This is a genomic window from Microcoleus sp. PH2017_08_TRC_O_A (genome assembly GCF_020738665.1).
In the GTDB taxonomy this organism is placed as follows: domain Bacteria; phylum Cyanobacteriota; class Cyanobacteriia; order Cyanobacteriales; family Microcoleaceae; genus Microcoleus.
In genome coordinates, this window is sequence record NZ_JAEQCE010000031.1 from 1 (window position 1) to 57,671 (window position 57,671).

Sequence of the window (57,671 nt, forward strand, 5' to 3'; positions counted from 1 at the left end):
TGTGGCTGAAGCCGCGCACTCGCTCCAAGGCGACTGAAGTCGCTAATCGGCTAGACCCCAGCCTTAAAAGGACGGGGCTTGCGCCTCGTTTTTCGGTCATTTTCAGTGTAACCTCCGACTCGGAAAAAAAGTCCGCCTTTTGACCCCCCGATCGCCTGGAGGATCAGATTAGGCTTTGAAGAACTGAGTTTGACGCCGTTCGATCGTCGGTTGTCAGTTGCAGTTTTTTTGCAGTTTTGGGCATTGAAACTGGTTTTTTAAATCTCCATATTTCCTTCAAACCGTTTGGGAGACTCGGAACGGTGAGTAAAAGAAGAGCAAGAAGACTTTCGTTATCTATCGCGATGAAGTCAGAAGACATACACAGCAAGCTCGATCGCGATTCATATTTTACGTCAAGTAAAGGTGGATTTACTGACAAGACTATTTTTGATTGGTGATTCGGGAGCAATGCTGCTACTTTGAGGGTTTGGCCGACTGACTTTGGCGCAATCCGGCGGCTTCGACGAGTAGTGATTCGGCAAAGGCGATCGCCTCATGGGCCGATCGACCGCTGGCGAGTTGGGCGAGCTCTTCCCGGCGCTGCTGGCTGTTGAGGACTGCAACTCTGACTACAGTTCGTTCGCCCGGTTCGGAGTTGGCTGCTTCGCCGATACTTGATTCTGCTGCGATCGTCTGTTTGTTGACGCGAAAATGACAATCAGCCATCGCGGCGATTAGCGGCTGGTGGGTGACGCACAAAACTTGGTGTTTGTCGGAGAGTTGATAGAGCTTTTTGGCGATCGCACCGGCGACTCTCCCGGAGACTCCGGCATCGATTTCGTCAAAAATTAGGGTTCCGGCGCTTTCAATTTGGGAAAAACAGGCTTTGATGGCGAGTAGAAAGCGGCTCATTTCTCCCCCGGAGGCGATCGCCCCTAAAGGTTGCAGCGGTTCCCCCGGGTTGGGGCTGAAACAAAAGGCAATTTGGTCAGCACCGGTGGCGGTTGGGCTACAGGGCGAGATCTCGACTTGAAATTGGACTTTTTCCATAGCTAAGGGCTTAAGTTCTCCCACGAGGTGGGTTTCGAGTTTCAGGGCTGCTTCGCGCCGCAGGATGGTGAGGTGGCTGCAAGCGTCTTTTAATTGCTCTAGAGCAGTCTGATATGCGAGTTCTAAGGCTTCCATTGACTCGCCTCCTTCTAAAAGTTCGTTTAGTTCGTTTTGGATGCTGTGGTAGTAGGCGATCGCTTCTGAGAGCTGCCCGTATTTGCGGCAAATTTGTTTGAGTTCGCGAATCCGATCTTCTACTTCTTCGAGTCTTTCGGGATCTGCTTCTAATTGTTCGCCGTAGCTGCTAATTTGGCTGCTGGCTTCTGTGGCTTGAGCTAGGGCGTCGCTGACCATTTCTAAAATTGGTTGCAACTGGACATCGTAGACTACCATGTCGTTTAAAATTTCCTCGGCTTTGCTCAACAAGTCGGCGGCTGAGGCGCTATCGCCGTCGTTTTGGTAAAGGGCCTGGTGAACTCGGTAACTCTGCTGCTGCAATTCGACGACGTGGCCGAGGCGGATTGATTCTTGTTCTAGCTGTTCGAGTTCCCCGCCGTCTTCGATGTGGGCTTCGCTAAGTTCTCGGACTTGGTATTCTAATAAATCCAGTCTTTGCAGCCGCTGTTGTTCCGACTGACGCCTGCGGTTGAGGGCTGTTTTGGCGCTGGCAGCCCCCAGCCACGCGGTGCTGGTTGTCGATCGCGCTTGAGTGAGTTTTTTACCACCGTACAAATCCAGCCATTCTCGCTGGAGAGTTTCTTGGCCGAGGTGGACGGTTTGGCCTTGGGCCGTAATTTCCACAAGCCGATCGCGCAGTTGCTCCATTAACTGGCGGTTGACGAGAATTCCGTTCAAACGCGATCGACTCCGCAAAGCACCGCTAGATACGTTAATTTCCCGGCTGCAAACGGCTAAATTGCCATCTATGGGTTCGATTTCTTGCTCGAAGAGCCACTTGGCGGCGGATGAGTCTAATTCAAAGGTAGCTTCCAATATTGCCCGCGTTGCTCCGGTGCGAATCGATCGGCGATCGACTTTCCCGCCCAAAACTACATCGATCGCATCTAAGATAATCGATTTTCCAGCCCCGGTTTCCCCTGTAAATACGTTCAAACTCGGGCCAAAGTCTAGATCCAGGCGGTCAATTAGGGCAAAGTTTTCTATTCTGAGGGATAGTAACATGGGGAATTGGGAATGGGGAATTGGGAATGGGGAATGGGGCATAGGGAATGGGGAATGGGGCATTGGGAATGGGGCCCGCGCAGGGCATTGACTCCTCCCCTATCGGGCGCGTCGAATTTCCCGAGTCTTCTTTTGATTTTCAACTACAATACTTGTAATTTTGCCATTATCGATCGAGTCTCAACATCAATGCAAAGTAAATTACTGCTGCCCGTTGCTCTCTTAAGCTTTGTCCTGATTGGAGCTTTTGGCTGGAAGCTTCACCAAGACAAGGAGCGAGTCTATCAATTAACACTGGCCACGGGAACAAAAACTGGGAATTATTACCCTTTCGGACAGGCACTTGCTGATGTCGTCGTGAAACACAATCCGCGCATCCGCATTCAAGTTATTGAAACTCAAGGTGCTGAGGAAAATATGCGGAAGCTTGAGTCGAATGAGGCTCAGTTAGCGATCGTACAAAACGATACGGCTGCGGTACCTTCTGCTCGGGTAATAGCTTCGTTGTTTAAGGAAGTTTTTCATTTAATTGTTTCCGAACAGTCGGGAATTAAAAGTATTTCGGATTTAAAAGGCAAACATATTGCACTGATGGCAAGAGGCAGTGGTTCTTACAGTTCTTTTTGGTTGATGAGCGAACATTATGGTTTAAAAGAAACCGATTTTATGTTTACTCCAAATTCTTGGACAGAGGCTAGTAAATTATTTAGTAATGGGGAGGTTGATGCTATTTTTAGGGTACTGCCTCCCGGCAGCGATCTGGTTAGAAACTTGCTGCAAAATACGCAGGGAAAGCTAGTACAGATCGACCAAGGATCTGCCATGAAAATAAAGTTGCCTTATTTGGAAGCCGATATGATTCCTAAGGGTACTTACAAAGCCGATCCGGCTGTTCCCGATGCAGATTTGGCGACCGTGGGAGTGCAGGCTACTCTGTTGGCCCGGAAGGATGTCGATCCGGAGATCGTGCGGGAAATTACGCGGATTGTGTTCGAGTACCGCCGCAATTTGGTAGCTGCTAATTCGCTGGCGGCAATGATTAGTCAGCCTGGAGCAAATGGGGGTTTGGCTTTGCCCCTACATGAGGGCGCTCAGGCTTATTACGATCGCGAAAAGCCGGATTTTTGGGCTGCTAATTCCGATCTTATGGCTTTATATTTATCTATCGGAACGCTTTTCGCCTCTTGGGTTTGGCAGTTGCGCTCGCGCTTTGTAGAAAAACAAAAAAATCAAGCCGATCAGTTTAATTTGGCGATTTTAAGTTTGATTCAAAAAATTCGTCAAGCGAAAACTTCGCATGAAATTCATTTCTTGCAAGAAGAGTTATTTGAGATTTTTAACCAGGTGATTGTAGATTTGGACGAAGATCGGATTGATTCTGATTCTTTTCAATCTTTTACTTTTACTTGGGAAACTGCTATAAGAATTGCGCGCGAGCGAGAAAAGATGTTGCGGGAGTTGCGTCTGGCTTCGGATAGTGTGTAATTGATTGTGATAGACATATAGCCTTTACCAAAAAGATGAGGTATGTTGTTGGGCTTAAGCCCCAAGAGCGCTAAAGCGCAACTACGTACCAAGAAAGGTATGTTGTTGGGCTTAAGCCCCAAGAGCGCTAAAGCGCAGAAAGGTATGTTGTTGGGCTTAAGCCCCAAGAGCGCTAAAGCGCAACTACGTACCAAGAAAGGTATGTTGTTGGGCTTAAGCCCTCTTAAAATTTGTTAGATAGCAAGTTATATCAATTTCGGTTGTACTGTCAGGTGATGTTGAATGTTAACTGTTGACTGCTAATTGTTTACGGTTTAAAGAATACCGATGCAACCGGAAACGATATAATGTATCAATCAACAACATGACGAGTTTCGTGCAGGGCTTTGTGATAGAATTTTCAGTGATGATTGAGAATTGCCTTTCCTGATGCACTGTAGCGCTGTTTGTCAGGTGCGTCGCTGTAAGATTATCGATATTTCTTTGGGAATTTTCGAGGGCGACGCACCCTACGACTGTTCCATCGCAATTATTTAAGCACGCTCCATCTAACGCACCCTACAATAATTTAGGTGAGACAAAACCTAGGTGTTTCCAAGCAGCGGCTGTGGCAATTCTACCCCGACTTGTTCGCTGCAAAAATCCGATTTGCATTAAATAAGGTTCGTACACATCCTCAATTGTTTGAGTGTCTTCTCCTGTAGAAGCTGCGAGGGTTTCTAAACCCACGGGGCCGCCGTTAAAGTTTTCGATCATTGCTGTCAAAAGAGACCGATCTGTCCAATCCAAACCTAGCGGATCGACGTTGAACAATTCGAGGGCGACGGAGGCAACTTCGGCATTGATTGGCTTTAAATTTTTGACTTCGCTGTAGTCTCTGACTCGGCGCAGCAAACGGTTGGCAATCCGGGGTGTTCCGCGAGCGCGGCGGGCAATTTCTTCGGCTCCTTCTGGGGTGATTTGAGTGTCAAGAACTTGGGCGGTTCTTTGGACAATTAGACTAAGTTCGTCTATTTCGTAATATCGCAGTCTTTGGATCAAGCCGAAGCGATCGCGCAATGGAGATGTCAGCGACCCAACTTTGGTGGTGGCGCCTACTAAGGTAAAGGGTTTCAGCGGAATGCTGCGGATTTTGGCGCTTTTTCCTTGACCGATCGTAATATCTAAGCGGCAGTCTTCCATCGCCGGATACAGGATTTCTTCTGTAACTTTCGATAATCGGTGAATTTCGTCGATAAACAGCACGTCGCCTGCTTTCAGGTTGATTAGCAATCCGACAATATCTCGCGGTTTTTCGAGGGCTGGGGCTGTGGTGATTTTGCATTCTACTTCCATTTCTGCGGCTAGAATTAGCGACATTGTGGTTTTGCCCAATCCCGGCGGGCCGTAGAGTAACAGGTGATCCATCGGTTCGCCGCGGGATTTGGCTGCTGCAATTGCGATCGCCAAAACTTCTCTCAAGTCTTTTTGCCCGATATATTCAGCTAACCGCTGGGGCCGGATTTTGTCTTCTTGTTTGCTGTTGATTTCGTCGGGTAGTTCTTGCGATTCTAGTAGCGATTCCGTCTCGGGTTTGGCGGCTTTTTTCCGGGGTGCCGGGGCTATGTCTTCGGGTAGATTTGGGTCGGGTGGTTGTTGTTTGGAGGAGATAATTGCCATAGTTATTTGCGATCGGGCAATGGGAATTGTTTACAATTGTGAGCGGAATCATTACCAGTATTGAGTTCGCTATGAGTATTCCATCTTCTTTATTAGCCTCGGAAAGCATAACTTTTGAGGGGGCGATCGAGCTGACTCAATCTTTACTAGCCCAAATTGAAGCCGATAGACTTTCAGAGGCCCAGATCGAGCAAGCAGTGGCCTCTCTGGTGAAAACTAAGAACGGTGCTCGGGGTTTTTTTGTTACTTATCTGACGGACGAGGGACAGGTGGCAGACAGGCCTTCACCCGGAGCGATCGAGGCGCTGCGATCGGCTCCTGAGATCGTAGCAGAACTGCTGGTGAAAAATTTAGCGATGTCGTCGGCGATGGTTGTCTATCATTCGCGCCATCAAAGCGAGGAAAGAGCCGCGGGTTCTGCTAGAGTGCAGGGGCGATCGCACAATTTGATTCAAATCCTGCAAATGCCCGCCTGTAAAGCTGTAGCGTCCGAAATGCTGGAAAGTTTGCAGAATGCTAGCGGCGAGTACGAGGAATTTTTTGAACGGTGGGGCTACGACGACGAGCAAAAACTGGCGATACGTTCAGCAGTGAGTCAGGCGATCGGCTAAAGTAGACCTCTAGCAAAAATAGCTAGGATGGGCTACAGTCCCGATCAAAAAATTGATTAAAAGGACTTTTGCAATTTTGTCTCTTATTTTCTTCAGTCTGCGGAGGCAGACTTCGTTTGTCTAGACGCGGTTTCAACCGCCGAGTCCGATCTTTGCCAGCAGATGCTTGATCAAAGCGGCGGGGCTGTGGAATAATTGCGGTTTAGCAAAAGCTGCACAATCGTAGCTGGAGTTGATTTAGGTGTGAAGGTTAGTGAACGAGGGCGAAAAAATTGCTGAGAACGGTGAAAGGAGTTGCCCAAAAAGCCCGATCGGCTCGCGGCAGGATGCCCGCAAGCAGCCAACGGTGGACGAAGCTGCATCTACTGACAACATTGGTGCGCCGGGACTTGGAAGCTCAATACAAAGGTTCGATTCTGGGCAATTTGTGGCCGCTGCTGAATCAGCTATCGCAATTGGTGATTTACACTTATGTATTCTCGATCGTCCTCAAGGTCAAGCTCCAACTTGCAGGGTTCCCCGAAAACAGTGACATTACCTTTGGAGTCTGGCTGTTTGCAGGTTTATTGCCTTGGAGTGCCTTCACCAGCGGTTTGATTAAATCGGGAGTATCCGTGGTTGGGCAGCCAAATTTAGTCAAAAAAGTGGTATTTCCCCTCGGTTTGCTGCCGCTAGTGCCGATTTTGACCGCTTTTATTGAAAGTTCTCTCGGTTTAGCAGCTTTGATTTTGATCGTAGCAGTGTCCACGCAAAAGCTCAACGCTACTTTATTCTTGCTACCACTGGTTTGGGCGCCTCAGTTGCTGCTAACAGCGGGCTTGGGATATTTGACAGCGGGCTTGACAGTGTTTTTGCGAGACATTCCTCAGACATTAGGTGTTATTCTAAATTTTTGGTTTTATTTGACGCCGATCGTCTATCCAGCATCAATCATCCCCGAAGAATGGCGAGCGTGGATATTTTGGCTCAATCCAATGGCCGCCATCTCCGAGATTTACCGAGATCTGATACTGCTTGGAGAAGTCAAGCATTGGGGTGAATGGGGTGTCGCCACCCTGATTTCTGCTGCTATATTTTGTGCAGGTTTTGCAGTTTACCGCCGTTTGCGCCCCGCTTTTGCTGACGTGCTTTGACAGTTGACAGTTGACAGTTGACAGTTGACAGTTGAGGGCGACCTCTACCTGGAAGTCCGAGGATTCGAGTAATGAATCGTCTTTTTTTGATTTCTCCCTACAAGGGTTCCGGCTTTAAACCAATTTCTCCTGGTAAACTTATTTGAGATCGCAAGTCAATCTAAAATCTAAAATTCCAATAAAGGTTTGTAGTGAGGACTCGCATTCCTCATAAAAATCTGAGGACTAAAGTCCTCACTACAAACCTATTTTTAGTGAGATCGGACATAATATCAATCTAAAATCTAAAATCTAAAATCTAAAATCGGATGACAGAAAATGTAATTTCACTAAAAAATGTTTCTAAATGCTTTAAGCGATACGATCGTCCAGGAGACCGCTTAAAAGAAATTATTTACCCCAGCAAAAAACTCGCTGACGAATTTTGGGCTCTCCACGACATCAATCTGGAAATTCCTCAAGGACAAACTCTAGGAATTGTCGGCCGCAACGGTTCGGGAAAAAGCACTCTTTTGCAAATAATTGTGGGGACGCTGACGCCCACCACCGGCAGCGTGGATGTGAAAGGACGAATTTCCGCTTTGTTGGAACTTGGAAGCGGATTTAACCCGGAATTTACCGGGCGGCAAAATGTATTCTTCAACGCTCAAATACTGGGATTCAGTCAAAAAGAAACTGAAGCAAAGTTTGACGAAATAGCTGCTTTTGCTGATATTGGAGATTTCATCGAACAGCCAGTCAAAACTTATTCCAGCGGTATGTTTGTCAGGCTGGCTTTTGCTGTTGCGACTAGCGTCGAACCGGATATTTTGGTGGTTGACGAAGCACTTTCGGTAGGCGACGAAGCTTTTCAGCGCAAGTGTTTTGCCCGCTTGCAAAGCATTCAAGAAGGTGGCGGCACGATTTTATTTGTCTCTCACGCTGCTACTTCGGTGGTGCAACTTTGTACGTCAGCAATTTTAATGGATAGCGGAGAATTGCTGCTCGCTCACACGCCGAAGGTGGTAATTTCTAAGTATCAAAAGTTGATCTATGCAGATCCAGATAAAGTATTGGGGCTGAAGTCAGATATTCGATCGCTAAATCAACTCACAAAGCAAGAAAGTGACAACAATCTTCAGGATGCTAATTTAGAAAGCACAAAGACGGAGGTGAAACCCGAGCAATATCACTCGAAATCCCAGGAACATTATGATGAATTTTACGATCCGGGGATGATACCGTCGAATACGGTGAGGTATCCGTCTCGCGGAGCGGAAATTATCAACCCCCACATCGAGACTCGGTCGGGAACTGTGGTAAATCACTTGATTGGTCGTCAAGATTATGTTTACACTTACTCTGTCACTTTCTCGCGGTCAACTTCCAAGGTGAGGTTTGGAATGTTGATTAAAACGATTAGCGGTTTTGAGTTAGCTGGTGCTTCTTTAAAGGCTTCCAGTCAGTCCGTTAGATATGTGGAAGCGGGAACGACAATTGTCGTGAAGTTTCAGTTTAAATGTTTGCTAAATCCTGGGGTTTATTTTTTGAATGCGGGGGTTGTGGGAACGGTAGATGAGGATTTAACTTATCTGGATCGCTGCGTTGATGTGGCGATGTTTAGAGTTCAGTCTTGTACTGAGTCCTGCGGTAACGGCATCGTTGACTTGCTGATCGAACCGTGTTTAACTGTTGTTAATTCTGATTCTCTGGTGAAAAAGGCGTCAACCGAAGTCATCTAAAATTCTGTGAAAACAATGAGCGAGAGCAATTTAGATTTAGTCCAAAATCCGGTAATCGAAGCATTTATTCGAGAGCAAACTAAGTTTCCCGAAGATTTTAAACTAAATATCTGCGAAAACGATGAAATGTATTTGTTTGCGTTGAGCAATGTCAAGGACGATCGCGATCGGGCTTTGGTGCGCTATTATTCGCTGGGGCGCCGCATCTTGGATACTGTTAAACAGGTTGTGGATTGGCATTTTGGCAGTTTTGAGAATGTACCGTCTTTTCTAGATTTTGCCTGCGGTTACGGTAGATTTACACGGTTTTTGATTCAGGAAATACCGCCGGAACAAGTTTGGGTTTCTGATATTTATGCTAATGCGGTTAAGTTTCAAACTGAATACTTCGGCGTTAGCGGTATTGTTTCGACTGGAAAACCAGAAAATTATTTAATCGATCGCAAATTTGACTGCATTCTGGCTAATTCTTTTTTCAGCCATATGCCGGAAAGAACTTTTACAAGTTGGTTGCAAAATTTGTACGATTTGTTGACTCCTAACGGTATTTTGATGTTCAGCGTTCACGATGAGTGTTTGCGAGCTCCTAATGTAGAAATGCCTGCTAATGGTATTCTGTTCAGCGCCCTCAGCGAAAGTCAGTCTTTAGATAAGGAGGAATACGGCACAACTTATGTAACTGAAAAGTTTGTCAGAGAAGTTGTCGATAAAGTTAGCGCAGGTAAGGCTTTTGTTCACCGCATCGAAAAAGGTATATGCAGGTTTCAGGATTTGTATGTTGTCACAAATCAACTATCTAGAGATTTTTCGGAGTTGAAATTCAATCAGCACCCGGAAGGATATGTTGATGTTGCTGCTTTTACAAATAAGGAGAATTTGTATCTGGAAGGATGGGCGGCAGATCTGAATGGCGGCGGTAAAATTGAGGATTTGCAAGTGCTGGTAAACGGTGAGTTTGTGCAGAGGTGCGAGCCTTTTTACGATCGCCCGGATGTGGCCGGACACTTTGAAACTGATGTGGCTTTGCAGTCGGGTTGGAACTGTTATTTACCGAAAAACTCTGTGGCGCCGCAGGATGTGTTAACCGTTAAAGCAATCAATAACTACGGTTTGACATGGATTTTGGAAACTTGCACTGTGCAATCGCTGGTAAGGCAAAAGCAATCGCGGTCTTTGTTGGGGTCTACTCAACTCAAACTTCAATTGGTTGAAACTCAGCTAGCTGGGGCTAAGATAGAATGGGAGCAAAGTCAAAGTAAGTTAATGATTACTGAAACTCAGTTAGAAGAATCTCATACTAAGTTGGAAGAAACTCAAAATCAATTAATTTCAGTTCACTCGCAGTTGGAACAAACTCAAAGTCAGTTAGTGTCTCTGCAAATGCAGTTGGAGAAGACTGAAAATCAGTTGATGAATGTCAAGCAAGAACTAGAGAAATCGCAATGTCGAGTTGTGGCGATGGAAAGTAGCAAGTTCTGGAAGCTGAGAAGCACGTGGTTTCAAGTCAGGCGAGCGCTCGGTTTAGCGGGAGAATAAGACAAGACCATTTTAGATTTTGGATTTTGGATTTTGGATTTTAGATTGTGGATTGGAGATTGGAGATTGGGAGAGATGAGGGACTAAGTGTTGGGATATTACCTATAAGTTGCATTTTGGGCTAAATCGTGTAGCGAGTAAAAATGGTGTGGGAATTAGGGCGAGGGAGAGAAATTGTGAATATGAATGACAGCAAACCGTCGGTTTTTATTGTTACTGGAATGCACCGTTCCGGTACATCTTTAACGGCTTCTTTGTTTCAGAAAGTCGGAGTTGATATTGGCAAACAGTTGGTGGGCCCGGCGGTGGGAAATGTGAAAGGTCATTTCGAGAATGTTGATTTTGTTGAGTTTCACAAGAGTGTTTTACGATCGCACGGCATAGATGAACTCGGCTGTACGTTTGAACAAACGATTTCGGTAGCAGCGTCAGATGTGGAAATTGCCAAACGGGCGATCGCGCAAAACCAACAAACTGACAACCATTGGGGCTGGAAAGACCCGCGAACCGCCCTGTTTTGGGATTTTTGGCTAAATTTGCTTCCCACAGCCAATTTCATCTGCGTTTATCGATCGCCCTGGGAAGTCGTCGATTCGCTGTACCGCCGGGGAACCGATGTCAGCTTGCTGCAAAACCCCGAAATGGCAGTAAAAATGTGGATTCACTACAACCAAAAAGTCTTAGAATTGTCCGAACGTTTTCCCGATCGCTGTCTGTTGGCCAACGTTTACCCGATCGGCAACACTCCGGAATTTTTTATCGATCGAGTCAACGACAAATTTAACGTTAACTTAGGTGCGATACCTGCCGACAATTTTGAAGAATCTTTATTAGTAAATGATATTGTCAAAAGTCATAGGCCGAGTTTAATAGAACAATATTTTCCCGAAGCCTTAGAACTATATCAAGTTTTGGAAACCCAAGCTGGCAATCTGGGCAGCGAATCGAATTCTGCCAGCGATAAAATTATTCATTTTCCAGCATCTTCTATCGGGCCTTTTGAAGATTGGCTAAAAATCCGCTTGCTGGAAAAACAGCAAAAAACCAGCAATTCCGAAATCAAACAGTGGCAAGAAGAATTTCACCAAGCCCAGGCGAAAGTGTTGGGATTGGAGGCAGAATTAGGAGAAACTCAAGTACAACTTGCAGGCAAAGAATCAAATTTTCAAGAAGCTTTAGCAAAACTGCTCGGATTAGAAACAGAATTAGGACAAACTCAGGCACAGCTTGCCGGTCAAGAATCGCAATTTCAAGAAGCTTTAGCAAAAGTCCTGAAGTTAGAAACAGAATTAGGACAAACTCAGGTACAACTTGCAGGCAAAGAATCACAATTTCAAACAGCTTTAGCAAAAGTCTTGGAATTAGAAGCAGAATTAGGACAAACTCAGGTACAGCTTGCCGGCAAAGAATCGCAATTTCAAACAGCTTTAGCAAAAGTCTTGGAATTAGAAGCAGAATTAGGGAAGAGTCAGGTAAAATACGAAGAAAAAGAATTCAAATTGGAGCAAAAGTTAGCTGAGTTACTGTGGTTGGAAACAATACAGAGTCAAACTCAGGAAAAATTAAATGAAAGTCGGGAAGACTTAGAAAAATCGCGCCAGGAAACAGAAAGAGTGCGGGCAGAAATTGAGGCAATCAAGTCTTCTGACTGGTGGCAAATCCGAGAAAATTTGTGGGGTTTTAGGCGCCGAATCCGTGACCTCTTCCCGAAATATATTTTTTCGTTAGACCAACCCACTACTTGGCAAATTAGCGATTCTAATTTACTAATCGTGGGCTGGGTATTTAACACAAAAATTGAGATTAAAGCAGTGCGCGCCCGAATTGATGACAAAATATTTTCGGGCGTTTACGGCATAGAAAGAAGCGATATAGCGATAGCACATTCTAATATTCCGGCTGCGAGGAAAGCGGGTTTTACTATTGAATTGCAAGCGCCTGCCGGACGGCACGAAGTGGTACTAGAAGCCCAAGAAGCAGGCGGAAATTGGCATCTCTTGGCAACTTATCCGCTGTTGGTTTCAACAATTCAAGCATCGTTAGATGTACCCGTGGTGTGGGAACAGCGTCAGGGTCAAATTTTGTTCGCAGGTTGGTGCTGTCACCACGATCGCAAAATTGCTAAATTAAGCTTTGTGTGCGGAGATATTTCTGTAGAATGCGCCTACGGTTTGCGGAGAAAAGATGTCGGCGAAGTGTTTCCCGACTGGGTTAACAGTTCGGAAAGCGGCTTTGAGGCACTTGTCGATTTGCCGCCAGGGGAATGGCAAGTTTCGCTGCAAGCTGAGTTAGATACCGAGGAAATTTTGTATTTTCAAGCGCCACAAATATTGACTGTGCGGCGCTACCATATTTGGCAGCGAAGTGCTGATAAATTTGAGGAGTTTTCGAGTTTTGTAGAGGCAATCCGGCAGCGGGCTAGGGAGAGAAAACAGCGTCTGGGCAGAATTGTGCCGATGCCTTGGGAAATTGTCAAGGTGATGCGCCAGTTGGGGAAGATTTACCAACAGCAAAAACAGTTGACTGCGCCGGGGGATTTGCTACCGCCTGCGGGTTTTGTGGTGCCGAAACCGATTGATAGGTATGACGCTTGGTTGGAGGTGAATCAGTGGAATAGTCGATCGCGCGATTACTTGATCTCTCGGTTAAAATCCTGTGGGGAAGCGCTGCCCAAGATTTCGGTGGTCATGCCAGTGTACAATCCGCAGATAGATTTTCTCGAAAGTGCGATCGACAGTGTAATCAATCAAGTCTATCAAAACTGGGAACTCTGCATCGCTGACGATCGCAGTACCGACGCCACAGTTGCTGACACCTTGAAAAATTGGGCCGAAAAGGACGATCGTATCTGCATACAATTTCGCACAGAAAACGGCAACATCAGCGCCGCAACTAACAGCGCAGCCGCCCTCGCCACAGGCGACATCATCCTATTTTTAGACAACGACGACGAACTAACTCCCGACGCCCTAGGCGAAGTAGCGCTATATTTTGCCACCCATCCAACCACCGATTTTCTCTACTCAGACGACGACAAAATCGACACCAAAGGTCGCCGTTTCGCCCCACAATTCAAACCGCAATGGTCGCCAGAACTGCTGCTTTCCTATATGTATCTCGGTCATTTGTGCGCCGTCAGAAAACAGATTTTTGAAGAAATAGGTGGCTTGCGCCTCGGTTTTGAAGGCTCGCAAGATTACGATTTTGCCTTAAGAGCAACCGAAATTTGTCGCCACGTCGCGCACCTGCCTCTAGTGCTGTATCATTGGCGAACTGCACCCGGTTCTACAGCCATATCTGGGGCCGCAAAACCCGCCAGTTTTGGCGCAGGTCAAAAAGCAATCCAAGATGCACTAAACCGCCGACAAATTAATGGCAATGTCGCTCAGCACGCCTGGGCTACCAAAGAAAATTTGGGCATCTTTGCCCAAGATTTCCCGGATGACGGCCCGTCAGTAACGGTAATTATTCCTACTAAAAATCAGGTGAAATTGCTGAAAGCCTGTCTAGATTCTCTGGAAACTACAACCTACAAAAACTTTCAAATTGCTGTCATAGATAATGAAAGCGACGATCCGAAAACTCTAGAATATTTAAAGCAATTAACTTGCCAAGTTTTGCGAATCAAAAATCCTGGTGGCAAGTTTAGTTTTGCAGCAATCAACAACCGCGCCGTCGAGAAAGTTGACAGCGAATATGTATTGTTTTTGAACAACGATACTGAAGCAATCAACCCGCGCTGGCTGAGTCAAATGGTGGGATACGCTCAAATTCGCGGCGTTGGTGCAGTCGGCGCGCGACTGTTATATCCCGACGGTAGAATTCAGCACGCGGGAGTAATTCACGGCCTCCATCACGGTTTGGCCGGTCACGCTTTTAAGCTGATGGATAAGGAGAATCGAGGCTATCTTTCTCAAGCGATGGTAACGCGAAATTACTCGGCAGTAACTGCTGCTTGCACGATTACTCCCCGTCAATTGTTCTTAGAATTGGGCGGCTTTGATGAGGATGATTTTGCTGTTGCTTACAATGATGTCGATTACGGATATCGATTGTTAGAACGGGGTTATCGGTGCGTGTATTGTCCCGATGCGGAGTTGTTGCACAAGGAGGGAACTTCGAGAGGTTTTACTGACAATCCTCAAGAAGTTGCGGCTTTTCGGCGCAAGTATGCGGGGAAAAATGACAGCTTTTACAGTCCTCATTTGTCTTTAGAAGATGAGTATTTTCATATTCAACCCCGACGGGTTTTTATGAAAGGAGAGGGAAAGAAGAAGGAAGAAGGAAGAGGGAAGAAGGAAGAAGAAAGAGGGAAAAAGGAAGAGGGTTATACATTGGAAGTTTCGGATTCTGGTTTGTTGGTAGCCAATACAAACAATTCTATTCATCCTCTTAAGGTTTTGATGTGCAGCAATTCGCTGGATTTTACGGGGGCACCGCTGCATCAGTACGAAATTGCGGTGAAATTGGCGGCTGAGGGTGTGATTTTGCCGATCGTACTTTGCACGACAGACGGCCCCCTGCGCCAAGCTTACGAACAACAGGGAATTGAAGTCATTGTACGCGACAATCCCCTCGAACACATCTACCAGCGCGATGCTTACGATGAAGCTATCCGGAGTTTTAGTAAGGAAATTGAAAGTTTAAAAGTAGATGCAATTTATGCCAATACTTTAGAAAACTTCTTTGTAGTTGATGCGGCGCGAGAAATCGGAGTTCCGGCGGTGTGGAACGTGCACGAAAGCGAACCTTGGCAAACTTATTTTAACAGGTTTGGCTCGGAGATTGCGGCGAGAGCTTTGGAGTGTTTCCGCTTTCCTTACAAGGTGATTTTTGTGGCGGATGCAACGCGTGACAGGTATTTGCCTCTCAACAGCCACCACAATTTTACAGTGATTCACAACGGCTTAGATTTGAGCAAACTGGAAAATTCCGAGAATTCTGAAGACGCTAGAAACACTTTAGGTGTGGCAGCGGAAGATGTGGTATTGTTGCTGCTGGGAACCGTCTGCGAACGTAAAGGCCAGCAAGATTTAGTTCAAGCACTTTCACTTTTGCCTGAAAAATGGCACAATAAGATTAGGTGTTTCATTGTGGGCGATCGGCCGAGTATTTACAGCAATAAATTAGCCGATATGGTGAACGCATTGCCGGAAGAGTTGCGACAAAGGGTGACAGTAGTCCCGGAAACCGGGGAACCAGGAAAATATTACAAAGCGGCGGATATTTTTGTTTGCACTTCTCGTGTCGAAAGTTTTCCGAGAGTGATTTTGGAAGCGATGGCCTGCGATTTACCAATTATTACATCGCCAGTCTTTGGAATTAAGGAACAAGTGAGGCCGGGAATTAACGGTTTGTTTTATACGCCCGATCGTCCGGATCAATTACTTGCAGCTTTGATTAGTTTGTTGGAGGATAAATCTTTGCGCCAGCAGTTAGCTGGAAATGCTAAATATGTCTTGGATTCACTCAATACTTTTGAGGAGATGACTCAAGCTTATGCAGACATTTTCTGCGAAGCATATTTCAGCAGTCATTAATGATGGGCCAAACAGGTCATTGGCCAAACAGGTCATTGGCCAAACAGGTCATTGGGCAAACAGGGCATTGGTAGAACAGGTAATTGGTAATATCAAATCTGGCTGTACCGGAATTATTAAACCGCAGAGAACACAGAGGACACAGAGGAAGAGAATGGAGAGATGAATCATTCCAATGAAGACCGGATTTGATATAATTGGTAGCACAGGGCAAGGAGAAACGAAGACTTGCGGAACATATTCAAAATCCAGACATCTATACTATAAAATAATCAAAAATGAACGATGAAAAAATGACCGATCGCCCAAGAGTAGATTATGAAACAGCCTGGGACAGTTACGCCCAACAGTGGGAAGAAACTAATCCCGAACTTTCCCATATTGGGGACGAATGGATAGGTAAAGCTGCTGGTGCGGCCAACTCCTTAGCCGAATACGAAGCACTGATAGAACAGGAATTTGTTGCACCGTACATCAAAAAAGAACATACGGTTTTAGAAATTGGTATCGGTGGCGGAAAAACTGGTTCGCTGTTGCTGAAATATTGCGATCGCCTAATTTGCGCCGATATTTCCAGTCAAATGCTGCAAGCCGCGCGATCGCGCTTGGGAGTCGATCGCGTTTCCTACGTCAAACTCGACGGTTTAACATTAGACGGCATCGCCCAGGGTGCAGCCGATGTCTGCTTTTGCTACGATACAATGGTACACGTAGAAGCCGTAGACATATTCAACTACCTAACTCGCATTCCCAAACTGCTGCGGGGCGATCGCATTTGCGTCTTCCACCACGGCAATATTCTCAGCGAATTAGGGTGGCAAAAATTCGCCGGCGAGTGGGACAAAAACTTGCTGGGACGCAGAGATGGCACTGCATTCTCAATAATGACAGATACAATTATGGAAAAATTTCTCAACCATTTAAACTATGAAATCCTCCTGAAAAATACATCTTCAGTACCGCGAGATTGCGTCTGGATTTGCAAAGCACCATTAAACAGTTGACAGTTGACAGTTGACAGTTGACAGCGATGTTTTTAAAGCAGTCTCACACCTGCTGGAATTATAACTAATCGATCGAACATCATGTAAATCCTGTTCATCTTCCTTCCTTTTTCCTTCTTCCTTCTAAAATGAAAGCATTATTTCTCCACCCCAACTTCCCCGCCCAATACCGCCACATTATCACGGCTTTAGGCGCCAATCCCAAAAATCAAATTGTTTTCGGCACTAAAAACGAGCGTCCAGAATGGGACATTCCCGGAGTTCGCAAAGCAGCATTTACCCCCAGCCGCGAACCCCACGCCCAGACTCACCAATACGTGCGCCCTTTAGAAAGTGCCGTCATCTACGGACAAGCCGTATTTAGAATGGCCGAACAACTCAAAGCTGACGGTTTTGTACCCGATGTAATCTGCGGACATTCAGGTTGGGGGCCGACACTATTTGTCAAAGAAGCTTTTCCAAATACGCCACTTTTGTGTTATTTCGAGTGGTTTTATCACGCCATTGGTTCCGACGCAGATTTCGATCCGGCGGAACCTTTAAGTGTTGACGATATGGCGAGAATTAGAATCAAAAATGCGCCGATTCTGATCGATTTATATTCTTGCGATTGGGGTTTGTCGCCGACTTATTGGCAGCGATCGCAATTTCCGCCAGAATTACAACAAAAATTATCCGTACTCCACGACGGCGTAGACACCGATTATTTTAAACCAGATCCCGGTGCTAAACTAATTTTACCGAACTTAGATTTGTCCGGCGTTGATGAAATTGTCACCTACGTATCGCGGGGAATGGAACCTTACCGTGGTTTTCCAGAGTTCATTGAGTCGATCGCCTACGTGCAAGAACGCCGCCCCAACTGTCACGTTGTAATTGTTGGTTCAGACAGAGTTTGTTACGGCCGTTCTTTACCAAATGGCGAGTCTTACAAAGACCATATGCTCAAAAAAGTGCCGCTAGATATGTCGCGAGTACACTTTGTCGGGCCGCTACCTTACGGACTGTATTTAAAAGTAATTCAAGCATCCGACGTACACGTTTATTTAACCAGACCTTTCGTGCTATCTTGGTCGATGATTGAATCTCTATCGGCAGGATGTTTAGTAATCGGTTCCGATACCGGGCCTGTGAGAGAAGTTATCCGCGATGGAGAAAACGGTTTAATCGTCGATTACTTCTCGCCGAAACAAGTAGCCGATCGCATTGACGAAGTTTTAGACCATCCTACCCGCATGGCAGAAATTCGCGTCAAGGCCCGTCAAACCGCCCTAGAACGCTACAGTTTAGCTAATATGTTACCGCAGCAATTACAACTAATCGAGCAGGTTGCAAGTCGATCGATGCCGCCGACAGTTGGTATGCAGCCAGAACGGGAATTGGCCGCATCTTTTGGAGTGAGAATTTAGTGCGATCGTAAGGTACGCCACAAGCACCCTTAGGTACGTTGTTGGGCTTCAGCCCTCTTTCCTAATATTATAAAGAGCGCTGAAGCGCAACTACGTACCTAATTTGTCTGACGACAATAAAACCACCCTGCTGATTAAGGGGGGTTAGGGCGATCGAGTCAGGTACACAGCGGAAATTCTACATAATCTTAGGCACTTTAAAAAACTCCCCATCGCGATCGGGAGCACCCGCCAAAATACTCTCGCCGTTAGCAAACGGTTGCAAATCGTCCGATCGCATAACATTGCTAACATCGATCGCCCGAGTTGTCGGTTTTACCTTACTCGTATCCAGTTCGCTCAACTGCTCAAAATAATCCAAAATACCGTTCAGTTGACCAGTAAACTGCTCTTCTTCTTCCGGCGTTAATTCCAATCGGGCTAAATTCGCTACTTTCCGAACTTCTTCTTTGTCAATCATAAAAATTGGGAATTGGGAATTGGGAATTGGGCATAGGGCATAGGGCATAGGGCATGGGGCATGGGGCATGGGGCATGGGGCAAAGAGGCCAAACAAGTTATGTGTTATTTGTTATTTGTTATTTGTTATTAGAGAAACTACTAACTATTAACTACTAACTATTAACTATGCCCGATGCCCCATTCCCTATTCCCCATTCCCTATTCCCCATTCCCATCATAGTTAAAAATACACATCAATTTGCGATCGCCCTGTCGTCTTCAGCCAATTCTGCACCTCAATGTAATTGTTCGGCGCCAAACGAATAGCCTCCTTCCAGTAATCCGCAGCTTTATCAAACAGCCCTTCCGCCCCTTCAACATTGCCAGCTTCCTTTTCCCTTTCCCCTTGATAGTGGTAAATCACAGCAATATTGTTCAGCGCTTGCGGCATTCTGGGATTCAGTTCAAGCGCTTCGCTGTAATACTCCAAAGCTTTATCGTGTTCGCCGTTGCTAGTATGGATCAGACCCATATTGTACAATACATAACTGCGATCGTAAGGATCTTCTTCCAGCTTCAGCGCTTCAGTATAATTGTCCAGCGCTTCAGCATATTCGCCATCAGCTTGAGCCGACATACCATCCCGATAATAAGCAAAAGCTTCCTTCGCCTTCTTTTTCGCGGGCATAATCTTCAGGATGATATCAGCCATTACCGTGAAACTTTTGTCAATAAAGTTATCGTTGCGTTGAGTTCTTGGCATATGCGATTCTTTTGGTTAGTGGCTAATCTCAAAAATTAGCGGGTAAAGTTTTCCTATGAATACTTGCACAACAATTTTAGTTGAGAGTTGTGCTGAGAATGCGAAAAAGACTTGTGAGACACAAGGACAAACTTGACAACACGCGCAAGTCCTATCTATTGTAGATAACTATTGCAAGACTTGCAAAAAAAACATATTTTTTTTACATATTTAAACTTTTATTAAGTTTTCAAAGTTCAGCCAACACTGAAAAGCTTTTGGGAAAAAAGTAGGGTACGGTTCAATTGAGGGTAACAGTTTGCGAGCGATCGGTGTAAGGTGAAGGCTGTCGCCTTAGTCCTAATTCGCCCCCCAAAGCATGAGTCCGAGCCAATCAGTCTTGGGGTTGGCATTTGCTAGATGCGATGGCGCAGGGGTTTCAGCCAGATTTCACCATTGCTGATGTCGGGACGGGATTGAGAGCAGGTCAGAAAGAAGTCCTGCCTGATACTCCTTGTCATGGAGATATTTTTCAGCTCCAACAACAATTTGAGACAGTTGTTGACAATTGCTAATTAGCATGGTAATGTCAGACTATTCCAGCGTAAAAAATGTTAATTTTTCAAGCAGGACTAAGCAGTCGGGGTAATTGTATTCATTTGTAGTAAAAATAAGTTGGAAGTATTAATTAGGTAATGTCGTATCGTATTGTTGCTTATATCACTGCCTATTCAGATAAAACTGCCCTTGAGCGGTGTATCGCTTCTCTTAAGTGTCAAACTTATTCGATCGAGAAAATCTTAATAGTCGATAACTCGCCTCATGTTTTGTTGTCTCCTGAAGAATTAGACGAATCTATTATCGTCAAATCTTATCCCCAAAACATCGGCATTTCTGGCGGTTTACGAGTGGGTATTGAATGGTCTATTAAAAATGAATTTGATTTTATTTGGACTTTCGATCAAGATACTGAACCTTCACCAGATGCTTTAAAAAGATTAATTGAAACCTATGATAATCTCAAAGAAGCTCATCAAAAAATTGGAATTATTGCTCCACTTCCTGTTGATAGGGTCACAGGACAACAATGGAATGGAATGATCTTAGATAAGTATCAACTAAAACAATTTCTTATAAACGATCAAATCCCTGAAATTTATAAATGTGATGCCGTTATTACAGCAGGTTCTCTTATTTCCATTCAAGCCGCTTACAATACTCCCTTTCCTAATGAAAATTTATTTATTGAAGCAGTTGATTGGGAATATTGTCTAAAATTAAAGAAACAAAATTATTCTATATTTGTCAATAGAAATATTGTTCTAAAACAACGATTTGGAGAGACTCAAGAAGTTAATTTATTTTATCCTAAAATAAAAATAATGCGATTGAATTGTTCTCCGTTGCGTTACTACTACCGATGCAGGAATAACACCTTTGTCGAACTTAGTCTCGCTATGGAGAACAAACTATTGATTATGTTTAGTATTCATAGAATTAAAATTATGATTAATTTAGTTATTAAAATCTTGCTATTAGAAAACCTATCAAGAAGATTGAAAATTTGGGCTTGTCTGCGCGGAACTTATGATGGTTTCAGAGGGAACTTAGGAAAAACCTGGGTATAATCTACAAGAATGAGTCCGAGCCAATCAGTCGCAGCCAGTTTACCGCTTGATGCTCGCCAGAAAATAGCGATCGTGATATTGGCAAAGACAAAGTACGCACCCACACTATTAGTAGCGTTGGCGATCGGTTACCAGAGGTAACGCACCCTACAGATAGATTCTTTGCGTAAGTCCTGTACTCTTTACCCCTTCCCCCTTCCCCTTCCCCCTTCCCCCAACAGCAGTAACAAAAATACGTGGGGCAATGCGTGAGATATGTTATAGTAAACAGTCAGCCTAAATAGTTAGGTTTCAAATTGTTGTCTATTATCTCAGGAAACCGAAATGCTCAGAACCGATGTAATTCAAAAAATAATCGACAAGAAAAAAGCCCTGAGGTATTTAGAAATCGGCGTAAATAATGGCGATAGTTTTTTCCCGATCGAGATCGCTCAAAAGGTGGGAGTAGATCCTAGTTTTGCATTTTCTGAAGAACGTAAATTGGAATGGGCTAGTAAAAATCTATGTAATGCAACAGCGGAATATATAGACGCCACTAGCGATGCTTTTTTTGCAAGTGCCAATCCGATCGAACGGTTTGATGTAGCATTTATCGATGGATTGCATACCTACGAACAATCATTGCAAGATGTCCTGAATACCTTGGACAACCTCAATGAAAATGGCGTAATAGTCATGCATGATTGCAAACCACCCCATGTCCTCGCAGCCTGTCCAGCTCAGTCTCTGCAAGCTGCGATCGACATGAATTTACCTGGATGGGATGGCAACTGGTGTGGTGATGTCTGGAAAACGATTTGTTATCTAAGAAGTAATCGCAAAGATTTGCGAGTCTTTGTGTTGGATTGCGATTTTGGCTTAGGCATAGTTATGAAAGGAAAGCCTGATATCGATCTCAACCTGAGCAAAGATGAATTGGATAAAATGACTTATGAAGATGTTCTCAATGGTAAAGAAAATTTTCTTAACTTAAAAGATGAAAACTATTTGTTTGAGTTCTTAGAAACAATCTAATTCACTATCCACTATCCACTACTCACTATTCACTAATTTAATTATGCAAGCTGATATTTTTTATTAAGATGGCATTCGTCGCAGGTGGTTATATTCCGACACCCCCTGTATCTAGTTCAATTTTGACTCTGATCCAAGAATACAAATACCACTCAGAAACAAATGAGAATCAAGTAGATGTTTTCAATTGATCGACGCGACGAATTACTGGCGATCGCCGGTATTCTCGACCCAAAGCTGACAGCAATCGCTATCAGCTTTGATGTACCTTTAATGATGGCAGAATTTGCCGTGCAGTGCTACCTTAAAACTGCCATTTTTGAACCATGCCAAAAGTAGCAATGTTTTGCCCCAAAATCAAGGTCAGCCACAAAAAAAGCCTAAATTCTCCAGGTCTAAACCAGCTTTAATGCCCGCAACCTATAATTAAAAATAACCGCGTAATTTTCACAAAGAGAAACACATGGCTCCAAATCCCGGGATTATGCAAGCCGTCGAGCAACTTGGCTACCGCGTTACGGTTGGAGACGTGGCGGCAAAAGCTGGACTAGATGTCAATTTTGCCCAGCGAGAACTGTTAACGCTGGCCTCCGAAGCAGGCGGCAACCTGCAAGTAGCAGAATCCGGCGACATTGCCTACATATTTCCCAACAACTTTCGAGATATTTTGCGAAACAAATTCTTGCGCTTGCAGTTGCAGGAATGGTGGCAAAAAATCTGGCGAGTTCTATTTTACTTGATTAGAATATCTTTTGGCTTAGTGCTGGTAGCTTCCATCCTTTTAATTGTTGTTGCTATTACGCTTTTACTCTCCAGCATGAACAGCGACAATAACGGTGGAGGAGGCGGAAGCGGAGGCGAAAGTGGAGGTGGCGGCGGAGGCTTTTTCTTTTTTCCCTACTTCTGGAACGACTTAATCTGGATCTTTTACTGGAACCATGATGAACCATACTACCAGCAGCGATCGCGCGATCGCGGTCAAAAACCCCAAATGAGTTTTCTGGAAGCAGTTTTCTCCTTTATATTTGGAGACGGGAATCCCAATAAAAATCTAGAAGAGCGCAAGTGGAGCGATATAGCCACCGCAATTCGCAACAACCGAGGCGCAGTCGCAGCCGAACAAATTGCGCCCTATCTCGACAATCTCGGGCAAGGATACGCCCGAGAATACGAAGAATATATGTTACCAGCCCTGGCCCGTTTTGACGGCCGCCCCGAAGTCAGTCCCGAAGGGCAAATCATCTATCATTTTCCGCAATTGCAAACCACAGCCCTCCTGCAAAATCCTCAACCAACAGGAACTTATTTGCGAGAAATGCTGTGGCGTTTCAGTCACGCCGACTCCGGCCAAATCATGCTCGCAGCAGGTTTAGGAGCCGTCAATCTTGTCGGTGCGCTGGTTTTGGGGAATTTATTAACGAAAAGTGCGATCGCAGGTGGATTCATCGGCTTCGTCAGCGGTATTTATCCACTGCTGCTGATTTACGGCGTCGGATTTCTGACAATTCCCTTAATCAGGTACTTCTGGATTCAGTGGAAAAATAGCAGGATAGAAGCTCGGAATCACGATCGGCAGCAGCGAGCCATGTTATTAAACCAACCCGATGCCAACTTGCAGCAAAAACTGGCCTACGCCCAGGAATTTGCAGGCGAAAACGTTCTGAGTGGAGAAGACTTAGCTTATACCACAGAAAGCGAATTAACTCAACAAGAACTAGAACAGTCAGCAAAAATAGATGCTGAATGGCAGCGGCGAATTGGGCGATCGGACAATTAATTTATAACCCGAAGAATCAGGAATGCAGCACACAGATTTTTTCTTAGTCCACGGAGGTGGACTTTGTTTTTGTAGTCGCGGTTTCTAACCGCCGGAGACGAGAAGTCTTCTGAGAATTGATCTTAGGTACGTAGTTGCGCTTCAGCGCTCTTAGCTTATATTAGGAAAGAGCGCCCAAGTGCAACTACATACCTTCTATTGGCGTTGCTGCTGCAACAGTATGAACGACTCAATGTGAAAAAATGAAACAAACCAGTCAGTCAATATAGCTGAATTTTCAAGTTACCCATTTTCATCCCCTGATTAAACAACGCCAAAATCATTTATTTTGAATACTAGAATCTGTTGTTTTTCTCATCTTTTTAACAATCTTAGGGCGTTTAAAAATCAAACAATTTTGGTCGTATTTCGAGTCATGTCGCAGAGCCACAAGTTCCCACCCATCCTCCCCCAATTGATTGACAAATAGATGTAGCGAGCCTTGTTTCCAATCTCGCAGCTCCTCACCATTTACATATAAACTAATTAGCTTATTTCCAAAAGGATACATATTCGCATCCACAAATAAATACTCCCACTTTTGCATAGCAATCCTTAATTTAGTTAGTCAGTAGTCAGTTGGCAGTTGGCAGTTGGCAGTGGACAGTTAGTTAGTTATTCGTTATTACTTGTTATTGGTTATTTGTTATTTCTTACCAATGCCCCATGCCCCATGCCCCATGCCCCATGCCCCATCCCCCATTCCCAACAGTTACTGCACAGCAATTCTAGCCAAAGCAGCACCCCGGTAATAGTGCAACAAAATCTGCTGGTAGCCGTATCCCTGCCTAGCCAAATTGTAAGCCCCCCACTGACTCATTCCCACAGCGTGACCGAAACCTTTGCCAGCAACTTGAAAACCCGTAGGAGGCTTCCCCCTATTTTGGCCGCTAAAAATCCCGCCGTACTGAGGAATCACAGTAAAGCGGGTACTCCTCAAATTTAGAACCCGACGCAAATCCGCACCAGTCATCACCCTAGAACCGCCATCCCCGACTACTTTCATGGACAAAACGCTGCCGTAAGCGGTAGTACGTTCTGGCTTCATCGAGATTACATTACCCACGCCAGAAATCTTGCTGCTGATTTGAGCGCGGGAAAAATTTTCTTTCCATTGGTAAACCGGCGCCCCTTGGTCGAAGTCAGGAACAGCCCGCAAATAAGGCAGGGGTTCCGTCCAAACATCCTCGACATTTTCCGTATGTCCGCCAGAGGCAGAGTGGAAAACAGCTAAAATAATCTGACCGTTGTAGGTGAGAACTTGACCAGCGGTGGCATCGACTGCGGCATAAGTACCCGAAGATTCTGTTTGCAATCCTTTGTAAACCTGGGAAGACTGAGTGTCGTCCACATCGTAAAGGTCGGTTTCGCTTTTGAGGCGCTTGTGGAGAGCGTAGGAACGGGCGGCGACTGCTTGGGCTTTCAAAGCCTCTTGAGGCCAATTGCCACTCATTTCGGCGCCGAGAACGCTGTAGAGATACTGTTCGATATCGACGTAGTTGACGGCGGTCAAGGCTCCTTTTTCGGGAACTAGAAGCGTGCGTCCCCGATACCATCGATCGCCAATCCAAACATAACCGTTTCCGGTCGGCTCGATCCAAATTTGATTGGCAGCCCAGCGGCCAATTGCCACAGTTCCCGATCGAAATTGAGCCGACTGAGAACTATTTGCGGGCAGTTCGCCCAAATTGCGCCCGCTGCTGTCGCGGATTGCAGCCTTAGTAGAACTGCCGACTTTGATCTGACTCGTCCCGTCTTGTACCGCAACTCGCAAAATCAGCGCCGCCTGTGCTGGGGCTACCATTACCAGCCAAAACAACAGCGAAATCCAAAAGTAGCGTTTTTTTAATGTCGAAAGAACGGAAGTAAAGAACACTCCTGACTGCATTTGAAAATTTTCCTCCTGTGCTGTATGAGTTTGAGAATTTTTAAGAATTGGGGAAGGTTCGGGAAAAAGGAAGGAGAACGACAGAAAGAAAACGTTAGAATTAGGTTTGGCACTTTGTGCGCCGCAATGATTGGAACGACTAGATGCTCGCAGGAACAGCGATTTATCCCGGTTCCTGCCTGCGAATATTTCCTTTATGTCGGATTCGCCGCACCTGGATATTTGTAACATATTTTTTAACATTTAATTGAGGTGATTTAACTCTTGCAGATTACATTTCTCGGAACTAGCTCTGGCGTCCCCACGCGATCGCGCAACGTATCCAGCATCGCCCTGCGCTTGCCCCAGCGAGCGGAACTCTGGCTGTTTGACTGCGGCGAAGGAACCCAGCACCAATTCCTCCGTAGCGAGCTAAAAGTCAGCCAACTGAGCCGGATTTTCATCACTCACCTGCACGGCGACCACATTTTCGGCTTAATGGGTTTGCTGGCTAGCTGCGGTTTGGCGGGGAATGTCAAGCGCATCGATCTTTACGGGCCTCCGGGACTTGAAGAATATTTGCAAGCTGGCGTTCGCTATTCTCAAACTCATTTTTCTTACCCGGTGAAGGTGCACAAAAGTCACGAGGGAGTTGTCTATGAAGATGACGAATATATTGTTAGCTGCGCTCCTTTAAAGCATCGAGTTACTGCTTTTGGTTATCGAGTAACTGAGAAAGACCGTCCGGGACATTTCGATGTAGAAAAAGCGAAGGCTGTGGGTATTCCGTCGGGGCCAGTTTACGGTGAATTAAAACAAGGAAAGACGGTAAAATTATCGGACGGGCGACAGTTTAAAGGTAGTGATTTTTGCGGCCCGGATCAAGTCGGGCGGAAGTTTGTTTACTGTACAGACACGGTTTTTTGTGACAGCGCGGTGGACTTAGCAAAGGATGCCGATTTGTTAGTGCATGAAGCGACTTTTGCCCATCAAGATGCTCAAATGGCGTTCGATCGCCTGCATTCAACTTCGACGATGGCGGCTCAAGTAGCTTTGCTCGCTGGGGCGAAACAGTTGATCATGACGCATTTTAGCCCGCGCTATGCTCCCGGAAATGCGATCGTCCTGGATGACTTGCTCAAGGAAGCCCAGGCTATTTTTCCGAATACGAAAATGGCCTATGACTTTTTGACTTACGAAGTGCCGCGACCTGTTTAAAACTAGGGTTGATCTGGGCTGAAATATTCACGTAAAAACTGAGACTAATTAGGGGGTGAGCAGGAGTTATAATGAAACTACCCAAATCTCTAATATTCACATCGTTCAAAAGGAGCAACAGTGTCAGCAAAAGATTACTATCATCCAGTTGTGAAACAGGCGCTTGTTAAAGCTGGCTGGAAAATTACTCATGACCCATTGTTAGTGAAATGGGCCAAGCGAAAACTATTTGTGGATCTCGGAGCAGAAAAACTGATTGCTGCTGAAAATAATCAGTCTAAGATAGCTGTTGAAGTTAAAAGTTTTATCAGTGATTCTAAAATTTTAGATTTAGAGAAGGCTTTGGGACAATACATTCTTTATCAGAAAATTTTAGAACAAACTGAACCGGAAAGAACGCTCTATCTTGCTATGCCGGTGATGTCTTTTGAGGAGCTTTTTATTGAAGATAAATTTGCCGATATTTTATTGGTAGATAATCATTTAAAGTTGATTGTTTTTAATCCACAAATGGAGGAGATTGTGAAATGGATACCATAGCAGATTGCCGCCAGATTGTCAAAGGAATTCTTAATGAATATTCAGGTTTTTTAAATTCTGAAATTGAGGTACAAAGTCAAGTAATTTTCGATTTAGAAAACGATCGCTATATGTTACTTTCGATGGGATGGTTTCAGGGGAGAAGAATTCACGATTGCGTCATACACATGGATATTATCGACGGTCAAGTTTGGATTCAAGCGAATAATACCGATCGCTCGATCGCTGAAGAATTAGTAGCAGCAGGAATTCCCCCTAAGTTAATTGTTTTAGGACTTCAACCGCCTGAAGTAAGAGCTTATACAGCTTATGGCGTACCAAATTCAATACAGTCTCAAGAATTATTGCAAGTGGGTTAATTTGGAAAAAAAGGGCGATTGCCCTTTTGGTTATTGGGGGAAAAAGAGCGATCGCACTTTCGGAAAATAAGGACGATCGCTCTTTAAAAAAGCAACAATTGCGCTACACTCAAAGCATTATGAGACAGCTTTGAGGTATTGCGTTACAGGCTTCAAATCGATGTCATCGTTGTCAGTCAGTATTTTGAATAAATGCCAGGGGATGCCTGCTGCAATCAAAGTTTCCAAATCGCGATCGAGCTTTGAGAAGTCCTCATAGATGCCCACAAACTGAGTTACGCAAGCTAAAGATTCATCTTTCGGGTCATTGACTCCCGTGTATCTGTACTGAATATCAAAACCTGCTTTTTCGCCAATTTCTTCGATATCCCAGTAAGAGGTTCGCAGCACCAACCCTCAGAATGGTTCCAGACACTTTGACCAACTGATTCTCGAATTTTCATAAGTTTCCTTAAAGTTTTCCACATTAGGCGATTGAGTGGTTAACTAGATGTTTCCTTCGATGGGAGGCAGATTATGGGCGATATCGTGCTTACAAAGATCATTTGCCAGATACAGGTATTTCCAGAGGTGCAAAATAGTAGTAAGTTCTTGGGGGTTGAGCTTTAACAACTTTCACCAGTTGAATAGGAGGGTTACGACGATCGCCTGAACTCTCAAACTGAATTGTACCAGATGCTCCTTTAGTAAAAAAGTCTGTGGAGGAAAGAACTTGTTGCGTTCCTGTTCTTGTGGGCTGAGACTGACGTTGAATCGCGGCAATCAACGCTTTTGCTGCATCGTAGGACATAGCAGTGCGCCAGTTGACACCAGCAGTGCCCCAAAGTTGTATTGACTGATTGCGAAAGTCTGCTGATGTTAGAGTACCATCAACGTGCCAAGCAATAGCTACTACCATCCCCTCTGTTGCAGCTCCGCCGTCTTGCAAAGTCCTCTCTCCATAAACATCATCTCCTCCCAAAAGAGGCAATCTCTTGTCATTAGCTTGAGCAACTACTAATGCCTTATCTAGTGAACCCGTGTTGGGTGCTAACAAAATCACCTCTGCTCCCTGCTGTATTGCTTGTTCTACCCTGCGTTTGGCACTGAAGCCAGGATCATAAAAGTCGAAAGTATTGTTACTAGAAACTTCTCCCCCTTTTTGTGAAAGAGCCTTAATAAACTCGTTTTTCAGAGATTGACTGTATGTACTCTGAGAGTTAAAAAAGACCGCTGCTTGCTTCTTATTTAACTTAGTGACCATGTAATCGGCTAACGCTTTGGCTGCAACAGAATCGCTAGGAACAGTGCGGAAAAAATAAGAACTAGAATTTGAAAGCGTTACAGCCGTGCTGACTGGAGAAATAGCAACAAGCTTTCCAGAGTTATAAATATCTTTTGCTGCTAAAGATACCTGACTGGCCCAATGACCCACCACTCCTAAAACTGCTGGCTCTTGAATCAAAACCGAGGCAACCTGTTTAGCTACCTCTTCTTTATCATCATCGTTGACAATTACTATCTTAATAGGTGTAGTTCCCATCTGCTGATTAGATTCATACTGAGCAGAAGCTACGCCGCGCAAAATCTCAAGAGCCCCTTTTAAGTCACTGCCAATTGGAGCTACTACTGCAATTGTTTCAGCTTTTTTTTTCCCTATTTTTGCATTATTAAGATAGATTAGACTTTCCGGTGAGTTGCGACTTTCCTGAATTACACCATCTAAATAAGAAATAGCTTCATTGTACTTAGCTTCAGCAATTGCTTTGACTCCGGCTTGTTTTAAAAGCTTGAATGATTTACTTACTCCTTCTTCATTTTCAATTAAAACTTTATCTCCTGAACTTATTCTGGGGTTAAATGTTAGAGGTGAATTGCTTGGACTTGTTTTATCCTCCATAAGCGATTGAGGCAATAGATTTGCGAATACAATCACCGCTACTAAAGCCAGAATAGCAGCAATCACAGGAATCAAATACTTTTTGCTGATTTTTATATTTCTCTTCAAAGTAGGTCTTTTTTTTCTGGTTGGATTAGTTGAACTTGGATGAGGCAGAGGCAGCATTGGTAAGTCAGGAGTTTGTACCTCTATAACAGGAGATATAGTTGGTGTTTTGGGAGCTAACTTAAGATTGGCTACAACCGGATCAAACTTGTCAGGAAACTTTGTTTTTTCATCATATAAAGCTTCACGGAGATCGGCATTAGCCAACTGAGCTTCACTTAGATCAGTTCCTCTTAGATCGGCTTGACTCAACTTTGCAAGACGCAAATTTACATGACTGAGGTTAGCTTCGCTGAGGTTAGCTCCTGTCAAGTCTGCGCTATCAAGATTAGCATCACTCAGATTAATTCCACTTAGGTTCGCACCACTCAGATTGACTTGAAAGAAATTCCTTTTCCCTGTGGTATACTGTTGTTGAAATTCATTAACATCCATATCATCTAATCTTCAGTGTATTTAGATAGTGTAATGTAATTATAAAAAAGATTGGAGAGTATTGTTACTACTTGCTATCATGTTGATAAGCTGTCGTGCATTTAAATTGTACTTTGTCAGTCTAGGAATCGTAGTAGGTGTAACTGATTGGCTGACTTGGCTTGTTCGATTAAATTTTTGCACTCTTCTTTGACTTTAATGCGCTCTCCCAAAAGTTTAAATTCATGCCACACCTGCTGTCGCTTTTCCCAAAGAAAATAATCCCATTCTTTCTCGATGCCTTTAGCATATAACACCCGATCGAGAAAATCCTCCACCATATAGTAAGCAACTTGATTTGGCTCAAAATACAATTTATTGAACTCAGTTTCACAAGCCTTAACAACTTGCTCATGAGTATGTTTTAGTCGGTTATATACTTCTTGAGATTCAGAAGTATTAGAAGTAGTTCCTAAATTTTTAACTTCTTCCTGGACTATAGAAGATGTCACAGAAGTATTCCTCTTGGGGACAAGGATATCTAAATGAGGACGAATTAATCGCTGAATTCTGCCAGAAAATGATAAGTTAAGCTCTCCGATTTTTTTAAATCCTAGCCTCAGATTACTCTCACTTATATCAGGCAATTGTGTTGCTATTTCCATAAAAAATACAGAGCCTTCAGAGTTGGATAAATTTTTAAGTCTTCCATCTTCAGCCAGCACCTTTTTTACTTCAGATTTAACAGCTTCTAAAGACTGCTGTAAATCACAATCCAGAGACAGAAAGTGTCGTGATAGATGTGCACGAACCTCTTCAAGGTATCGGAAGTACAAGCCTTGTTCACGACCTTTTACAGTCTGCCTATCCTCTATTTCTTGAACTAAGGGAATGCCTGTATCTGACCTACAACTAGCAATAGTCTGTTCGACTCGCTCTTTAAATGTAGGGTCTTCAGTTTCGCGTTTATCTCTAAGTTTATAGAGTAGTTTTCCAAGACCCTTTTGGATTTCTAGCCAAAGTCCACTGTCTCCACTTTTTCCCGTAAAGTATTCATCAAACTGTTTTCTCTCGTTAGCAAACTGTTGCAGAACCTCACCAGCTTTATTTAATTCGTTTTTAACCTGCTCGTGTAATTCAAGAATGCGCTGTTGACAAGTGTGAGCATATTTTTTGTCTAATTCAGTAATCTCGGTTTCCAGATACTTTAAAACAGGCTCAAAAACCTTGTTATTTGCGTTGTCGCTGGCACAGTTGGCAATTATGCAGGGTTTAGCAAACTCCATCCTAACATTTCTCTTATCTACATCTGCTTTTTGACTATCACAGCCGTTTAGATTGTTACCAGTGCTATGTAAGTTGAGAACCATGAAAGCTCTATCGGCTAAGTCATTTAATGCCGTAGCAGCCTTATCATACAAATCGGTATCCTGGGTTTCCCACCCATAACGATCGTTGCCTGGTTGGCTTACAAAAAGAACAACATCAACTTCTTTTCCCAAAGTTTCTAGCATCAACTTTTCATCACCCAGTTTAAAGTCTCCCATTCCTGGTACATCAACCAGTGCTATTTGTCCTATATCTGCTTTTGGAAAATTACAAGAAATTCTTACATTGCGTACTGCCAGATGCTCATAATCTATTAAATTGTTTTTGGGATCTCTGTCTTGAGAAACATATTTTTGGATTTCCTCTCTTGTCACAGTTTGAGGTGGTTGATTGAGTAGTCTTTTATAACCACCTAATCCTCGGTAATAATCTTTGTATAGTCGCTCATACATTGTTTCATATGTAGCTCCTTCTACCAAAGTATTACTAATTTCAGTAAATTTATAATTTGCAAAATCATCAATATTATCTAGCTTTCGAGTTAGATTTAGCTTTTGAAAATAAGGAAGAATAACTTCTTTTAAAAAAGACTTTTCTGTGTGAAATGTGACTACTGCTTCAATCTCTCTTTGAGACCGATGGCATATTGTGCTACGGGCAGCAGTACAAGCTTTTCCTTGACGTGCCGGAATTACATCATCAGAAAGTCCTGTCAAACTCTGTAGCAGGGTGCTTTTACCCTGACCCATCCGCCCAACAACTCCAATATTGAGAGTAGAGTTAGAAAATCGTGTTTTAAGATTTTTAAGTTTTTCATACTCTGCTTCAAGCTTGTTTATCAGACTTTCCAATTTAATTGTTTCTAAGCTAACTGACGCTCCAGCTTCCCTGACCTGCGGTATGATTTCCTGGCGTTTTACTTCAAGTTCGTGCAGAGATGAGAGAAGATTTTTTATCTTTTCTTCAGCCGTTGTAATGTTTTTAATTAGTCCTTGACGCTGCTTGATTATGTCAGCGATTTGCGTGGCTCTATCTCTTCCTAAAAAGTCCGCATTCATAATTTTTCTGTTTTCCATAGTGTTTGTGTGCTGATGCGATCGCTTCGCATGGTTAGAGGGATCGCTCGCACCTACCGCAAACAGATACCGCAACACCTCAGCATCCAGTACCAACTCGCTCCCGCACCAAGCAACGTCTTGCTCCTATATATGTATTCGGTTTCAATCCCGAATTTTTACGCAAAATCTAGCTTATTGTTACAAATCTTTACACTTACCCACTAACCGCTGCTGTATCTGCACCCTCAGCTCTTGACAAACAGCTCTATTTTTTTAAAGCAGAGCGATCGCCACATCCGTTTCTGGAATGATAAACTAAGTATACTCAGATAGCAACTAGCCAAAGCTATAATTTTAGTTAGGCTTTAGCTATCAACTAAGCGAGACATACTGCCATGACATCCAGCGACGAGATGTTTGCTGAAGCTGCGAATAACTGGGACTTGGAAAGGCTCTACAAAGCTATGGCAGAAGCCAAATGGCAAGTATCTCCCCGTGCCAGAAAGGGACTGACAGAACGCGAAAAGCTGTTTCTCCGAGGTTTGCTCTGCGGCCACAGTCCTGCGGAAATAGCTAGCCAACTCCATCAAAGTCGTAAAGGTGTTGAGGTTTATATATCTAAAACGTAATTGCTCAACCCCCTTGACAAGAAGACGAGATAGACATTAGATAAAGGAATGGAAAAACTCCCCGACTTAAAACAACTATCGAACGAGGCAAAAGAAGCCTTGATAGTAGAGCTATGGGAGAAAATCCAAAAACTCAGCGCAATATTAGCCACCTACGAACCAAAATTAGAGCCAGAGCCATCTCCTAAAAAAACGAGCAAAAATTCCAGCACTCCACCGTCCAAAGGATTCAAGCCCAACATTAAGCCCTCGAAAATAGAGGGGAGCAAAAGACAAAAAAGCCTAGGAAGAGCGGGAGGGGGAAGAGAACTACATCCTCATCCCGACCAAACAATCATCGCCCAACTCAAAAATTGTCCCCAGTGTGGAGAGAAAGTCACCGCCGCCACCCAAAAATTGCAATCCGTCTACGAAAAAATCGAACTACCCCCAATTCGCCCCATTATCACCCTCCGTGAACGTTATGGTGGTCAGTGTGCGTGCTGTCAAACCAAGTATGTTGCACCTGTACCATTGGGAATGGAACCAGGTTCACCGTTTGGCAGTTCAATTCAAAGCTTAGTTACATATCTCCGTTACACTCATGCCATCAGTTACGAACGGCTATCGTCTATATTTGGAGAAGTCTTTGGACTCAAGATATCCGAAGGAGCAATCGCAAACCTGTTGGCAAAAGTCAAAACCAGTTTAGACGACCAAGTAAGTCAAATACTACAACGGTTGCGGCGGGCAAAATTAATTTGTTCAGATGAAACGAGTGCGAGAGTTAACGGACAGAATCAGTGGGAGTGGGTGTTTCAGAACCAGGATGTTTGTTTACACGTCATCCGTCCGAGTCGAGGGACTGGGGTAATTAACGAAGTTCTCGCAGAACATCGTCCCGATATCTGGGTGTCAGATTTATTTAGCGCTCAAAAAAATCACCCAGCACCACAATGGCAAGTGTGTTTAGCCCATCAACTGCGGGATTGCCAATATGCAATTGATGCTGGGGACAGGATTTTTGCCCCAGCGATGAAGAGGTTATTATTAAGAGCTTTTATCATCCATCGACGACGATCAAAAATCGACGATGCCAGACTCAATCGATATCGAGACAATTTACAGGAAAGATTAACCGGGATTTTGAGTTTAGCGCCACATCATCCGGATGGTATCCGGTTACGAAAACGCTATGGTGGGCTAATTGACAATTTATTTCTATTTCTGGAAGATGCGGCGATTCCACCAACAAATAATAGTAGTGAACAGGCGATTAGGATGAGTGTGATATTTCGCCGTGTGACTAATGGATTTCGTTCGGAATGGGGCAGAGATTTGTTTGCTGCCGTTCGTTCCGTTGTCAATACTGGCAAGCGTCAGGGTTTAACTGCTTATCAATCTATTCAACAAGCTCTCTCTACTGATGGCTCCATTTTTTCCCCTAGTTGAGCAATTACTCTAAAACTTTATATCAATACTTTAAAAAAATTACAGATGTACCTAACGAAAAGGTAAGCAACTGGAGAAATATTCACAACTGCCTAGAGGAAGCTGGATATAAAACTATCCCGTCTGTTAAATCTAACTCAAGCAATTATTTACCCCAAGTTCCATTAGTAAATATAGTTAACATAGGTTTGAATAATCAAACTCATACAATAACAATTGACATTCACCTTCAACTAACATTACCTTCGCTTTCAGAGCAAACCATCACAGAAGACATGGATACAAAAGATCGCCCCGACACCAACCAATCTAACTAAAGGCCGATCGCCTACAATAGAATCAACACTCATATTCTCAAACGCCATGCAATATAGTTTTGCCACCTGAAGTCGAAGCTAGGAGTGCAGCGCTTTCCTCACCAGCGGCAAATCCAAAATCGGGCGATCGCCCCCAACGACTCCTGAGCAAGACCAATGCTTGCTACAATCGGGAAAGGTAAACTCTGTGGCTAATACTACAGCCTGTAACCCTGAAAGCTAATAGCTAAATTATTAAAAATCTGCCTCTCCTGCCATGTTTAAAAATCTGCTAGGCGACCCCAACGCTCGCAAACTGAGAAAATTTCAGCCTTGGGTAGCTGATATCAATATCTTGGAAGAAGACTTACGCGCCCTCTCAGACGACGCCCTCAGAGGCAAAACAGCGGAGTTTAAAGAACGTCTGGCCAAAGCTAAATCTCTCAACGAAGAGAAAGAAATCCTCGACGAAATCTTGCCCGAAGCTTTTGCAGTGGTGCGGGAAGCGGGACAGCGAGTTTTGGGAATGCGCCACTTTGATGTCCAACTCCTCGGCGGCATCATCCTGCACAAAGGCCAAATTGCCGAAATGAAAACCGGTGAGGGCAAAACACTCGTAGCTACACTGCCGGCTTACCTCAACGCCCTCAACGGCAAAGGCGTGCACATCATCACCGTCAACGATTATCTCGCACGGCGGGACGCGGAATGGATGGGACAGGTGCACCGCTTCCTGGGACTGACTGTGGGACTGATCCAGCAGGGCATGGATCAGGTGGAACGCAAGAAAAATTATAACTGCGATATTACCTACGCCACCAACAGCGAAGTCGGCTTCGACTATTTGCGCGATAACATGGCTACTGTCATGGAAGATGTGGTGCAGCGTCCTTTTAATTTCTGCGTGATTGACGAGGTTGACTCGGTGCTGATTGATGAAGCCCGCACACCTCTAATTATTTCCGGCCAAGTCGAACGCCCCAGCGAGAAGTACATCCGGGCGGCTGAGGTGGCTGCTTCCCTGAGAAAGGAAAATGAGGAACACTACGAGGTTGACGAAAAGGCGCGGAATGTGCTGTTGACCGATGAAGGGTTTGGTGAAGCTGAGGATTTGTTGGGAGTGAAGGATTTATACGATCCGGCTGACCCTTGGGCGCATTACATTTTTAATGCGATTAAGGCGAAGGAATTGTTTATTAAGGATATTAACTACATCGTCAATCTCGATCGCGAAGTGGTGATTGTCGATGAGTTTACAGGGCGGGTGATGCCGGGACGACGCTGGAGTGACGGTTTGCACCAAGCCATCGAAGCGAAAGAACACGCGGAAATTCAGCCAGAAACTCAGACGCTGGCGACGATTACTTATCAAAATTTCTTTTTGCTATATCCGAAGCTGTCGGGGATGACTGGGACGGCGAAGACTGAGGAAACGGAATTTGAGAAGATTTACAGTCTGGAAGTGACGCTGATTCCGACTAACCGGATTCCCAGCCGTGGCGACCTTTCGGATATGGTTTACAAGGCAGAGGCCGGCAAGTGGAAGGCGATCGCCCAAGAATGCGCCGAAATGCACGAAATTGGTAGGCCGGTGCTGGTGGGTACTACCAGTGTGGAAAAATCCGAGTTGCTGTCGCGGCTGCTTCGGGAACTCAAGATTCCTCACAATTTGCTGAATGCGAAACCGGAAAATGTGGAACGGGAGTCGGAAATTATCGCTCAAGCCGGACGCAAAGGCGCTGTGACGATCGCCACAAACATGGCCGGACGGGGTACCGACATCATTCTGGGCGGTAATTCCGAGTACATGGGACGCCTGAAGTTGCGCGAGTATTTGATGCCCCGGATCGTGCGCCCCGATGATGAAGACGGGTTTTCCCTGGTACAAGCGCCCGGTATGGGCGGCCGCCCCGCAGCTCAAGGTTTTGGTCAAACTGCTAAAAAAGTCAAGTCTTGGAAAGCTTCGGCGCAGATTTTCCCGACACAGCTATCGAAAGAGGCCGAGCAACTGCTGAAAGGGTCGGTTGAATTGGCGGTGAAGGAGTACGGGGAGCGATCGCTCTCGGAATTGCAAGCCGATGACATCGTGGCTGTAGCGTCGGAAAAAGCGCCCACCAAAGACATCGTAATTCAAAAATTGCGGGAAGCTTACAATCTAACTCGCAGCGAATACGATGCCTTTACCAGCACCGAACACGATGAAGTTGTGCAGTTGGGTGGCTTGCACGTTATCGGTACTGAACGTCACGAATCGCGCCGGATTGACAATCAGTTGCGCGGCCGCGCGGGACGACAAGGAGACCCCGGTTCTACGCGGTTTTTCTTGAGTTTGGAAGACAATTTGCTCAGGATTTTCGGGGGCGAACGGGTGTCGAGTTTGATGAAAATGTTCGGTGTTGAGGAAGATATGCCGATCGAATCTGGAATGCTGACTCGATCGCTCGAAGGCGCTCAGAAAAAAGTCGAAACCTACTATTACGACATCCGCAAACAGGTGTTTGAATACGACGAAGTGATGAACAATCAGCGTCGAGCCATCTATGCGGAACGCCGCCGAGTCTTGGAAGGTTTGGACTCGAAGGAACAGGTAATCAAGTATGCCGAACAAACGATGGACGACATCGTGGGAGCATACATCAATCCCGATTTGCCTTCGGAAGAATGGGAACTCGACAAACTTGTCAGCAAGGTGAAGGAATTTGTTTATCTGTTAGCTGACATGACTCCGGATCAATTAGAAGATTTGTCAGTTGAGGAAATCAAAACTTTCCTCCACGAACAAGTCCGCAATGCTTACGACATGAAGGAAGCGGAAGTTAATGCCATCCGTGCCGATTTGATGCGAGATGCGGAACGGTTCTTTATCTTGCAGCAAATTGATACTTTGTGGCGGGAACACTTGCAGCAAATGGATGCTTTGCGCGAGTCTGTGGGATTGCGCGGTTACGGACAAAAAGACCCGCTGATCGAGTACAAAACGGAAGGTTACGAGCTGTTTTTGGACATGATGACGGATATCCGCCGCAACGTGGTTTATTCGCTGTTCCAGTTCCAGCCGCAGCCTGCAATGCCTGTTTCGGCTGAGATGGTTTAGAGGGATTTTGTCGGGACACAACAATGTTCGTTGGTGCCAAACAAACGTCAAACGCAGTCATAAACTGCTGTTTTGTGACTAGACCCGATCCCCCCTAGCCCCCCTTAGGTCGGGGGGGACAAGAAGCACTCAAAGTCCCCCTTTTTAAGGGGGATTTAGGGGGATCTAGACTAAGATAAGACGGCGGTTGAAACCGCGTCTACACAAACAAAACCCGCCTCCGCGGGTTGAAGACTGTATTAAGCCCAATCTTCTTGATCGCTTTTTTGTTTCCTGTAAACTTCACCATTAGCGTGAATTTTGCGGGTTTGTTCGTACAGAGTTTCTTCGGTATGATTCCATTGTTGCAGGGCTTTTTTTAAGTCTGCTTGGATATCTCTAGCGCCGGGAAATCCTTTATAGCGAATGATTAATCTTGCTAATTCTGATAAATTGTTGTCGGTTGGTTCTTTGCCTAATAAACTATCGACTGTGGCTCGATCGCGTTTGTATTGCGGGTGCTGTTGGTCTTGATTTTTTGTGTCTAAATCCATATTGTTTGTCCTGGTATATCTACTGAAATTTTGCTTGAACAATCTTATTTTATAATTTTTATAATAAAGAGAATGCTTTTTAACCGCAGAGGGCGCAGAGGGCGCAGAGTCAGAGAAAAGAGAGATTTAGAAGTTGTTTTGTTGCTCGTTTTTGGCTATTGATTTATGTGCCTGGTTTTTCTAAATTTGGCTGTAAGTTTAAAGCTTTTTGTTGATAAATTAAACCTTCATTGGTTCGCCCTTGCTGTTCTAATACTTTGCCTAAGTTCCAGTAAGCGGCTGCTAAGTCTGGCTGCATGGCGATCGCCTTTTGGTAGTATGTTATCGCTTCATCCAGCAAGCCTTGTTTGTAACACATACTGCCTAAGTTAACATAGGCTGCGACAAATCTAGGCTCGCATTCGATCGCCTTTGAGTACGCCCGCACCGCTGCGTCTGTCTTCCCTTGGGCTTGCAGGATATTCCCGAGAGTTTTGTAGGCGGGGGCGAAATTGGGTTGCTGGCGCAGGGTTTGGTAGCACTGGGCGATCGCCTCTACATATCTCTGTTGCGTATAATAAACTTCGGCTATCTTGCTGCGTGCCACCGCCACATCCGGTTCGAGTGCTAGTATTTTTTGGTATTGGGCGATCGCCTCCTCAAATTTTCCTGATTGCTGGAGTTTCTCGCCCGCTGACAAATACTGCTCTGTTAACTCGGAATTTACGGTCATATATTTTTAGTTTAACAGCCGAGTTTACTTTACCACAGGTGTTGGCTAGCAAGTGCAATTCCTACAGATATTCTGACTGTTTGAGATTTTAAATTTGTTTCTGTACCTGAATCTGAAACTACGCATGGGGGCTAGAAACCCGGTTTCTACGAATTTTGAATTGAGTTACGAGAAATCTCCGCAGAAACCCGATTTCTGAGGTCAGTCTGTATCGGCTTCCTAAAAAAATAGTATGATTGTTTAGAAGCAGCATCAACGCTAATTGGGGAGTAAATCTCATGGCATCACTAGCAGGAAAGGTTGCAATTGTGACTGGTGCATCGCGGGGAATTGGACGCGCGATCGCCCTCCGATTATCCCAAGAAGGCGCATCGGTTGTCGTCAACTACGCCAGAGGAACAGAAGCCGCTCAAGAGGTTGTATCCGCGATCGCACTCTCAGGCGGCACAGCATTAGCCGTACAAGCCGATGTCAGCAAAACCGCAGAAATTCGCGATTTGTTCGATCGCACTCTCGAAACCTATTCACAAATCGATATTTTAGTCAACAATGCGGGAGTAATTCTTTACAAACCTGTAGCAGAAGTTACCGAAGCAGAGTTTGATAATCTGTTTGCAGTTAACGTCAAAGGCACATTTTTTGCTTGTCAAGAAGCTGCTAAACGCATGGCAGATGGAGGCAGAATTGTCAACTTTTCTAGTTCGACAACGGCGATAATGATGCCAACTTACGGGGCTTACGTGGCGACAAAAGGCGCGGTGGAACAGCTAACTCGATCGCTGGCGAAGGAATTGGGCGATCGGCAAATTACAGTCAATGTCATTTCTCCGGGCCCCACGGATACAGAACTTTTCACTGTCGGCAAAACCCCCGAACAAATTCAAAGATTTACGCAAATGACTGCTTTCGGAAGACTCGGAAAAGTTGAAGATATTGCCGATGTGACGGCGTTTGTGTGCAGTGAAGAAGCCCGATGGATTACCGGACAAAATATCCGCGTTAACGGCGGAAGTGCTTGATTCAGTTGACAGTTGACAGTTGACAGTTGACAGCACTTGACAAAGGAAGGAAGAGGATTGGAGTAATGAATATTTTTTTTTATTTCTTCCAAAAAAGGTTCCGGCTTTAAAGCAATTATTTGTGATAAAGTAACGCGGGGCGGAGCGATCGAGATTGAAAACATCAGGAGAAAAAAACCGTGAAAGCTGCTTACTACGAACAACTCGGCAACGCGAAAGATGTCCTCAAAATTGGCGAAATCGATGTTCCAGAATTGGGCGCAAATGATGTGCTGGTTAAAGTACGCGCATCCGGAATTAACCCATCCGATGTTAAGCAGCGCAGCGGTTGGGGCGGACTCACAATGCGATACCCGCGAGTCATTCCCCACAACGACGGTGCGGGCATAATTGAAGCAGCAGGAGAAGGCGTGCCACAGTCTCGAATTGGGGAACGTGTTTGGATTTATGAAGCCACTTTGCCCCGCCAGTTTGGTACGGCGGCGGAGTATGTTGTTGTTCCCAGCGAACAAGCGGTTTTTCTACCGGAAAATACAGATTTTGCAGCGGGTGCTTGTTTGGGAGTTCCGGCTATGACTGCACACCATTGTGTTTTTAAAGATGGTGCTGTTACTGGGAAAATTGTATTGGTTGCGGGCGGGGCGGGCGCTGTTGGTAATTATGCGATCCAATTGGCAAAATGGGGTGGCGCGACGGTTATTTCGACGGTAAGTTCTGCGGAAAAAGCAGAAATTGCTAAAACTGCGGGAGCTGATTATATTGTTAATTATAAAGCTGAAGATGTGGTGGCGCGGATTAAGGAAATTGCGGGCGGTAAAGGGGTCGATCGCATAATTGAAGTTGATTTTGCCGGAAATCTGGAAATTAATCTCAAAGCGATCGCCCGTAACGGCACGATCGCCACCTATGCTTCTGATTCAAATGCAACGCCTCAAATTCCTGTGTACTCGTTAATTTACAAAAATCTTACCGTTCATTACGTCCTAGTTTATGCTATGGACAAAGCAGCGCACCAACAAGCGGCGGCAGATATTACGACTTGTCTGAAAGCTGGAGTTTTGCGACACGTTATTGCTGGGCGCTTTGGTTTAGACGAGATTGCGGCCGCTCATGAATTGCAGGAAAGCGGTAGTGCGATCGGCAATTTGGTTTTATTGAGGTAGATTTTTAGGCACGTAGTTGCGCTGTCTTCGCTCTTCGATTTGTTCAAAAGCGCTAAGAAAGAGCGCTTAAGCGCAACTACATACCTTGATTTAATTCGATCGCACCGAGAATCGATCGCCACAATCAAGGAGACAGTTGCCACACCTTGATCGTGTCGTCATAACTGCCGCTGATCAGAGTTTTGTCCTGAGGATTAAAAGCCAATTCCACCCAAGTAGAATGACCTTTCAGCGTGCCTTGCTCCCCGCCATCCATCGCCCACAGCTTGATAGTTCCGCTCAAATCGCTGCTGGCTAGCGTCGCCCCGTCGGGACTGAAAGCTACAGACTGAATTCGATCGGTATGACCGGCAAAAGTCACCTCACCGGACGGTTCGGGCCCGTGATCCGTGGTGATATCCCAAATCCTCACGGTATTGTCCCAGCCGCCGCTGCCCAAAATTGTACCGTCGGGGCTGATCGTAAGCGCCGAAACAGCATCAACATGACCAGTCAGAGTGGCTTGGAATGCCCCTGTTTTCCAATTCCACATCTCGATCCTACCGTCGCCTTTGCCAGCAAACAAAGTGTCTTTATAGGCACTGAAAGCTACCGAATGCACTTCGTCGGTTATCCCTTTGAGTGTTTGCAACTCGGCCCCGCCTTCGACTTGCCACAACTTCAAAGCATTATCTTTGCCTACACTGGCGAGGGCTTTGCCGTCGGGACTGAACACCACCGAGAACACGCCGTCTGTGTGTCCGTCCAATGTCCGAATTAACTGGCCAGAATAGAAATTCCACAGTTTAATCGTACCGTCAGCGCCACCGCTGGCGATCGTCCTGCCATCGGGACTCACTGCCACTGACCACACGGGCCCCAAATGTGCCGCCAAAACCTTGAGCACTTTACCGTGACGCTTGTGCAGCAGGTGAATTGTCCCATCGTTGTTGCCACTAACTATCACGCGGCCGTTGGGAGTGACTGCTACCGCCCACACCGGATTTTTGTCTTGCTCTGTCAAAGTCCGCACTGCGGGGTGTGACAGCGATGGCTCGCTGCTGAAATTCTGCATGGGGGGCGGGTCGAACCGAATGTCGGGAATGCTAGAAACAGGCTCATTGGAAGTGAAAGCCTCCGATACCGGAGATGGCAAGCGAGAACCGAGCACCAATGAAATCAGAGCAACTGTGGCTCCCCCCCACAAAGCTAAAGTCCACTTGGGTTTGCTGGCAATCACCTCTATCGGTGTCGGGCCGTATTTCATGTCTGTGAGAATTGCTTCGATCGATCGATAGCGTTTTGATGGTTCTCGCTGCACCATTTTATCCAGGATGCGGCCGAGTCTGGCCGAAACTGGTACTTTCAAATAATCCCTCCAGGCCCAAGCGTCGGCTTTGATGTCAAACAAATCAAAGGGCGACATTCCCGTTAACAAGTGAATGCAGGTGACGCCCAAACTGTAGATGTCGCTGCTCTTAATTGCTTCACCTTTAATTTGTTCCGGCGCCGCGTATTCGGCAGAACCCGTCACTGTTTCTGTTTTCAGGGGCCCGCTGTTGGCAGGAATTGCGGAGCCGAAATCGACTAAAACTAGCCCGGATTCCTCCTCCCAAGAATCCAGATGCTCTTTCCCGACTATTGCTGCCGACGTTTGGGAAGATTTGCGGTGAACAATATTGGACGGTTTGATATCTCGGTGAATCAGTTGATTTTCGTGGACAAATTCCAGCACTGGTAACAACTCGCTCAGCAGATACCAAATGTGAATTTCTTTAAAAACGCCTTTTTCCGAAAGCCGATCGGCTAAATTGCGCCCTTCAATGTATTCTTGCACTAAATACTGGCAGCCTTCGACTTCAAAAGATGCCAGCAGTTTCGGTATTTGCTGGTGTTTGCCCAACTTGTCGAGAACTGAGGCAGAACCCAAAAATGTCCGGTTGAACTGGTTTTGACCGTCGGCGATTGACGGCATGGGGCCGCAGAACTGTTGAATGACGCAGCGGGGTTGCGCTGGTTGGTCTTCATCGGCTGCTAGGAAGGTGCGGCAAGCGATACTTTGACCGAGGGTGTGAAAGACTCGGTAGCGCCCTTTGAGCAGCAAGTTCGACTCGCAATTTGTGCAGGCTGTCGCGCGATCGAGATTTTTGGGATTTTGGCAATTGGGATTTATGCAGTAACTCATTTGTCTTGCCGCTGGAGACCCCCGTCCGATTTAAAGGGAGGAGTGGGGGAGGAAAGCGGGGCGGTGCGTGCCGCTTCCTGTGGACAAATTAAATAATTTGAATCTTTGCTTTATGATAATTGTTTCCTAGATTTTAGCCACAGTTGCTGCTGTCGATCGCGCCTAAATTCTGGCTGACACCTGTGGGCGTAAATAATACAACTGTAGAAAAAATTCCCACCACTATCGAGTCAGTCATCCCCAATTCTTCTATCGTTCGACACTTCGGTAAGCAAGGACAACCGCGATCGCCACTTGTCAGTCAGCGTAGCCCGCAGAAGCCGTCGAAGTCTAAAATCTCAAATTGGTAGGACTTTTATGCGATCGAGGCTTAATAAGTCGATCGCACCGAACTTGATTGCTCGGCTGGACTCGCTGTCAACGAATTACGGTATACTGTCATTGTAGATCCAGTAATTGCGGCAAGGGAGTCAATTTCAAATTTCAAATCAACTGAAAAATTGAAATTTTGGCAACTTTCGCCAAACTAACTACTAACTTTTAACTATTACGAAGAATAATGGTTTAAAGCCTCCTCCTCAACGGGGGAAATAAAACAAAATTATTCACTGTTTCAATCCTCTTCCTTTTATGGAGAGGTAGCCCTCAAGCGGTCAACTGTCAACTGTCAACTGTCAACTGTCAACTGTCAACTGTCAACTGTCAACTGTCAACTGTCAACTGTCAACTGTCAACTGAACTATGCCCTTAATTCGCGTTCCCAAACCTTGGGAAATTTCCAACTCACAAATTACCTCAGAAACAGCCTTTCTCAACCGCCGCCGTTTCATGACCAATTTAATCGGCGCCGGCGTCACTGCTTCGCTGCTACCACTGACAGGCTGTCAAAGCAATACAGGCTCAAAAACTGCTCTGGATAAAGGCTCAACCCAAGCCTACGCTGGATTGACCCGGAATCCTACCTTTGCGAAAGTCGATCGGGCAATTACCGACGAAGCCCTAGCTACCAAATATAACAACTTTTACGAATACGGAGGCACAAAATCTATTTGGCAAGCCGCCCAAGCTTTACCAACCGAAAACTGGAAAGTAGAAGTAACTGGTTTAGTCAAAAATCCCCGCACCTACGATATAGACGACCTCCAGAAAAAATTTCCCATCGAAGAACGAGTTTATCGATTTCGCTGCGTAGAAGCCTGGTCGATGGTAGTTCCTTGGGTCGGATTTCCCATGAAATTACTCATGGCTGATGTCGAACCGCAATCGAATGCTAAATTTGTTCGCTTCACCTCATTTTACGATTCCAAAATCACTCCCGGCCCCGGTTTAATGTCCCAATTTTATCCCTGGCCTTACACCGAAGGTATGCGAATCGAGGAAATGGCCAACGATTTAGCATTTTTTGCCACAGGGCTGTACGGGCGGCGGCTACCCAAGCAAAATGGGGCGCCCCTGCGGCAGGTGATTCCGTGGAAATACGGTTTTAAGGGCGCAAAGTCGATCGTTAAAATTGAATTTGTGGAAAAACAGCCCGCTACTTTTTGGAATACCATCGGCCCCAACGAATACGCATTTGAAGCCAATGTCGAACCCGACAAACCGCACCCCAGATGGTCGCAAGCCAGCGAACGGGTAGTCGGGCCCGGTAACAGTTGGTCGTGGGAAACTCGCCCAACTTTGCCCTATAACGGTTACGGCGAATATGTCGCAAGCCTTTACAGTTAGCGAAATTTCACACTCAGATAGGACGTATGGTTGAAACCGCGTCTACACAAACGATGTCCGGATGGTGCGCGGACAGAAGAAAAAACCTAATTTCAACCGCCGACTCTTCAACCCGCGCACCATCCGAGTTTTGCCTGTATAGACGCGATTTCAACCGCCCGATCTTATTCTATAGCGGTTCTCAAGCATGGTGAGATATGCCCCATGCCCTATGCCCTATGCCCTATGCCCGGTCTTATTCTAAGTTAATTTCCAGTTAATAAAAAAGGAAAATATGCAATGCTTGAAATTCCCGGCATTCAAACATTAAATAAAATACACGAAAATTCTATTTCAACAGTTTATCGAGGTATTAGAGAACAAAATCAACAGCCAATTATTCTCAAACTGCTCAACGAAGACTATCCAACTCCCGGCGAAATAGTCCGCTACCGACAGGAATACAAAATTCTTCAAATCCTCAACCTGCCAGGAGTCATCAAAGCTTACGACTTACAAAAATATCGCAACACTCTCCTTCTAATCTTAGAAGATTTTGGCGGTTTCTCATTGAAACAAATGCAGGAACAGCAAAGCTTTAGCCTGTTTGAATTTCTCAATATCGGCATTCAAGCCGCCGCAATATTAGGACAAATTCACGCAGCAAACATCATCCACAAAGACATCAACCCCGGCAACATTATTCTCAACCCAGCCACAGGAAAAATCCAAATTATTGACTTCGGAATTTCCACCCTGTTAACCCGCGAAACTCCTACCATAAAAAATCCCAATATTTTAGAAGGAACTTTAGCCTACATTTCACCAGAACAAACAGGGAGAATGAACCGTTCTCTAGATTACCGTACAGATTTTTATTCCCTCGGCATTACTTTTTACGAACTGCTAACCAACCAATTGCCTTTTGAGACCAAAGATGCAATGGAATTGGTACACTGTCACATTGCAAAACAGCCATTGCCCATCAACAAAATCAATCCACAAATTCCTCCGGCTGTGTCAGCAATAGTCATGAAACTTTTAGAAAAAACTGCTGAAAACCGTTACCAAAGTGTTTGGGGAATTCAAGCAGACTTAGAAGAATGTCTGCGTCAATTACAGACAACAGGAACTATTTTAGAGTTTGCTTTAGCTAAAGAAGATATTTCCGATCGATTTCAAATCCCTCAAAAACTATACGGGCGGGCGGCGCCAGTCCAGGCTTTGCTAGCAGCATTCGAGCGAGTTGCGAACCCACAACATAGTTTTTCTGGAAGCGAAATGATGCTAGTTGCCGGTTATTCGGGCATGGGGAAATCATCGCTGGTACAAGAAATTTACAAACCAATTACTGAAAAACGCGGCTATTTTATTTCCGGCAAATTTGACCAATTTCAGCGCGATATTCCCTATTCAGGGATTATTAGCGCTTTCTCGGGATTGGCGCGACAACTGCTAACCGAAAGTTCCGCAAAACTCGATGAGTGGCGCACTAAACTTTTAATTGCATTGGGTGCAAACGGTCAAGTAATTATTGAGGTAATTCCCGAAATAGAATTAATTATCGGCAAACAGCCCCAGGTAGCAGAGTTGAGACCAAATGAAGCGCAAATTCGTTTCTATTTTGTGTTTGAAAAATTTATTCGCGTGTTTTGTTCGGCGGAACATCCACTGGTAATTTTTCTTGACGATTTACAGTGGGTAGATGCAGCTACTCTCAATTTAATTCAATTGATGGTAGTGGATAGTGATACACAATATTTATTGCTGATTGGAGCCTATCGAGACAATGAAGTTAGCGCCCATCATCCCTTAATGATTACTGTGGATGAAATGCAAAAAGAAGGCGCTACAATTGATTTTATTTATTTAGCTAATTTAACCATCCAAGATGTTAGTAATTTAATAGCTGACACTGTGCATAGCGATGCTATGTCTGTGCAATCTTTGGCTGACTTGGTGTTATGCAAAACTAATGGAAATCCGTTTTTTGTCAATCAATTTCTCAAAATGCTGCATTCTGAGAAATTGATTAATTTTAGTTTTCTGGAATCTTCCGAGCTATCGATTCGGGAACCAAAGGCTCTAAAAAATAGAGGTTGTGGAGGATTTTGGCAGTGGGATATTGCTCAAATTGAAGCAAGGGATATCACTGATAATGTGGTTGATTTGATGGTAAAAAAAATAAAAATATTGCCGGAAATAACTCAAAATATTTTGCGTTTCGCAGCTTGTGCTGGGGCATCTTTTGACTTAACTACTTTATCAAAAATTTGTGAAAGATCTCCGGATTTGGTGTTCTCAGATTTGAAGCCCGCACTGGAAGCTGGTTTGATTTTTCCGGTGTCTGAGTTGGATATTGAACTGTTGTTTGAAGAGTACAAGTTTTTGCACGATCGCGTCCAACAAGCTGCTTATGCTTTGATTGACGAAGGGCAGAAAAAAGCGGTTCATTTGCAAATCGGTCGCTTGTTATTGGATAATAGCGATGGTGAAGATTTGTCGGAGGAGCTTTTTGAAATTGTCGATCAGTTAAATCTGGCGGCAGGAAAGGCGATAGGGGCGATAGAAATGGCGACAGCAGGGGAGCTGCCCTTGGCGATCGATCGCACGGAAAGAGATAAAATTGCCAAACTCAATCTTTTGGCTGGGAAAAAAGCCAAAGCTGCTACAGCTTATGCGGCTGCTGTCAAGTATGTCTGTTTTGGGATCGAACTTTTGGCTGCGGATAGCTGGGAAACTGAATATAATTTGACGCGAGAGTTGTACCTGGAAGCTGCGGAATTGAATTATCTGATTGGCAATTTCGAGCAATCGCAATTTTTGATTCATTCGGCACTATCGCAGTTGCAATTGGCGGTGGAAAAAGCGGAATTTTTCGATCGCCTAATTACGCTGCATACCATGTTGGGGGAATACGAGGAAGCTATTAAATTTGGGCGCCAGGGCTTGCGTTTGTTGGGGGTTGAGTTGCCGCAAAAGCAGTTGCAGCAAGCTTGCAAAGCCGAATTTGCTGAAGCAACAGCGCAATTGGGCGATCGGGCAATTGGTGCTTTGCTGCACGTACCGGAAATGAAGATTTCGGAAAAAAGAACCGCGATGAAACTTCTGGATAAAATTATTCCCGCGAGTTTATTTTCCAATCCGATACTTTACCAATTAGTTGTTACAAAATCTGTCAATCTTTCTCTGAAATACGGCCCGGTGCCGGAATCATCTTACAGCTATGCTTGCTACGGCTTGGTTTTGTCGGCTGCGATGGCTGATTATCGCTCGGGATACGAGTTTGGGATGTTAGCTCTCAATTTGAGCGATCGCTTTCACGATTTGACGCAAAAATGCAAGGCATCGGAAATGCTTGTCGCTCATTTAAATCACTGGATACAGCCTCTGAAACTGTCGGATTCGATTAGCCATAATGGCTATCAAGCTGGCTTAGAATCCGGCGAATTGCAATTTGCAGGTTACATTCAGCTTTACAAATTGATGTATTCTATCCCCCAGGGCAAAAATCTCGAATCTCTGCGTGTAGAAGTGTGGAATTTTTTGCTATTTAACTTTAAAACTAACAATCAAATTGCTACTGATTACTTACTAGGCTGTCAGATAGCTTTGTTTAATTTACTGGGAGAAACTTCTAATTGTGAGGTATTTTCTAATGGCGAAATTAGCGAAGGACAATATTTAGAGCGGTGTGCCGATCGCGGCAGTTTTTTGGCAATCTGCGGCTATCAAATTTTGAAATGCCAGGTTTTGTATTTGTACGGAGAGTATGCAGCAGCTTTCAGCTATGCTGTGGAAGCTGAGAAAAAATTGAGTTTGGCGATCGGCACAATTATTGTAGCCGAACATAATTTTTATTATTCTCTAATTTTAACTGCGCTTTACCCGCAAGCTTCCAAGGGCGATCGCCAAAAATATCTGAGAAAGCTCAAAGCCAACCAAAAACAGATGAAAATCTGGGCTGATAGCTGTCCGGAGACCTTTGAGCATAAATACTTATTGGTAGCTGGGGAGATGGCGCGGATTGTGGGTAAGGAGATGGAGGCGATCGATTTGTACGATCGATCGATTACTTCAGCCAGAGACGGCTATTTTATCCAAAATGAAGCATTAGCCGCAGAATTAGCAGCCAATTTCTGGCTGAGCAAAGGTAAAGCAGAATTTGCCGAAATTTACCTAAAAAAAGCGCACTACAACTATCTAATTTGGGGCGCCAAACGCAAACAAGAAAAGTTAGAAGCAACTCACCCAAAATTATTAATAAAATCCACATCAGAAACTCAATTTCATGATGCCAGTACAGTAACTATAGCCAGCCAATTAAACACCCCTGGCTTAGGAAGTTCAGCTTTAGATTTGGCTGCGGTAGTGAAAGCCAGCCAAGCCATTTCTGGCGAAATACTCTTGGATAAGTTGCTGGCTTCTTTGATGAAAATACTGATTGAAAATGCCGGAGCACAACGAGGCTATTTAATTTTCCATTCCCCCTCAGATTCTGCCAATAACAATTCCGGGGAATTGCTAATCGAAGCTGCGGGTGCGATCGATTCCGAAAATATTGCAGTATTGCAGTCAATTCATATAGAGAATAACCTACCAGTATCGATTGTTAATTATGTCGCCCGTACAGGAGAAACAGTAGTTTTAAGCCAAGCATTTGCCAGCAAAAATTTTAACAGCGACCCCTATATCAAACAGCATCAAAACAAATCAATATTGTGCGCGCCACTCCTGAACCAAGGTCAACTTATCGGCATAATTTACTTAGAAAACAACCTGATTGCTGGAGCATTTACATCAGACAGATTAGAACTGCTGAAAGTCTTATCGGCTTCGGCAGCCATCTCCATTGAAAATGCCAGACTTTATACTAATCTAGCAGATTCCAACCGCACCTTAGAAACAAAAGTAGAAGAACGCACATCGGAGCTCGCTCTTGCCAAGAAAAAAGCCGAAGTAGCCAACGAAGCGAAGAGCAGTTTTTTAGCCAACATGAGCCACGAATTGCGCTCTCCCCTCAACGCCATCCTCGGCTTTTCTCAAATCATGCTCCGCAGCCAAAATCTACCCAAAGAGCATCAAGATAATGTCGCAATTATTACTCGCAGCGGCGACCATTTACTAACTTTAATCAACCAGGTTTTAGATTTATCAAAGATTGAAGCTGGTCGGACTATTCTCAACTATAAAAATTTTGATTTGTATCAATTTATGGACGATCTCGAAGATATGTTCCATATCAAATCTGACGACAAACAATTGCAATTAGTAGTAGAATACAGCCCTGATGTTCCCAGATACGTTCGCACAGATGAAGTCAAATTGCGACAAGTTTTAATAAATTTGATCGGTAACGCTCTCAAATTTACTCAAGAAGGAGGAGTTGCAGTAAAAGTTAATCTCAAACCAGAAGCAAGCAGTCTAAAGCCCGCTAAAACTGTTAATATTGTGGAGAATAGCGAAAATTCAAATATTCCAGCAAATCAGAGTCTTGAAAAATGTAGTAAAATTAGCCCACTACAAAATCCTAACGATTTAGATTCTGGATCTTCGTACTTCCTGATTTTTGCAATCTCCGACACTGGGCCAGGTGTCGCCGCCGATGAATTAGATAGTCTTTTTGAAGCTTTTGTGCAAACCCAAACTGGTAAAAACTCCCAAGAAGGAACTGGTTTGGGACTGCCAATCAGCCGCAATTTTGTAGAGTTAATGGGTGGCAAGATGAGTGTCTATTCAGAATTGGGAGTGGGAACAACTTTTGTATTCGATACTAAAATTAGTGCGATCGATCCCAGGGAAATAGAAGGCAAAAAGACGGCGCTACAAGTGATTTGCCTCGCACCGAATCAACCTAGGTATCGCATTTTGATTGTTGATGACAAACCCAGCAATAATTTGCTGCTACTCAAACTGCTTTCTCCCCTCGGTTTTGAACTAAAAGAAGCTTGTAACGGCCAAGAAGCTGTTGAGATTTGGAATGATTGGGAACCGCATTTAATTTTAATGGATATGAGAATGCCCGTGATGGACGGGTACGAAGCTACAAAACAAATCAAAGGTACTCTTAAAGGTCAAGCTACTGCAATTATTGCTGTAACTGCTAGTGTTTTAGAAGAAGAAAGAGCGGTTGTTTCTTCGGCAGGATGCGATGATTTTATCCGCAAACCGTTCCGGGAAGCAGATATATTTGATGCGCTTCAAAAACATATTGGGGTGAATTTTATCTATGAGGAACCTGCTAGCAACAAGGATTTGACGAAACTGGATATCCAAGCTGGTTTGAGTCGGTCAGCTTTGGCGAATTTGCCTGCTGAATTGTTGGCTGATTTATTGGCAGCTTCCAGCCTCAGTGATATGGCTAAAGTTGATAGTTGCATAGAGCAAATCCGCAAGCTTGATGAATCTGTGGCTGAGGCTTTAGCTTTTTTGGCAAATGATTTTGATTATATTCAAATAGTTTCTTTAATTGAAACTTATTAGGTTTGATCGTTCGGAATTCAGTCCTTTCTTTTCTGCGGACTAAAGTCCTCACTACGAACCTTTGTTATTAGGTTCGATCGTTCGGAATTCAGTCCTTTCTTTTCTGCGGACTAAAGTCCTCACTACGAACCTTTGACCAGAAAATTTTGTATTCTTTGCCAAACTCGTTCCAGTAAATCAGGTACGCTAACATCAAACCATTCAATTTCAGGATATGCTCTAAACCATGTCCGCTGTCTCTTGGCAAATTGCCTCGTGTGCAAAATTGTTAATTCTTTAGCTTCCTCAAGCGTAATGTCGCCAGCTAAATATCGTTTGATTTCCTGATATCCCAGGGTGTTCAACAATGGTAAGTCGCAGCCGTATTTTTTGCACAAATATTCTACTTCAGCCAGCCAACCGCGTTCTAACATTTGTTCGGTGCGCTGTTGGATGCGATCGCCCAAAACATCCATCTCGCAGTCCAACCCAATCTGTAGAATCGGATAATTGGGAGGATTTTCGCCTTGCTGTTCGGAAATAGAGCGCCCGGTGACATAAAATACTTCCAGTGCCCGTAAGGTTCTGAATGAATCGTTGAGGTGAATTTTCTCGGCGGCCGGGCGATCGACCTGCTGCAACATCGCATAACATTGAGATTGGCCCAGATCCGCAAGTTGCGATCGCAATTCGGGCATCGGCGCTACCCTAGGCATTTTCAAACCCTTGACAATCGATTTGATATATAAGCCTGTCCCTCCCACCAACAACAGCGGAGGAGAAACGGGAAAATCGACATCAGCAATTATTTTTTGAGCTTGCTGCTGGTATTCTGCGAGTGTTAGAGTTTCTGTCGGCTCGCAAATGTCAATTAAGTGATGCGGTACAGAAGCGCGATCGCTCTTTGTCGGTTTTGCCGTTCCGATGTCAAATTCGCGGTACACTTGACGGGAGTCTGCGCTCAAGATCGAAGATTTCAGTCGATCGGCAACTTCCACAGCCACTCCAGACTTCCCCGTCGCCGTCGCCCCGCAAATTGTAATCAATCTAAACATAAGCCGTCGCACACTTAAAAAACATATTGCATTTCCCAAGAAAAACCCTCAAATCCTATCCCAGGCTCTATTCATCCCTACTTTCCCTTCTCTGGCTTCACTCATTCACCGCCCTGGGTGGGAAATCGCGAAGCAATCTCAAAACTCTTCCCCTCCGTCCCCCCGATAAATTTCCATTCAGAAAGCCCTAGCATCGCCATTAACGGTTTTGTGCTATAATTTTAGGAGTTTTCCCATTTTAGAAGCTTTTGGGGCTTTAGGCCTCATTATTGGAGCTATTTTTGTATGACCAGCAGCTACAGCGCCGACCAGATTCAAGTTCTCGAAGGTCTCGAAGCAGTCCGCAAACGACCGGGGATGTACATCGGTACCACCGGCCCGCGAGGACTCCACCATCTAGTTTACGAGGTTGTGGACAATTCCATCGATGAGGCGCTGGCTGGCCACTGCACTCACATCGAGGTTGACTTCAACGCCGACGGTTCAGTCACTGTCACAGATGACGGCCGCGGTATTCCTACCGGGATCGTTGCCAAGACTGGCAAATCGGGAATCGAAACAGTAATGACTGTACTGCACGCCGGCGGTAAGTTTGGCGGTGGCGGTTACAAAGTTTCTGGAGGTTTGCACGGTGTAGGTATTTCCGTGGTTAACGCGCTTTCCGAGTGGGTAGAGGTTACTGTTTGGCGCGACCAAAAAGAACATTTGCAGCGCTACGAAAGAGGCTTTCCCGTCAGCGAACTTGTGGCCAAGCCCTGCAAAGGAAATCGCACCGGTACTTCAGTTAGTTTCCTTCCAGACACTCAGATATTTAGCACTGGGATTGAGTTTGATTACGCTACGGTTTCTGGACGTTTGCGAGAGTTGGCTTATCTGAATGCGGGTGCGAAAATTACTTTTGGCGATCGTCGCTTGGAATTGCTCAAAAGTAGCGAACCGCGCGTCGAAACCTATTGTTACGAAGGTGGCATCAAGGAATATGTCATGTACATGAACCGCGAGAAGCAGCCACTGCACGAAGAGGTGATCTACGTACAAGGAGAACGCAACAACGTGTATGTAGAAGTGTCTTTGCAGTGGTGCGTCGATGCTTTTAGCGACAACGTTCTGGGTTTTGCCAACAACATTCGGACGATCGACGGCGGTACACACTTAGAAGGCTTAAAGGCTGTTTTGACGCGGACGATGAACTCGATCGCCCGCAAGCGCAACAAAATCAAAGAACACGAGCCCAACCTCGCCGGCGAAAACGTCCGCGAAGGTTTAACAGCCGTGATTTCGGTCAAAGTTCCAGACCCAGAATTTGAAGGCCAAACCAAAACAAAGCTAGGAAATACCGAAGTCAGAGGAATTGTTGATTCCCTCGTAGGCGAAGTATTAACCGAATATTTGGAATTTCGGCCCCAAGTAGCAGACGCTATTTTGGAAAAAGCAATTCAGGCATTTAAAGCCGCAGAAGCCGCCCGTCGTGCCCGCGATTTAGTCCGCCGAAAATCCGTCCTAGAATCGTCTCCTTTGCCCGGAAAATTAGCGGACTGTAGCTCCAGAGACCCCGCCCTGTCTGAGATATACCTGGTCGAGGGCGATTCAGCCGGCGGCTGTTTTCTCTCTTCGGAGAAAATATTATTAGCTGATGGCACAACAAAAACCTTCAAAGAGATAGTTGACGAACAAGCAGAAGGTAAAGAACACTTTTGCTACACCATTCGCGAGAGTGGAAACATCGGGTTTGAGCGGATAACCAACGCTCGCATGACTAAAGCAAATGCTGAGGTTATCAAATTGACATTAGACAATGGGGAGACAATTACTTGTACTCCAGATCATCGGTTCATGTTGCGGGATGGCACTTACAAAGCAGCAGCCATGCTGACACCGGACGATTCCTTAATGCCTCTCAACCGCCAGTTGTCGAAAAAGAACCAAAACGGGCAGGGACTTAACGGTTACGAAATGGTTTGGAATCCCAGCAGTGACAAGTGGATTTACAGTCATTTGTTATCGGATTTCTACAACCTGAAACATGAGGTTTATCAAGCATCTGACGGCAATCACCGCCACCATGTTGATTTCAACAAACTCAACAACAATCCGACCAATATTCAGCGACTACCTGCTCAGGAACACTTGGCTTTACACCGCGCCAACCTTGAGAAAACATTGCACAGGCCGGATGTCATTGAAAAGAGCCGTCAAGCTCACATGACTGATGAATTTCGGGCGATGATGAAAGAGCGGATGCAGCAGCCTGAAACCAGGCAAATTCTCTCAGAACAGGCAAAGGCTCAGTGGGAAGATGAAGAGTATAAAGCTTACATGACTAGCAAGTGGCGTGAGTTTTACGACACTAATGAAGCTTATCGCGAGCAAAATAATGAATTGCTCAACCAAGCCCAACAAGAGTATTGGAGTTCTGAAGAAAACCGCTTAGCTCAGTCTCAACGGGTTCGCAATCATTTTGCTAACAATCCTGAAGCGCGGGAGGCTAATTCACAATTGGCCAAAGAACAGTGGCAAAATCAGGATTTGTTGGACTGGCGACGGGAGAAAACTAAGGAACAGTGGACACCGGAGTTTCGCCGCCAACGCAAAGCAGCTTTGGACGAAACTTATTACCGCAAAACTCTGGAAGCATTGAAGACTGTTCAGATGAAAATGGGCTGGATTGATGTAGATTATTACAATTCTTATCGCCGCCTGAAGAATGATAAGTCTTTGTTGAAGTACGAGACTTTTTGTAAGCGCTACTTTAATGGTGAAGAATTATATGCTCGCCAAGCGGTTCGTAATTACAACCACCGTGTTGTGAAGATTGAAGCTGTAGAGGAACGGCACGATGTTTATGACATCGAAGTGCCTAACAGCCACAACTTTGCACTAGGTGCGGGAGTTTTTGTACACAACAGCGCGAAGCAAGGGCGCGATCGACAATTCCAAGCAATTCTGCCTTTGCGCGGTAAAATTCTCAACATCGAGAAAACCGACGACGCCAAAATCTACAAAAATAACGAAATTCAGTCGTTAATTACAGCCCTGGGTTTGGGTATCAAAGGCGAAGAATTCGACCCCGGTCAATTGCGGTATCACCACATAGTGATCATGACTGACGCTGACGTAGATGGGGCCCACATCCGCACGCTGTTGCTGACTTTCTTCTACCGCTACCAGCGCGCACTTGTAGAACAAGGTTACATCTATATTGCTTGTCCTCCTCTGTATAAAGTGGAACGGGGACGCAATCACTACTACTGTTACAGCGATCGCGAAATGAACAATCTCGTCCGCAACGAATTCCCCGCCAATGCGAACTACACTATCCAGCGGTTCAAAGGTTTGGGCGAAATGATGCCCACGCAGTTGTGGGATACCACGATGAACCCGGAAACTCGGACGCTAAAACGGGTGGAGATTGAAGACGCTGCTGAAGCCGATCGCATCTTTACCATCTTAATGGGCGATCGGGTCGCCCCCCGCCGCGAATTCATCGAAACCTACGGCCCCAAACTCAACCTCCTCGACTTGGACATCTAAGTTAGTTGACAGTTGACAGTTGACAGTTGCTGGCGAGGATGAGTCATTAGTCATTAGTTAGTGGCTGATGACTACTGCTTTCCTGTCAACTGCTTTCCTGTCAACTGCTTTCCTGTCAACTGACTACTGCTTTCCGGCCAACTGCAACTTTTGTTATAAAAATTAATACAATCTCTCATCAAATTGCTTTAAGGTAAATGCTTAGGTAAATTTTAGATTTTTGGCGCATCCATCAGCTACCACAAAAATAGAAGGTTGGACAATATAGCATGAGCATCAATTTAGCAACAAAATTGCGTGAGGGAACAAAAAAATCTCACACAATGGCAGAAAACGTTGGTTTTGTCAAATGCTTTTTAAAAGGCGTTGTAGAAAAAACTTCTTACCGGAAGTTAGTAGGAAACCTGTACTTTGTCTACTCGGCAATGGAAGAGGAAATGGAACGCCAAAAGCAGCATCCGGTTGTTTCAAAAATTTACTTTTCTGAGTTAAATCGCAAACAAAGTTTAGAGCAAGATTTATTCTACTACTACGGCGCCAATTGGCGGGAACAAATATCCCCGTCACCAGCAGCTAAAGCTTACGTGCAGCGGATTCATGAAATCTCGGCTACCGCACCAGAACTGTTAGTAGCTCAGTCTTACACTCGCTACCTAGGCGACTTGTCCGGCGGACAAATCCTCAAGGGAATTGCTCAGCGCGGCATGAATCTTACCGAGGGAGAAGGCACTGCTTTCTACGAATTCCAGGATATTCCTGATGAAAAAGAGTTCAAAGCTAACTACCGTCAGGCAATGAATGAATTGCCGATTGACGAAGCTACAGCAGAGCGCATTGTTGACGAAGCTAATGCAGCTTTTGGCATGAACATGAAGATGTTTATGGAGTTAGAAGGCAATTTGATTAAAGCTGTCGGTCAGATGCTGTTCAATACCCTGACGCGGAAGCGCGGCGCAGCCAGTACCGAATTGGCTACTGCTGATTAGTCAATACCCATTGGCAATAATTTGAGCCTCGTTTAAGAGGAAAACATTAAATCCTGGGGGTTTGATGGCTGCTTTTACAGTCACCAAAGCTCCGGGATTTTGCATGGCGGGCGATCGACTTTTTGACTCATATCATTTCCGGTTGCATCGGAATTAATATTAACCCGAAA

General features: G+C 45.0%; 37 protein-coding genes. 24 read left to right on the forward strand and 13 right to left on the reverse strand.

The annotated features are described in order from the left end of the window. Positions 1-456: 456 nt before the first annotated feature. Entirely contained in the window at positions 457-2,214 is a 1,758-nt protein-coding gene (recN, locus tag JGK22_RS12665; protein WP_293312985.1) for a DNA repair protein RecN, read from the reverse strand. A 12-nt stretch (positions 2,215-2,226) separates the two neighbouring features. Between recN and JGK22_RS12670 the strand changes: the two genes are divergently transcribed. Next, positions 2,227-3,699, forward strand: a complete 1,473-nt coding sequence (locus JGK22_RS12670) for a TAXI family TRAP transporter solute-binding subunit (RefSeq protein WP_293219254.1) — start codon at positions 2,227-2,229, stop codon at positions 3,697-3,699. A 558-nt stretch (positions 3,700-4,257) separates the two neighbouring features. Here the strand turns inward: JGK22_RS12670 and ruvB are convergent. Further along, entirely contained in the window at positions 4,258-5,358 is a 1,101-nt protein-coding gene (ruvB, locus tag JGK22_RS12675) for a Holliday junction branch migration DNA helicase RuvB (RefSeq protein ID WP_293196652.1), read from the reverse strand. Between the two features lie 71 nt (positions 5,359-5,429). Between ruvB and JGK22_RS12680 the strand changes: the two genes are divergently transcribed. From JGK22_RS12680 to JGK22_RS12710, 7 genes are all read left to right on the forward strand, one after another. Further along, positions 5,430-5,969 (forward strand): hypothetical protein, encoded by a 540-nt coding sequence (locus JGK22_RS12680; protein ID WP_293312987.1) that lies wholly within the window; start codon positions 5,430-5,432, stop codon positions 5,967-5,969. A 326-nt stretch (positions 5,970-6,295) separates the two neighbouring features. Next, the gene (locus JGK22_RS12685) at positions 6,296-7,102 is read left to right on the forward strand and encodes an ABC transporter permease (RefSeq protein WP_293183358.1); all 807 of its coding nucleotides are present in this window, start codon (positions 6,296-6,298) and stop codon (positions 7,100-7,102) included. A gap of 308 nt (positions 7,103-7,410) precedes the next feature. Continuing rightward, positions 7,411-8,823, forward strand: a complete 1,413-nt coding sequence (locus JGK22_RS12690; protein WP_293183314.1) for an ABC transporter ATP-binding protein — start codon at positions 7,411-7,413, stop codon at positions 8,821-8,823. 15 nt (positions 8,824-8,838) lie between these two features. Beyond that, on the forward strand, positions 8,839-10,359 hold the full coding sequence (locus JGK22_RS12695) for a class I SAM-dependent methyltransferase (RefSeq protein ID WP_293183316.1): 1,521 nt from the start codon (positions 8,839-8,841) through the stop codon (positions 10,357-10,359). Between the two features lie 176 nt (positions 10,360-10,535). Beyond that, on the forward strand, positions 10,536-15,899 hold the full coding sequence (locus JGK22_RS12700; RefSeq protein ID WP_293313002.1) for a glycosyltransferase: 5,364 nt from the start codon (positions 10,536-10,538) through the stop codon (positions 15,897-15,899). 278 nt (positions 15,900-16,177) lie between these two features. Beyond that, positions 16,178-16,903: a class I SAM-dependent methyltransferase gene (locus tag JGK22_RS12705; protein WP_293183318.1), complete on the forward strand. Its 726-nt coding sequence runs from the start codon at positions 16,178-16,180 to the stop codon at positions 16,901-16,903. A gap of 128 nt (positions 16,904-17,031) precedes the next feature. Beyond that, entirely contained in the window at positions 17,032-18,312 is a 1,281-nt protein-coding gene (locus JGK22_RS12710; protein WP_293183320.1) for a glycosyltransferase family 4 protein, read from the forward strand. A 178-nt stretch (positions 18,313-18,490) separates the two neighbouring features. On the opposite strand, the gene gatC is transcribed toward JGK22_RS12710, so the two are convergent. Together gatC and JGK22_RS12720 are read right to left on the reverse strand one after the other, a co-directional pair. Next, complete coding sequence (gene gatC / locus JGK22_RS12715) at positions 18,491-18,772, reverse strand: Asp-tRNA(Asn)/Glu-tRNA(Gln) amidotransferase subunit GatC (protein WP_293128462.1); 282 nt, start codon at positions 18,770-18,772, stop codon at positions 18,491-18,493. Between the two features lie 222 nt (positions 18,773-18,994). Next, positions 18,995-19,516, reverse strand: a complete 522-nt coding sequence (locus JGK22_RS12720; protein WP_293183322.1) for a photosystem I assembly protein Ycf3 — start codon at positions 19,514-19,516, stop codon at positions 18,995-18,997. Positions 19,517-20,190: 674 nt separating this feature from the next. Here JGK22_RS12720 and JGK22_RS12725 point away from each other — a divergent pair. The 4 genes from JGK22_RS12725 (at position 20,191) to JGK22_RS12740 (ending at position 23,914) form a co-directional block, all read left to right on the forward strand. Further along, the gene (locus JGK22_RS12725; RefSeq protein ID WP_293183324.1) at positions 20,191-21,123 is read left to right on the forward strand and encodes a glycosyltransferase; all 933 of its coding nucleotides are present in this window, start codon (positions 20,191-20,193) and stop codon (positions 21,121-21,123) included. A 324-nt stretch (positions 21,124-21,447) separates the two neighbouring features. Next, positions 21,448-22,137, forward strand: coding sequence for a class I SAM-dependent methyltransferase (locus tag JGK22_RS12730; protein WP_293152513.1), 690 nt, complete (start codon positions 21,448-21,450; stop codon positions 22,135-22,137). A gap of 177 nt (positions 22,138-22,314) precedes the next feature. Further along, a complete protein-coding gene (locus JGK22_RS12735) occupies positions 22,315-22,476 on the forward strand; it encodes a hypothetical protein (protein WP_293183326.1) in 162 nt (53 codons plus the stop codon). A gap of 124 nt (positions 22,477-22,600) precedes the next feature. Then, complete coding sequence (locus JGK22_RS12740) at positions 22,601-23,914, forward strand: hypothetical protein (RefSeq protein ID WP_293190497.1); 1,314 nt, start codon at positions 22,601-22,603, stop codon at positions 23,912-23,914. A 319-nt stretch (positions 23,915-24,233) separates the two neighbouring features. On the opposite strand, the gene JGK22_RS12745 is transcribed toward JGK22_RS12740, so the two are convergent. Further along, on the reverse strand, positions 24,234-24,500 hold the full coding sequence (locus tag JGK22_RS12745) for a hypothetical protein (protein WP_293183330.1): 267 nt from the start codon (positions 24,498-24,500) through the stop codon (positions 24,234-24,236). A 165-nt stretch (positions 24,501-24,665) separates the two neighbouring features. Beyond that, complete coding sequence (locus JGK22_RS12750; RefSeq protein WP_293251305.1) at positions 24,666-25,841, reverse strand: SpoIID/LytB domain-containing protein; 1,176 nt, start codon at positions 25,839-25,841, stop codon at positions 24,666-24,668. Between the two features lie 264 nt (positions 25,842-26,105). On the opposite strand from JGK22_RS12750, the gene JGK22_RS12755 reads away from it, so the two are divergent. The 3 genes from JGK22_RS12755 (at position 26,106) to JGK22_RS12765 (ending at position 27,937) form a co-directional block, all read left to right on the forward strand. Then, positions 26,106-27,038: a ribonuclease Z gene (locus JGK22_RS12755; protein WP_293207625.1), complete on the forward strand. Its 933-nt coding sequence runs from the start codon at positions 26,106-26,108 to the stop codon at positions 27,036-27,038. 120 nt (positions 27,039-27,158) lie between these two features. Next, the gene (locus JGK22_RS12760) at positions 27,159-27,578 is read left to right on the forward strand and encodes an element excision factor XisH family protein (protein WP_293207627.1); all 420 of its coding nucleotides are present in this window, start codon (positions 27,159-27,161) and stop codon (positions 27,576-27,578) included. Next, the gene (locus JGK22_RS12765; RefSeq protein ID WP_293207629.1) at positions 27,566-27,937 is read left to right on the forward strand and encodes a XisI protein; all 372 of its coding nucleotides are present in this window, start codon (positions 27,566-27,568) and stop codon (positions 27,935-27,937) included. The genes JGK22_RS12760 and JGK22_RS12765 overlap by 13 nt, the downstream gene beginning before the upstream one ends. 117 nt (positions 27,938-28,054) lie before the next feature. Here the strand turns inward: JGK22_RS12765 and JGK22_RS12770 are convergent, their stop codons facing one another. The 3 genes from JGK22_RS12770 to JGK22_RS12780 form a co-directional block, all read right to left on the reverse strand. Next, the gene (locus JGK22_RS12770) at positions 28,055-28,327 is read right to left on the reverse strand and encodes a hypothetical protein (protein ID WP_293312990.1); all 273 of its coding nucleotides are present in this window, start codon (positions 28,325-28,327) and stop codon (positions 28,055-28,057) included. A gap of 151 nt (positions 28,328-28,478) precedes the next feature. Next, a complete protein-coding gene (locus JGK22_RS12775; RefSeq protein WP_293207633.1) occupies positions 28,479-30,356 on the reverse strand; it encodes an ABC transporter substrate-binding protein in 1,878 nt (625 codons plus the stop codon). A 116-nt stretch (positions 30,357-30,472) separates the two neighbouring features. Further along, complete coding sequence (locus tag JGK22_RS12780; protein ID WP_293207635.1) at positions 30,473-32,740, reverse strand: dynamin family protein; 2,268 nt, start codon at positions 32,738-32,740, stop codon at positions 30,473-30,475. Between the two features lie 377 nt (positions 32,741-33,117). Between JGK22_RS12780 and JGK22_RS12785 the strand changes: the two genes are divergently transcribed. The 3 genes from JGK22_RS12785 (at position 33,118) to secA (ending at position 38,172) form a co-directional block, all read left to right on the forward strand. Next, a complete protein-coding gene (locus JGK22_RS12785; protein WP_293207637.1) occupies positions 33,118-33,351 on the forward strand; it encodes a LuxR C-terminal-related transcriptional regulator in 234 nt (77 codons plus the stop codon). A 48-nt stretch (positions 33,352-33,399) separates the two neighbouring features. Continuing rightward, positions 33,400-34,782, forward strand: a complete 1,383-nt coding sequence (locus tag JGK22_RS12790; RefSeq protein ID WP_293221021.1) for an IS66 family transposase — start codon at positions 33,400-33,402, stop codon at positions 34,780-34,782. Between the two features lie 573 nt (positions 34,783-35,355). Further along, on the forward strand, positions 35,356-38,172 hold the full coding sequence (secA, locus tag JGK22_RS12795) for a preprotein translocase subunit SecA (protein ID WP_293206179.1): 2,817 nt from the start codon (positions 35,356-35,358) through the stop codon (positions 38,170-38,172). Between the two features lie 239 nt (positions 38,173-38,411). Here secA and JGK22_RS12800 read toward each other — a convergent pair whose 3' ends face one another. Beyond that, positions 38,412-38,705 (reverse strand): DUF3288 family protein, encoded by a 294-nt coding sequence (locus JGK22_RS12800; RefSeq protein WP_293184890.1) that lies wholly within the window; start codon positions 38,703-38,705, stop codon positions 38,412-38,414. Positions 38,706-38,868: 163 nt separating this feature from the next. Further along, positions 38,869-39,417 (reverse strand): tetratricopeptide repeat protein, encoded by a 549-nt coding sequence (locus tag JGK22_RS12805; RefSeq protein ID WP_293184891.1) that lies wholly within the window; start codon positions 39,415-39,417, stop codon positions 38,869-38,871. Between the two features lie 278 nt (positions 39,418-39,695). On the opposite strand from JGK22_RS12805, the gene JGK22_RS12810 reads away from it, so the two are divergent. Both JGK22_RS12810 and JGK22_RS12815 read left to right on the forward strand, forming a co-directional pair. Continuing rightward, the gene (locus tag JGK22_RS12810; RefSeq protein ID WP_293206177.1) at positions 39,696-40,436 is read left to right on the forward strand and encodes an SDR family oxidoreductase; all 741 of its coding nucleotides are present in this window, start codon (positions 39,696-39,698) and stop codon (positions 40,434-40,436) included. Positions 40,437-40,615: 179 nt separating this feature from the next. Next, the gene (locus tag JGK22_RS12815; RefSeq protein WP_293184893.1) at positions 40,616-41,599 is read left to right on the forward strand and encodes an NADPH:quinone reductase; all 984 of its coding nucleotides are present in this window, start codon (positions 40,616-40,618) and stop codon (positions 41,597-41,599) included. Positions 41,600-41,723: 124 nt separating this feature from the next. Here the strand turns inward: JGK22_RS12815 and JGK22_RS12820 are convergent, their stop codons facing one another. Further along, positions 41,724-43,763: a protein kinase gene (locus JGK22_RS12820; RefSeq protein ID WP_293184894.1), complete on the reverse strand. Its 2,040-nt coding sequence runs from the start codon at positions 43,761-43,763 to the stop codon at positions 41,724-41,726. 741 nt (positions 43,764-44,504) lie between these two features. On the opposite strand from JGK22_RS12820, the gene msrP reads away from it, so the two are divergent. Both msrP and JGK22_RS12830 read left to right on the forward strand, forming a co-directional pair. Continuing rightward, on the forward strand, positions 44,505-45,488 hold the full coding sequence (msrP, locus tag JGK22_RS12825) for a protein-methionine-sulfoxide reductase catalytic subunit MsrP (protein WP_293196646.1): 984 nt from the start codon (positions 44,505-44,507) through the stop codon (positions 45,486-45,488). A gap of 279 nt (positions 45,489-45,767) precedes the next feature. Beyond that, positions 45,768-51,950 (forward strand): AAA family ATPase, encoded by a 6,183-nt coding sequence (locus JGK22_RS12830; protein ID WP_293312992.1) that lies wholly within the window; start codon positions 45,768-45,770, stop codon positions 51,948-51,950. Between the two features lie 122 nt (positions 51,951-52,072). Here JGK22_RS12830 and miaA read toward each other — a convergent pair whose 3' ends face one another. After that, positions 52,073-52,984: a tRNA (adenosine(37)-N6)-dimethylallyltransferase MiaA gene (gene miaA, locus JGK22_RS12835; protein ID WP_293184899.1), complete on the reverse strand. Its 912-nt coding sequence runs from the start codon at positions 52,982-52,984 to the stop codon at positions 52,073-52,075. A 285-nt stretch (positions 52,985-53,269) separates the two neighbouring features. Here miaA and gyrB point away from each other — a divergent pair, with 285 nt between their 5' ends. Both gyrB and JGK22_RS12845 read left to right on the forward strand, forming a co-directional pair. Next, entirely contained in the window at positions 53,270-56,515 is a 3,246-nt protein-coding gene (gyrB, locus tag JGK22_RS12840) for a DNA topoisomerase (ATP-hydrolyzing) subunit B (protein ID WP_293184901.1), read from the forward strand. A 269-nt stretch (positions 56,516-56,784) separates the two neighbouring features. Further along, positions 56,785-57,501: a heme oxygenase (biliverdin-producing) gene (locus JGK22_RS12845; protein ID WP_293184902.1), complete on the forward strand. Its 717-nt coding sequence runs from the start codon at positions 56,785-56,787 to the stop codon at positions 57,499-57,501. Positions 57,502-57,671: the final 170 nt, after the last annotated feature.

Coding starts and splice junctions, on each gene's coding strand:
- recN (WP_293312985.1), bottom strand. CDS start 2,214: ATGTTACTATCCCTCAGAATAGAAAACTTTGCCCTAATTGACCGCCTG.
- JGK22_RS12670 (WP_293219254.1), top strand. CDS start 2,227: ATGGGGAATTGGGAATGGGGAATGGGGCATAGGGAATGGGGAATGGGG.
- ruvB (WP_293196652.1), bottom strand. CDS start 5,358: ATGGCAATTATCTCCTCCAAACAACAACCACCCGACCCAAATCTACCC.
- JGK22_RS12680 (WP_293312987.1), top strand. CDS start 5,430: ATGAGTATTCCATCTTCTTTATTAGCCTCGGAAAGCATAACTTTTGAG.
- JGK22_RS12685 (WP_293183358.1), top strand. CDS start 6,296: ATGCCCGCAAGCAGCCAACGGTGGACGAAGCTGCATCTACTGACAACA.
- JGK22_RS12690 (WP_293183314.1), top strand. CDS start 7,411: ATGACAGAAAATGTAATTTCACTAAAAAATGTTTCTAAATGCTTTAAG.
- JGK22_RS12695 (WP_293183316.1), top strand. CDS start 8,839: ATGAGCGAGAGCAATTTAGATTTAGTCCAAAATCCGGTAATCGAAGCA.
- JGK22_RS12705 (WP_293183318.1), top strand. CDS start 16,178: ATGAACGATGAAAAAATGACCGATCGCCCAAGAGTAGATTATGAAACA.
- JGK22_RS12710 (WP_293183320.1), top strand. CDS start 17,032: ATGAAAGCATTATTTCTCCACCCCAACTTCCCCGCCCAATACCGCCAC.
- gatC (WP_293128462.1), bottom strand. CDS start 18,772: ATGATTGACAAAGAAGAAGTTCGGAAAGTAGCGAATTTAGCCCGATTG.
- JGK22_RS12720 (WP_293183322.1), bottom strand. CDS start 19,516: ATGCCAAGAACTCAACGCAACGATAACTTTATTGACAAAAGTTTCACG.
- JGK22_RS12725 (WP_293183324.1), top strand. CDS start 20,191: ATGTCGTATCGTATTGTTGCTTATATCACTGCCTATTCAGATAAAACT.
- JGK22_RS12730 (WP_293152513.1), top strand. CDS start 21,448: ATGCTCAGAACCGATGTAATTCAAAAAATAATCGACAAGAAAAAAGCC.
- JGK22_RS12735 (WP_293183326.1), top strand. CDS start 22,315: ATGTTTTCAATTGATCGACGCGACGAATTACTGGCGATCGCCGGTATT.
- JGK22_RS12740 (WP_293190497.1), top strand. CDS start 22,601: ATGGCTCCAAATCCCGGGATTATGCAAGCCGTCGAGCAACTTGGCTAC.
- JGK22_RS12745 (WP_293183330.1), bottom strand. CDS start 24,500: ATGCAAAAGTGGGAGTATTTATTTGTGGATGCGAATATGTATCCTTTT.
- JGK22_RS12750 (WP_293251305.1), bottom strand. CDS start 25,841: ATGCAGTCAGGAGTGTTCTTTACTTCCGTTCTTTCGACATTAAAAAAA.
- JGK22_RS12765 (WP_293207629.1), top strand. CDS start 27,566: ATGGATACCATAGCAGATTGCCGCCAGATTGTCAAAGGAATTCTTAAT.
- JGK22_RS12775 (WP_293207633.1), bottom strand. CDS start 30,356: ATGGATGTTAATGAATTTCAACAACAGTATACCACAGGGAAAAGGAAT.
- JGK22_RS12780 (WP_293207635.1), bottom strand. CDS start 32,740: ATGGAAAACAGAAAAATTATGAATGCGGACTTTTTAGGAAGAGATAGA.
- JGK22_RS12785 (WP_293207637.1), top strand. CDS start 33,118: ATGACATCCAGCGACGAGATGTTTGCTGAAGCTGCGAATAACTGGGAC.
- JGK22_RS12790 (WP_293221021.1), top strand. CDS start 33,400: ATGGAAAAACTCCCCGACTTAAAACAACTATCGAACGAGGCAAAAGAA.
- secA (WP_293206179.1), top strand. CDS start 35,356: ATGTTTAAAAATCTGCTAGGCGACCCCAACGCTCGCAAACTGAGAAAA.
- JGK22_RS12800 (WP_293184890.1), bottom strand. CDS start 38,705: ATGGATTTAGACACAAAAAATCAAGACCAACAGCACCCGCAATACAAA.
- JGK22_RS12805 (WP_293184891.1), bottom strand. CDS start 39,417: ATGACCGTAAATTCCGAGTTAACAGAGCAGTATTTGTCAGCGGGCGAG.
- JGK22_RS12810 (WP_293206177.1), top strand. CDS start 39,696: ATGGCATCACTAGCAGGAAAGGTTGCAATTGTGACTGGTGCATCGCGG.
- JGK22_RS12820 (WP_293184894.1), bottom strand. CDS start 43,763: ATGAGTTACTGCATAAATCCCAATTGCCAAAATCCCAAAAATCTCGAT.
- msrP (WP_293196646.1), top strand. CDS start 44,505: ATGCCCTTAATTCGCGTTCCCAAACCTTGGGAAATTTCCAACTCACAA.
- JGK22_RS12830 (WP_293312992.1), top strand. CDS start 45,768: ATGCTTGAAATTCCCGGCATTCAAACATTAAATAAAATACACGAAAAT.
- miaA (WP_293184899.1), bottom strand. CDS start 52,984: ATGTTTAGATTGATTACAATTTGCGGGGCGACGGCGACGGGGAAGTCT.
- gyrB (WP_293184901.1), top strand. CDS start 53,270: ATGACCAGCAGCTACAGCGCCGACCAGATTCAAGTTCTCGAAGGTCTC.
- JGK22_RS12845 (WP_293184902.1), top strand. CDS start 56,785: ATGAGCATCAATTTAGCAACAAAATTGCGTGAGGGAACAAAAAAATCT.